The organism is Actinoallomurus bryophytorum, assembly GCF_006716425.1.
GTDB lineage: Bacteria > Actinomycetota > Actinomycetes > Streptosporangiales > Streptosporangiaceae > Actinoallomurus > Actinoallomurus bryophytorum.
Map to the genome: position 1 here is coordinate 453,705 of NZ_VFOZ01000002.1, position 57,671 is coordinate 511,375.

Consider the following 57,671-nt stretch of genomic DNA (forward strand, 5'->3'; position numbering starts at 1 on the left):
GCCTTCCCCGGCGACACGAAGGTGACCAGCGCCTGGAACGCCACCGTCGCACAGTCCGGGACGGCGGTGACGGCGAAGAACACCTCCTACAACGCCGCGATCGCCCCGGGAGCCTCCGCGTCGTTCGGCTTCCAGGGCACCTGGACCAGCGACGACGCCGTCCCGGCCGCCTTCACCCTCAACGGCAGGGCCTGCACGACCGGCTGAGCCGGCCGCCGAAAGGATGGTGGGCCGGCGGTGAATCACCGCCGGCCCACCATTTTCGGTCATTCCATCCGGGGTCGCCGCCGGCTCGTCCGGAGCCGATGGAAATGCGCGTTACACGCATTCAGGCCGCCGTTATCGGGGTGCGCCGAACAAGAGGCACCACCGGTCGGGAAAACGGCTTCCACGACGTCCGATAGAACGATTCTGATGCCGCCCGATAATCGCCCCTCGCTCACGATGCCGCGCAGGCGAAATTGAGGGAGGACGCGGAGCCGCCGGCGGTGAAGCCGACCTGCGCGGTGCCACCGCTCGCGAGCGCACCGTTCCACGAGACGTTGGAGATGGTGGCGGTGGACCCGCTGGTGGTCAGCGTGCCGTTCCAGACCTGGCCGATCGAGACGCCGCTGGGCAGCGCGATGGTGAGCTTCCAGCCGCTGATCGCCGAGCTTCCGGCGGTGACGGTGACCTGACCCTGGAACCCGCCCTGCCACGAACTCGTCGTCTGGTAGGCCGCCGCGCAGGTGCGGCCGGCCGTCGGGGTGGGGGTCGGCGTCGGGGTCGGGGTGGGATCGGTCGAGCCCGGCGGGTAGGGCGCCGAACCGGCGAGGTTGTAGGCGAGGTCGGGCACGAAGCTTCCGGCCGAGTAGGCGCACCCGTCGGCCTCACCCGGCGGTTTGACCCACAGGTAGCCGTCGATGTTCTGGTCGCCGGTGGCGAGGGTCGGGTAGGTGCCGATGCGGTGGTCGGTGTTGTCGTCGCCGCACCAGTCGCCCGAGGCGCCGACGGCGCCGCCGTTGCGGCTGGTGTCGATGACCTGGTGCTTGCCGGAGATGCCCTGGGACTGCAGGTAGGAGATGATCGAGCGGCCGTACGCCGCCTCGTTCGACAGCGGCTGGAAGTTCGACACGTTGGTGAAGAAACCGTCGGCGTACTGGATGCCGGCGGCCTTCAGCCGGCTTCCCTGCTCGCCGGCGGAGTTCCAGGCCGAGTGACCTCCGTCGAGGTACACCTTCGCGTTCGCGTTGGCGCGCTTGATCGTCTGCACCGCCTGGGAGATCGCCTGGTCACGGGCCGTGACTTCCGAGCCGCTCAGGCAGGTCTGCAGGGCGAGCGCGTCGGTCTCCAGCGTGATGATGACCGTCCGGCTGCCCAGCCCGCCCGCGAAGGCCGAGACCCACTGCTGGTACTGGCCGAGGTCGGGGGCCCCGCCGGCGCTCGCGCCGCCGCAGTCGCGGTTGGGGATCTCATACACCGAGAAGACGGGGATCTGGTTCGCGCTGTTCGCGGCGTTGACCACGCCGGAGACCTCGGAGGTCACCGTGCTGAGGTTGAAGTTCGACATCCAGTGGGCCTGCGACTGGCTGGCGATCTTGTCGCGGATGACGGGCATGCGCGCGTCGCCCGGGTTGGCCTGGACCCATCGTGCCGCCTGCGAGGTGGGGTCCCGGTAGAGGGTGCCGGACAACGCGCCGGCCCGGGCGTCGCCCGCGCCGGCGAGTGCGGCCGTCACGGCCGCGCAGGCGACGGCCACTGCGGCGATGGCCGCCTTCCAGCCGCCGCGCCAAGGATGGTCACTCATCATCGGTCCTTTCGGTGGGGGACTTCGCCTCGCCGGGCGACCAGAGCCGGACCCCGCGGGCGTGACCCAGAGCCGCGGATCAGCTCCGGGTCCATTTCTGGTTGCTCCCGCCGTTGCAGGCCGACAGCACGATCGGGGTGCCGTTGGCGGTCCCGGCGCCGCTCACGCCGAGGCACAGGCCGGACTGCGCGCCGACGACGGTGCCGTCGCTGCCCACGTTCCACTGCTGGTTGGCCTGGCCGTTGCAGTCCCAGATGATCACCCTCGTACCGGAAGAGGTCCCGGCACCCTCGGCGTCCAGGCACTTGCCGCCGTACACCTGCAGCTGCTTGGAGGAGGTCGGCGTCCACTGCTGGTTCGCACCGCCGTTGCAGTCCCACAGCTCGGTCTGGGTGCCGTTCGTCTGTGCGGAGTTCGGCACGTCCAGGCACCGGCCGGCGGCGGAGTTGACCAGGGCCGACGCCGAGGACGGCGGCGGTGAGGAGGAGCCACCCTGGAACTGGGTGAAGAAGCTCCAGACCACTCCGGAGGTCCAGGTCCGCCAGCCGTCACAGGTGCATCCGTCGATCGGCCCGGGGTCATGGCCCGCTCCGTCGAACGCGGCCCAGACGACCGGGTACCCGGTACGGCACCCGGAGTAGGTGGTGACGATGTGCGTCAGGCTGCCGTTCGCCGGCTCGGGCGGGTTCTGCGCGGTACAGCCGTTGTTGCGGACGAACGTGTCACGGAGGGCCCGGCCGGAGGCGATGGGCAGGACGTTGTCCCGGAGGCCGTGCAGCCCGATGTAGGCGACGGGCTGGGTGCCGCCGCCGCATCCGCTGAGGTTCGCGCCGGAGTAGACCGCGACCGCGCGGAAGACCGTCGGGCGGGCGCAGGCGAGCGCGTACGTCATCGCGGCGCCGTAGCTGAAGCCGGAGGAGAAGATCTGCGTCGTGTCGACGCACAGTCCCGCCTCGAGCTGGCGGAGCATGTCGTCGACGAAGGTCACGTCCTGGCCGCCGGAGTTGGCCCAGCCGTTGCTGATGCCCTGGGGCGCGACGAAGATCGTGCTGTTGCCGCCGCCGTCCGCGAGGCGCCGCAGCCCGTAGTAGGACCAGTTGTAGCCGTCGGTTCCTCCGGAGTCGACGTCGTTCGCGGTGCCGCCCAGCCAGTGGAACCCGAAGACCAGCCGGTACGGGTGGCCGGCGTCGTAGCCGGCGGGCACCCGCAGGATGTAACTGCGGTTCTGGCCGCTGCTCTGGATCGTGTGCGTACCGCTCGCCAGCGTCGGTGCGCTGCCGCATCCGGCGGTCGCCGCCGCGGGACGCGGAGCCGTGGACGAGGGGGTGCCGCTGCCGAGTGCCGTGCCGCCCAGTGCCAGGACGACGAACGCCGCGACCATGGCGGGTAGGAGGAGAAGTCTGGATTTCATCGGGCCTTCCTTCGTCCGGGTCGTGACGAGCGCGCTAGTTCAGGCTCCACTTCTGGTTGCCGCCGCCGTTGCAGGTCCACAGCTGGACCGGCGCGCCGTTGGCGGTGGAGGCGTTGGTCACGTCCAGGCACAGGCCGGACTGGACGCCGGTGATGGTGCCGTTGGAGTTGACCTGCCACTGCTGGTTCGCTCCGCCGTTGCAGTCCCAGATCTCGACCTTGGTGCCCGCCGTGGTCCGGTTGTCGTAGGCGTCCAGGCACTTGGCACCGCTGTAGACGGTGAGCCGGCCGCCCGAGGAGGACCAGGTCTGGCCGGCGCCGCCGTTGCAGTCATAGATCTGCAGCTGGGTGCCGTTGGTCCGGGTGGAGTTCGGGACGTCCAGGCACCTGCCCGCCCCGACGGCGTGGATCGCGCCGGAGGCGGTGCTCCCGCCGGAATCGCCGATGCTGCCGGGCACCGACCTGAGGGCGGAGTACCAGGTGGCGGCCATCTTGTCGTAGCCCGCGGCGCCCGGGTGGATGCCGTCGGCCAGGTCCGCGGTGGTCAGTGCGGCGTGCATGTCCACCAGATGCACGTGCCGCCCGGCCGCGGCCTTGCTCTGCACGATGCCGGGGATCGCGGCGTTGAACGTGCGGACGCTCGTCTCCTGACCCGAGTTCGCGAGCGGGATGAGCGTCGCGACGAAGACCTCGGCGGACGGGACGCTCGCGGTGATGTGGTCGATCAGCGCCGACAGCCGCGCGGGGGCGTTCGCCACGTCGTGGTTCTGGATGATGTCGTTGGTACCGATGTGCAGCAGCACGGTGTGCGGCGTGTAAGTGCCCAGCCAGCCGGTGACGTTCGCGTCGATCTGGTCGATGCGCCAGCCCGAGTGCCCCTCGTGGTCGTGGTCGCCGAGGGTCGAGGGCCCGTTGGACGACGACCCGACGAAGTCGACCTTGTAGCCGTCGTTCACCAAGCGCTGCCACAGACCGATCCGGTACGCGCCGGGCACCGTGATGCCGTCGGTGATCGAGTCACCGAGCGGCATGACCCGTACGCCGCCGTTGGACTCGGCGTAGGCGGCCGTAGCGATCCCGATGAGCGCACCGGCCGCCAGGAGAAGCGTCACCAGCGCACCGGCCCACCGCGGGACGTGTCCGCGCATCATTCACTCCTCAGGACATGCGTGCGGATCGAACGGCCGCCGTTCCGACTGCCATCTCCCGGACGGCGCCGATTTCGTCGAATCGATTCGGGCAATCGACTCGTCGGGAGGTTACGATCCTGGGCGAAATCCGGTCAATGTTCCTTCTCCGCGCTTTCGCCGGGAAGACGAAAGCGCGGCGTACGCCGCGCATCAGCCCTGGTCAAGCCCGCCAACCGGGTTCGGCCGCCGCTCCGGGCGCCGGTGTTCTTTCATCCGCTGTTTTCATGAGGGGCCGGTCGAGCCGGGATCCAGACCCGCATCGCGCCCTTCGCGCGGTGGCCCCACAGGAAGTACGGGACCGCCCGCAGCGTGACCGGTGTCGTGGTGCCGCCGGCGCGGGCCGCGGTGCGGTAGAGCGACGTGCCGGCGGTGGTCACCGTGAAACCGCTCGCGATCAGCGTGACCGGCGGCGCCGAGGGGCCCGGTCCGTTCGCGAGGGCGAGGACGACCGGCGCCTCCGGGTCCAGCCGGACGTCCTCCAGCACCGCGTCCGGCGGCAGGTCGGCCTGCTCCAGGCAGTACACCAGCGGTCCGCGCGTCAGCGCGACGCACCCGCGTACCGCGTCCACGCGCGGATGGGCGCTCACCTGCCGCACCGGCAGGTGCAGGTCGAGCACGACGGTGGTCCCGTGCGCCCAGACGCGCCGCAGCCGCACATAGCCATCCGGCGCCTCCGCCCGCACCGGGACACCGTCGACCAGGACGGTGTACGCCGGGCACCAGGCGGGGATCCGCAGCGCGAGCGTCCAGGGCGCGCTTCCCGCCGGACCGGTCACGGTGAGCTCGACGCGGCCCTGCCAGGGGTACTCGGTGCGCATGCGCAGCCGGACGGGCACGCCGCGCACGGCGGCGTCCACCGTGGCCGAGCCGTACAGGTGGATCCGCAGGCCCTCGTCGTCGGCGGTCGCCAGGTGGCCGGGGAGCGCGGCGAACAGCCGGGCGAGGTTGGGCGGGCAGCACGCGCACGAGTACCAGGGCAGCCGCCGGGTGGACGCCTCCTCCCCTCCGCCGACATGACCGGTGCGCACCTGCAACGGGTTGGAGTAGAAGAACCGGGTGCCGTCACAGGACACCGCGACCGCCACCGCGTTGTAGAGCACCCGCTCCATCTCGTCGGCGTACCGCGCCTCGCCGGTGGCCAGGAGCAGGCGCCAGCTGCACTGGAAGCCGGCGATCGCCGCGCACGTCTCGGCGTACGCGCGGTCCGGGGGGAGCTCGTACGGACTCCCGTAGGCCTCGTCCCGGTGCCGCGACCCGTGCGCCCCCGTGACGTACGTGCGGGTGTGGACGGCGTCCTCCCACAGTCGCCCGGCCGCGGCCAGCAGTTCGCGGTCGCCGGTCTCGACGGCGACGTCGATCATGCCGGCCAGCAGGTACTGCTGGCGTACGGCGTGACCGGCGACCTCCCGCGCGTCACGCGGCGGCACATGGTCCTGGAAGTAGCCCGGCCCGAACGGCCCCCGCGTCAGCAGCCCGCGTCCGCGCAGGTCGATGAACCGTGCCGCCAGCTCCAAGTACGGCCCGTGCCCGGTCAGCCGGTACAGCTCGACCAGTGCCGTCTCGATCTCCGGGTGCCCGCACACCTCGTCCACCCCGTCCGGGCCGAACCGCGCCACGAGCAGGTCGGCGAACCGCCGGGCCTGCTCGAGCAACCCGTCGCCCACGCCGGCCCGGCCGGCCGCGACCGCGGCCTGGATCAGGTGGCCCGCGCAGTACAGCTCGTGGCTCCAGTGCGGCTTGCGCCAGCGTTCGCCCGGCTCGACGAGCGTGAAGTAGGAGTTCAGGTAGCCGTCCGGCCGCTGGGCACGGGCCAGCAGCGCGGTCGTGCCGGCGACGAACGCGCGCAGTCCGGCCTCGTCGCCGGGCGCGGACGCGGCGAGCCGCCACGACGCCGCCTCCAGGGTCTTGTACACGTCGGAGTCGGCGAACCACATGCCGCGGAACTCCTGCTCGGCCTCGCCGGCGGCGGCGCGCAGGTTACCGAGGTTTCCGCTGGTCTCCAGCCGGTCCACGCAGTGCGGGAGGGTGGCGGTGGCGTTGCGCCGGTACCACTGCCCGAGCAGGCCGTCCGGGTCGAGACGCACCTGTCCCACACCCAGGGGCCGCAGCACGCCGACCGCACCGGGACCCGGTACGGCGGGCGCGGCGAGGACCGCGCCCGTGGCGGGCTCGCCGGCGGAGTCGGCGACGGTGCGGGAGGACGGTCGTGGTTCGGCCATTCCGCTCCTTCCTGGTGTGACGGACGCACGGGTGCCGGGCCGGCGGGTGTCATCGTGGCGCGCGGCGCCGCTCGTACGCCTCGGCGAGGATGAGGTAGCCGCTCGCGGTCCAGGTGTAGGCGCGGTCGCGGAGCGGGGCGCCCGTCCCGGCGTCGAAGTTCTCGGCGAAGCCGGACTTCTCACACAGGGCACGGAACCGGGCGCTGACCTCGTCGGCGAGCTCGGCGAAGCCGCCCCGGCGCAGGCCGTCCTCGACGAGTACGGTGGACGGCGCCCAGATGGGGCCGCGCCAGTAGCCGTCCGACCGGTACTCCCCCGAGGAGATGGGCTCCGAGGCCAGGCCGTACGGCGTGAGGTGCTCCTTTATCCGCCGGACGAGCGCGGCACGCCGTTCGGTGCTCAGCGCCGGCCCCAGCACGATCGCCATGACGTCGAGCAGGCTCGCGCTCGTCCACGTACGCCCGGAGCCGGCCTCGCGTGTCTGGAAGCGGTCGCCCGTCCACAGTGTCTCCAGCAGGCCGGTGCACATCCGGTCCGCCGCCCGCCGCCACGCGGCGGCGTCGTCGTCACGGCCGAGCTCGCCAGCGAGGCCGGCGAGCTCCCGCATCTGCAGCACGAGGAACGCCGCCAGGTCCGCGGTCTGGATCACGTGGCCGGGGTCGAAGGTCGTCGCGTTGTCCCAGCCGCTGTCGTTGCCGTGGTGGTAGTGCGCGAGCTCCTCGCCGGGCGCGCGCCGGGCGGTGAGCCAGAAGTTCGTCCACGCCTCGAGCTGCCCGTAGACCTGGGTCAGGGCGGCCCGGTCGAGGTCGCGGGGAAGACGTTCCCTCAGACGGCCGAGGGCCCAGCCGTGGATGGGCGGCTTGACGAAGTTGTAGAGGACCTCCGAATGGGTCACCGAGTCGGGCAGGCCGCCGGCCTCGTCCTGGTGGTCGAAGGGCACCTGGAACTGGTCCCACGCCAGCTCGGGAAGGCCCTCCGCCAGCGCCAGCGCGTTGAAGCAGTGGTCCCAGCTCCACACCTTGTCCATCCAGTGCTTCGACATGAGCACGGCCGGACGTCGCACGAACCCGGCCGGCCGTACCGTGGCGGACCACAGCACGTACGCGGCCTGCTCCGCGGCCGGAGTGCCGAGGGTACGCCACGGCGCCACGGCGTCGGCGAAGGCCGAGAACTCCGTCTCCACCGACGCTGCGATCTGGTCGAAGCCGGCGGAGGCCACGTAGGGCGGCCGGCCGCCGTCGAGCTCCTCGACGGCGATCTCCCATGGCTCGCCGTCGTCGCCCGGCAGATGGAGGCCGCGCTCGCCGGAACCGAGCCGCTCCACGCCGACGGCGTCGGCCGGCCCTCCGGTCAGCACGGTGACCCGGTAACGCCGGCCGCTCTCGTAGCTGGTGAACACGTGAGAGCCGTCGACGGGGTCGCGGTAGAGATAGGTGCCGCTGAAGGGCGTCAGCAGCGGTTCGGCCGCGGTGACGCGCATCCCGAGCCCGCGCCCGCGCAGCCGGATGGTGTCGTCTCGCTCGTACGCCAGGTCGACGCGGCCCTCATCGCTCGTCCAGGTGAGCCGGCTCGGCGTCGCCCGTACCGTCGTGGTGACGCGGGCGCCGCCCACCGTGGGCACGAACCGCAGGATCGGGTGCATGCCCGTCTGGTGGGAGACCAGGTGCAGGTCGTCGGCGTACTCGTGCGCCGCGACGACGTAGGAGATGCCGAACCAGGACCCGGAGTAGCTGAACGGGATCTCCCGGACGGAGAACACCGGGGCCGCCATCAGTCCTTCACCGCCCCGGCCGTGACCCCGGCGGCGACGTAGCGCTGGGCGAGGACCAGCAGGACCGTGGCGGGGATCGAGGCCACGACGGCGGTCGCCATGATGGCGTTCCACTGCTGGTTGTTGTTGCCGATGTAGCGGTAGATGCCCAGGGTGATGGGCCGGCGGCTGCCCCCGCCGACGAGGGTGTTGGCGAAGACGAAGTCCGACCACGCCCAGAGGAAGGAGAAGAGCGAGACCGTGACGATCGCGTTGCGGCTGACCGGCAGCACGATCGACCAGAAGACGCGGAACCTCCCGGCGCCGTCGATCGTGGCCGCCTGGACGAGCTCCTCGGGGATGCCGGACATGAACGCCGTGAAGATCAGTACACCGAACGGGACCGCGATGGTGGAGTCGGCGATGACCAGGCCAACGGGCGAGTTGAGCACGCCGAGCGAGAGATATATGGCGTAGAAGCCCATCGCCATGATGATCCCCGGGATCATCTGCGCGATGAGGAGCACGAAGCTCAGCACGCCCCGGCCGCGCGGTGCCAGCTTGGCCATCGAGTACCCCGCCGGAGCCGACAGCGCGACGGTGAGCACGACCGTGGCGAGGCCGACGAGCAGGCTCGTGCCGAGGTAGGGCAGTTGCTGGTGGAACACGGCACGGTAGCCCTCGACGGTGCCGTGGAGCGGGAACCAGTCGGGCGGGGTCTTGCGCATGTCCGTGTCCCGCGTGAAGGACACATTGATCATCCAGTAGACGGGGAAGAGCATCAGCGCCGTCAGGACGAGGCCGAGTCCCGTCCTCCACCAGGTGGCCTTGCCGGTCATGTGCCCTCCTTCGTCGGGGAAGTGACCAGGGGGCTGTGCCTGTCGATTCCCTCGCTTCGCTCGGTCATGTCAACCGCTGCTTTCGCTGGATGCGGATGTAGATCAGGCCGAAGGCGACGGCGATCACGATCAGCAGGTTGCCGACGGCCGCGCCGGGGCCGAACGCCGGCAGGAGGTTGCCGAAACCGAGGCGGTAGGACCAGGTGGCGAACGTCGTGGACGAGTCCGCCGGCCCTCCCTTGGTCATGATCCAGATGATGTCGAAGACCTTCAGCGTGTAGATCAGGCCCAGCAGCAGGGTGATCGCGGACACCGGACGGAGGAGGGGGAAGGTCACTCGCCAGAACCGCTGCCAGCCGTTCGCCCCGTCCAGCGCGGCGGCCTCGTACAAGGACGCGGGGATCGCCTGCAGACCGCTGTAGAGCACGACGAGGTTGAACGGGATGCCGATCCAGATGTTCACGATGACCACGGAGATCAGCGACCACTGCGGGGAGGTGAGCCAGTTGACCGGAGCGACGCCGAGCGACCGCGCCACCGAGTTCACCACCCCGGAGTCGCTGTTGAGCATCCAGGACCACGTCGACGCCGACACGATCAACGGCAGCAGCCACGGCACGAGGAACAGCGCCCGCAACGTCGCCGACAGCCGGAAGTGCCGCGTGAAGAACACGGCCAGCGCCATCCCGATCGTGAACTGGAACGCCAGCGACACCAGCGTGAACACCAGGGTGTGCACCAGTGCGGACCCGAAGACCGGGTCGTGGAGAACCGTGCGGTAGTTCTTCAGCCCGGCGAAGGGCGCGCCGCCCTGCACGAACGAGCGCACCGTGTAGTCCCGCAGGCTCAGGTCGAGATTGCGGTACAGCGGATAGGCGTAGAAGAGCAGCAGGTAGACGGTGACGGGGGCGAGGAACGCCCAGGCCGCCCACTGCCCGGAACGCGCGCGCCGTGACCGGACCCGGCCCTCGGCGGCGGCCGGGTTCTCACCTCTCGTGGTCCGCCGTCGCGCCGGCGCCCGCGTCACGTCGTTCATCCCGTCGTCCCTCGTCACGGCCCCGCGGTCACCGGGTCGCGGCCGCCGCGGTGGACTGCGCGGCCGACAGCGCCGCCTGCGGCGGCTTCGAACCGCTCAGCGCCGCCTGCACCGCCGTCCACATCGGCTCGGAGATCTTGGGGTACTTGGTGCCCAGGCCGTCACCCGTCCGTGCCTTCGCCGCGTGCACGGCGTCCACCCAGACCTTCAGACCGGGCGACGCCGCCTGCTTGGCCTGGACCGTGCTCGTCGGCGCGATGTAGGACAGCGTCGTGTCGGTCGCGTACAGGTTGTCCGCGTTGGTCAGACAGGTGACCAGCTTCTCGGAGGTGGCGTAGCGGCCGGTCTGCTTCTGCGCCGGCACCGTGACGAACTCACCGCCCGTCGGCGCGGGCGCGGTGCCGCCGCCGGCGGCGGGGATGGGGATGATGCCGTAGCCGAAGCCGGCCTTCCCGGCGTTCGCCAGCTGCCAGGTGCCGTTCTCGGCGAACGCGTACTTGCCGGTCGCGAACTCCTGCCAGCTCGTCGTCTGGGTGTTGTTGATCACCGAGTTCGGCGCGTACCCCTTCTTCAGCCAGTCCTCCCACAGCGACAGCGCCGAGACGCCCGCCGGTGAGTCGAGCTTGGTGAGCTGCGCCCCCGCGCCCCAGAACCACGGGAGGAACTGGAAGCTCCCCTCCTCGGTGCCGATCGCCGAGAACGTGATGCCCTTCTTGCCGGCTCCCTTCACCTTGGCCAGCGCGGCCGTCAGGGAGGTCCAGTCCTTGACCGAGGCGACGTCGACACCGGCACTGCGCAGGATCGCCTTGTTGTAGTAGAGGGCGAGCGTGTTCGCGCCGATCGGGACGCCGTACGTCTTCCCGCCGATCTGGCCGGCGCCGAGCAGGTTGGGCTGCATCGCGGACGCGTCGAGCTTCGTGTCCGCGTTGGGCACGAGCACACCCGCCTGCGCCAGGGTTGAGACGACCGGGTTGTCGACGATGAGGACGTCCGGGGGGTTGCCCTGCTGCGAGGCGAGCAGGACCTTGCTCGTCAGGTCGGTGGTGTCGAAGCCGGACCGTTTGACGGTCACCCCGGCGTCAGTGCCGCACTTGCCGAGCAGCCGGACCCACGCCGAGCCGGTGTCGAACTGCGGATAGGGGTCCCAGATCGTGTAGGTGCCGCTACCGGAGGCACCTCCCCCGTCGCCCGACGAGCAGCCGAGCAGGCCGCCCGACAGCACGACGGTGGCCATTCCGAAACCGGCGATGCGTCGCCGCAACGTTCGTGTCCTCACCGGATCTCTCCTTTTCGCACGATGGCGTTCAGTGCCGGGCGGCCCGCACGGCAGTGCGCGCGGCCGCCCGGGACCACTGCGTGAACGGCTCACCTGGCGTCGGTCGGACCCTGGGTACAGCAGGTGTTCCGCAGTGATTGCCGGCCCGCGTCGAACCGGTTCGTATCGGGGTTCGACCGACCATAGGCTTTCCCTCTCGGCAAGGTCAATGGGCCGCCCGGTCCCGGTTCACCCCATCTTGTCTCCCTGGCAGCCGGACACCGTGCGCGGTCACCCCGCCCCGGCCCCGATGACCAGGACGTCTCCGGCGCCTTGAGCAGTGGGACGGCACGTTGTATCGTTCCATCGAATCGGTTCGTAATCGACGGCGCCCTCGGCGGTGGACGCCACGTCCCGGCGACCGCGGACCGCCGTGCATAGACTGGTCGCGTCGTTCGGGTCTCCCCCCGCCCTTCCGCACTCGACCGGCCGCCCCCTCGCACCCGCCCTCGGAGGCCTGTTTGAGTCGACTCGAAGCTTCGGCCGTCAACATCGGAGAGGTCGCGCGGCGCGCGAAGGTGTCGCGCAGCACCGTCTCCTACGCCCTGTCGGGCAAGCGGCCGGTTTCGGAAGCGACCCGTCAGCGCATCCAGCGGGTCATCGACGAGATGGGCTACCAGCCGAACGCCTCGGCGCGTGCGCTGGCCCGGGGCGAGACCAGGACGCTCGGCCTGGTCTTCCCGCCGGCCGGAAGCCATTACACCGACATGCAGCTCGACTTCATCGGCGGGGTCGCCGAGGCCGCCGCCGCCCGCGACTACGACGTGCTGATGTCGATGGCCGACGCGGGCGAGGAGCAGTCCTTCCAGCGCCTCGTGGGCGAACGACGTGTCGACGGGGCGATCCTCATGGAGATACGGCTGGAGGACGCCCGCGTCGACCGCATGCTGCGGACCAGCTTCCCGTTCGTCACGATCGGGCGCGTCGCCCGGCCCGACGACACCGCCTGGGTCGACCTGGACCACCTGACGCTCGTACGCCGGTGCGTGCAGCACCTGTCGGATCTCGGCCACCGGCACCTGGCCTTCGTCAACCGGTCCGAGGCGCTCCTGCGCGCCGGCTACGAGTCGGCCCGCCGCGGCCAGGACGGGTTCGAGCTGGCGATCCGGCAGCTCGGGCTGCGCGGCGTCGCCTACCCCTGCGACGACGACGCGATGGCGGGTGAGCGCCTCGCCGAGCGCGTGCTGGCCGAGCATCCGGAGACGACCGGCATCGTGACGGTGAACGAGGCGTCCCTGGGCGGGCTGTACCGCGGGCTGACCGGCGCCGGCCGCACGATCCCCCGCGACGTGTCCGTGACCGGCATCGCCGGCGCCCGGTGGGCCGAAGCCGTGACCCCCTCGCTGACCGCCGCCGACGTCCCCGCCCACGAGATGGGGCGGATCGCCATCGACCTGCTGCTCGAACGCATCGGCGACCAGCGGACTCCCCCACGCCACCAACTGCTCATGCCTCCCATCGTCCTGCGCGCCAGCACCGGGTCGGCACCCGTCTCATCCGGCGACCACCACGCCCCGGCCGGGTCGTGAGTCCCGCGCCACCTGCCGCCCACACCGCCGGCACCGGGCGATAGCCGATCGAACCGGTTCGACGCCAAGAAGGGGCTGCGCGCCCGGCGTCGTCGGACGCCGGGCGCGCAGCCGCGGTGGGTCAGCTGGGCAGGGTCCACCTCTGGTTCGTACCGCCGTTGCAGTCCCAGATCTCCAGCTGGGTGCCGTTGGTGGTGCCGGCGTTGGGGACGTCCAGGCAGCGGCCGGACTGGACCCCCTTCAGGGTCCCGTCCGACTGCGGCGTCCACTGCTGGTTGGTTCCGCCGTTGCAGTCCCACAGGTCGACGAGCGTGCCGTTGGCCGTGCCCTGGCCGGTCACGTCCACACACTTTCCGTCCGACCCACCGAGGCGGAGCTGGCCGTTGCCCCACCACCAGGTCTGGGCGGCGCCGCCGTTGCAGTCCCACAGCTGGATCTTGGTGCCGCTCGTGGTCGAAGCTCCGTTGTCGTCGACGCACTTGCCGGACAGAGCGGACCTGACTGGGCCGATGTGCTGCTGCGACGCGGTGCCCGCCGTCAGGGCGAAGTTGTCGAACTGGTCGGTCTGGTAGCCGGTGACGCCGAAGCCGGGCTGGCCGTTGGTGTAGGAGGCGTCGGTGGCACTTCCCACGGTCGTCCCGTCGACGGCGGCGGTCAGCGTGGTGTCCTGCAGCTTCAGCGACAGCCGGTGCCACCGGTTGAGCCCGAGCGCCGTCGTGGTGCCGCTCGCCAGCGTCGTGAAGTGCCACGAGGTGTCGCTCTTGACGATGGACCACGCCCCACTGTCACTGACCCGGAAGTGGTAGGCGTTCAGGCCGTTGTTGTTGGTCGCCTGCAGGTTGGCGCGGCCGAGCAGCTCGACGCTGCCGGACTGCTCCAGCATCGCGTCCGCGGCGACCGTGTAGTTGCTCCACGACCCGTCACCCATGATCGTGTACGGGGCGTTGTAGGACTCGCCGGTCCAGCGGATCGGGGTGGTCGCGGCCATCTGCCGTACGCACGAACCGGACCTGCTGCCACCGCAGGACACGCGCTGGAAGGCGCCGTTCATGTCCGCGAAGTACTTCGGTGACGTGGTGGTGGCCGCCGTCTCGAAATCGTCGGAGTACGGAAGGGACATCGAGGCGGAGGACGGCGGGGTCGCGGTGCCCTTGCCCTGCCCGGTCGTCGTCGTCACGGTGTAGACGTAACCGGGCTGGAGCGTCAGGGAGTACTTCCCGCCCGACGGGGTGACGTCCGTGGCGTGCACGAGCTGGTCGGCGGAGTTGGAGGAGTTCACCCGGGTGCTCCACACGTGGACCTGGCCCGTGGACAGCCCGCCGGCGACGGTGAAGTTCGCGGTCTGGGCGGCCGTGGCGTCCATCGTCTCGATGACGGTCGAGTAGTCGGAGTTGTTGGTCGACTTCAGCGTCACGTAGCTGCCGTTCGCCCGGTTGCCGCCCAGGTAGCCGCTGCCCGAATCGATGTAGTGCCATCCCGGCCCGGTGAACTGGGTGGTCTGCGCGGTGACCCACGTCGTACGGCCGATGGAGTAGTTGCCCGACCACGGCTGCGCCGCGATCGACATGCCGTCGGTGGCGTAGTGCAGGTTCGGGTACAGCGCCGCGATGACCGGCCAGTTGATGTAGGAGGTCATCCGCCCGTCGATGTAGTCGCGGTTGATCGCGCGCGCGACCGCCGGGGCCCCGCCGTCGGCGTCCTCCGACCCGTTCTCACTGGCCCACAGGGGCTTGCCGAGGTTCTGGGCGTTGGAGGTGCTCGGGCAGGAGGTGAAGGCGGTCATGTACCCGCAGGGGTAGTGCGTCCCGACGATGTCGACCGCGTTCCGGAACGCCGAGTCGGAGGTCATCGCGTCGGCGACGTCCCACCCGCTGTCCGCCGCGACGACCTTGATCGAGCTGTAGCCGCCGGCGTTGAGCGCGGACCTGAGCTTCTCGTACCAGCCCGCGTTCCAGTTGCGTTCGTTCCAGCCGCCGAGGTAGTCGATGGTCAGCCCGTGCTGCTTGGCACAGCCCAGCCACGACATCAGGTAGTCGACCATGTCCTGGGACCAGAAGTTGCCGCCGCCGATCCATCCGGGCGCGCCCCAGGCGAGGCCGTACAGCTTGATGTTCGGGTTGCGGGCCTTGGCCTGCTCGGCCAGCCACCACTCGTACCCCTGGCCGCAGTCGACCGCGCCCCGGGTGTGCTCGTGGCTGGCCTCGGCTCCGTCGGTGGAGTTGGTGTCCCCGCCGACCTCGATCTTCAGCGTCTGCAGGGCGGCGCCGTACGACGGCTTGAACAGGTAGTCCAGCAGCCGGCTGCGCTGCGGCTCGGGGTAGTCGGGCAGCAGCCGGGAGTTGCCGCCGCCGCCGCTGATGGCGCCGACACCGTCGAAGACCCGGCCGGAGCCGGACCCGTCGACGGTGATCGACGTGGAGACCGCGGCGTGCGCGGGTGGGGTCAGGGTCACCCCGGCCAGGAAACCCATGACCAGGATGAGGACGGCGAGCAGAGGGATGCGATGTCGTGATGCTTGGGTCATGCCGACTCCTTGCGGGGCGTACGGGGGGCTCGTCAGCGCGTTGTCGGTCAGCGGGGAGAGAAGTCCTGGTTGGTGCCGGGGGCGTTCTTGCACGGCCACTGGTCGAGCTGCTGGCCCAGGGTGCCGCTCGCGTTGTAGACGTCCAGGCACAGGCCGCTGCCCGCGTTCTGGAACTCCCAGGACCCGTCGGACTGCTGCAATGGCTTCCACATGCTGCCCGAGGATCCGCTCCGTGTCTGCTGCACGATGTCCGGTGTCCCGGACGCCGTCGCGTTGTTCGCCACCGCGACGACCTGGCCCGAGTGCTGCGCCTGCAGCTCGCCGTAGCCGTTCGAGCCGGGCACGAACGTGAACTGCTGGTTGGACTGGCCGTTGCAGGTCCACTGGTCGATCGCCGCGCCCGACGCCGAGGAGTCCCCGTACACGTCCAGGCACAACCCGTTGGTGCCGGCCAGCTGGTGGTTGCCACTGGGGAAGCCGCCGCTGCTTCCGCCGGAGCCGTAGCCGGCGGCCGTGATGTTGGCCTGGACCGCGTTCTCGGTGGCGTCGGACGGGTAGCCCGCGACCATGGCGCCCTCGTAGAACGTGCCGGCGCTGAGGTTCGCGCCACCGCCGGGCTTGCAGCAGTCGCCGCCGCTACCGAGGACGATCGCGCCCTGTTTGCGCATGGGGCTGTAGCCGCTGGGCAGCGAACCGTCCCACAAGGTGGTCAGGCCGCCGGACTGCGCGCTGCTGCCCTTGAGGGCGAAGCGGGATGTGCCGTTGTTCTTCAGCGTCGCCGTGACATAGGGGTTGGTGAAGGCGCGCTGGGCGGAGTTCCAGGACTGGCTGCCGCCCGGATACAGGCCCCATTCCAGGTCGGCCTGGACCCAGGGCCCGTTTCCGGAGCAGCCGCCGAACCAGCACGAGGTGCTGAAGTTGATCGCGTCCATCGCGCCGGCGTTGTCGGCCTTCCGGGTCGTCTCGCTGTTGCCGTAGTCGAAGCAGCAGCCGCCGTTGACGTGCGTGCCGCTGGTCACCATGTACTCGCCCTCGGGCGCGCTGCCGGTCGGGACACCCGTCAGGTGGCCGTCCCGCCAGTAGCTGTTGCCGGGGTTGATGTAGAGCGAGTACGCCTTGTGGCCGCCGACCGTCAGTGACTCCGAGGTCGCCTTCGCCGGGCTGCTCTGGCTGGACCCGGGCACCTGGCTCGAGCCCTGGTACCACAGGTCGTTCCCGTGCCCGGACTGGTCGTACACAACGGTGACGACGCAGGTGGTGCCGGTGCAGAACGAGTCCTGCACGGCGGCGTTGGCGACGCCGCCGGTGCTGAGCAGGCCGACGTCCCGCGTCGTGTTGTCGGAGGCGCGCCGGACCTGGTAGAGGTTGCCGCCGTACGCGCCGTACAGCGCGCGGGTGGTGCTGTGCGCGGCGACACAGGGCGTGCCGCCCGAGGCGTAGATGTCGCACGGGCCGGTGCCGGCCGCCGACGCCGGCGTCACCCATATGACCACGGTCACCAGCACCGCGAGCACGGTCGCCGCGACGGCCGCCGGTGAGCACCGCCGGCCCGTGAGGCGAACATTCGAGAGTCGCATGTCTGCTCCTTAGCCCAGGGTCCACTGCTGGTTGGACTGGCCGTTGCAGGTCCACAGCTCCACCAGGGAGCCGTTGGCGGTGGCGCCGCTGGTCACGTCCAGGCACAGCCCGGACTGCACCCCGGTCACCGTGCCGTTGGAGTTCAGCCGCCACTGCTGGTTCGCCGCGCCGTTACACGTCCACGTCTCCACCTTCGTCCCCGCGGACGTCTGGTTGTCATACGCGTCCAGGCACAGCGTCGCCCCGCCGCTGCTGACCGACAACTGACCCGAAGAGCTCAAGGTCCAGGACTGGTTCGAACCACCCGAACAGTCATAGATCTGCACCTGAACACCCGGAGTCGCGCTCGCGTTCGGCACGTCCAGGCACCGGCCCGCCCCCACGGCACGCAGCGCACCACTACCGGTACCGCCACCACCGCCGGAGGAGCCGCCGAGGGCGGTGACGGTGGCGTTGTAGGCGGGCTTGGGCTGGTAGCCGGCGTCGTACATGGTCGCGGCGCCGTACCCAGGGAAGGTGCCGCCGATCCAGGAGTGCCCGTCGTCGACGCCCCACTGGGAGACGCCCACGCAGCGGGAGACCGCGAGGCACGCCTTGACGACGTTGCCGTAGTCGGTGGCCTGCTGCTGGAGGGCCGAGCTGGAGGCCGGCAGCTGGATGCGGTCGTCCAGCTCCGTGACCGCCACGTCCAGCCCGAGGGCCACGAACCGCTGCATGTTCGCCTGCAGGGAGGAGGGCACCTGGCCGACGATGAAGTGGCTTTCGAGCCCGATGCCGTTCAGCGGCACGCCCTGGGACAGCAGCGACTGCGCCAGGGAGTACATGCCGTTGCTCTTGGCGTTCTGGCCCTCGATGTTGTAGTCGTTCAGGTACAGCTTCGCGTCCGGGTCCGCGGCGTGCGCCGTACGCAGCGCGTCCGCGATGTAGTTCGTGCCCATCGCGTTGTAGAACACGTCATGGCGCAGGGTGCCGTCCTCGTTGAACGGCTCGTTGACCACGTCCCAGGCGTACAGCTTGCCGCGGTAGTGCGTGGCCTCGGTGGTGATGTGGGACTCCATCGCGCCCTGCACCTGGCTCAGTGGCAGGCTGGTCACCCAGCCGGGGAGCTGGGCGTGCCAGACCAGGTTGTGCCCGCGTACCCGCATGCTGCGGGACTGGGCGAAGGAGACGATCTGGTCGCCGGGCCCGAAGTTGTAGCTCCCGTTCGAGGGTTCGGTGGTGTCCCACTTCATCTCGTTGCCCGGGGTCACCATGTCGAACTGGGTCCCGGCGATGCTCGTCTCTGACCCGTTGCTCAGGTCGCTCCGGGTCAGGGCGGTGCCGAAGTAACGGCCCTTCGCCTCGGCCAGCCCGCGCAGCGTCGTCGCCGCCCCGGCCGGCGTCGTCGTGCAGAGCGCCACGACCATCGCGAGCACCGCGGCGGTGACCAGACCGAAGCGCCTGCCCGGTCTGATCTGACTCTTCCTCGTCGTCATGTCTCACCCTCCTCTGCCGGTCAGGCTCCGGTGATGGTCCATTCGTTGTTGGTGTTGGAGTTCGGCGCCCAGAGGACGGTCGTCGCGCCGGCAGTGGTGCTGCCCGCGCCGTCCAGGGACGTGCCGGTCCCCCGGTTGATGATCTGGTAGCGGCCGCTGCCGACGCTGTTCAGCCGCCACTGCTGGTTGTTGCCGCCGTTCCAGGCGGCCTGCAGGCAGCTCGCGCCGTTGGCGGTGTTGCCCCAGCTGTCGGCGACCATGCCGTTGGTCCGGTTGACGATGCGGTAGTAGCCGCTGCCCAGGTCGACCAGCTGCCACTGCAGGTTGGTGCTGCCGTCGTAGTTCCACTGCTTGAGCACGGACCCCGAGGCCACGTTGCCGCCGCCGTCCAGCACCAGGCCGCTCGTGACGTTGGCGATCCGCACCCAGCCGGTGATGGTGCCGCCTCCGCCGCCCAGGGTGGGGATGGCACCGGAGAAGGTCAGCTTGACCACGTACGCGAGGGCGCTGTACGGCGCGGACGAGGGCATCGAGACGTGCAGGCCCGACCCGTCCTGGCTGCGGTTCGGCAGGTCGGTGTACGACCCGGCCGTGGCGCCGAGGAGCCGCACCGAGCTCAGGGTGCCCAGGTTGATCCGGCCGGAGGCGAGGGTGGTGATGTTCAGCGTGCTGCCCGGCCAGCCCAGCACGGTCGCGTACAGCACCGTGCTGTCCTTGCTGCGGGTGAACCGGATGTCCTGGCTCGTACCCTCGCGCGGCGTGGTGAAGGAGCCGCCGCCCATCTGCGTCGGGCCCTCGCCGTAGGCGTCCCAGGCCCGGGTGGCGTAGACGGACTCACCGAACCGCCCCAGGTAGTCCCCGATGCCGCGCAGGATCGTCTGCTGTCCGGAGGGGATCGTGCCGTCGGCCATCGGGGCGATGTTGAGCACCATGGTGCCGTTCTTGCTGACCCGGTCCAGCAGCGCGTGCAGCATCGCCTTGGTCGAGTAGTAGCCGATGCCGGCGGTGTAGCACCAGCTGGAGCTGGAGACACTGTCGTCGGTCTGCCAGTACGGGGACTGCAGGCCGCCCGGTCCGCCGCGCTCGAAGTCATAGACCTCGCCCAAGTTGTCGAAGCCGTCCTTGTAGGTGGCGACGACGTCCTTGTTCCAGGCGACGGCCTTGTTGTAGTAGTACGACAGGAAGTTCAGCCGCTGGGACTCCTGCACCAGGTTGAGGTCGAAGTCCTGGTAGATGACGTCGGGCTGGTAACCGTCGATCACCTCCTTGAGCTTGTCGTACCACAGCTGGTTCTCCGCGCTGCTGCCCAGCTGGCCGTACAGCTTCTTGAGCGTGGTCGTCGACTGGGCCGGGACGTGGTCGTAGTAGCCGTTGAAGTGGTACGCGTGGTGCAGGGAGACGTACAGCTTCATGCCCTTGGCGCGGATCGCGTCCGCGTGCAGGCGCAGCAGGTCCAGCCGGGGACCCTTGTTGACGGAGTTCCACTCGTTCGCCGTGCTGTTCCACATCGAGAAGCCGTCGTGGTGCTCGGCCACCGGCCCCGCGAACTTCGCGCCGGCGTCGGCGAACAGCTGCGCCCACGCGCTCGGGTCCCAGCTGCCGCCGGCCGAGGACGGCTTCGGCGCGAACTGCACGTAGCGGCCGGCCTTGTCGTTGGCTCCGTTGATGAAGTTGTGGTACGGCCACGCCGACGGATCGCCGTAGGTCGCGATGTGGTGGCTGTTCTCGGCCGAGCCCGAGATGTACATGTTCCGCGGATACCACTCGTTGCCGAAGGCGGGGACGCTGAAGACGCCCCAGTGGTAGTAGATGCCGAACTTGGCGTCCTGGTACCACTCGGGGGCCGGTGGGTGCTGGTCGACCGACGCCCAGCTCGCGGTGTAGCTGCTCGGGCCGGCGGTGGCCTTGGCGTCGCGGACCCACAGCAGGCTCGCGGCGGCGGTCAGCCCGGCCGAGGCGAGCAGCGTACGACGGCTCAGCTGGAACGGTGACGATGAGGTGGACATGGCGGGGAACCTCTCAGGGCGGGGTCGACGCCGGCGGGCGGGTCGTTCGCACCCGCCCGCCGGCACTTGACGTGCGTTACGGAAGGGTCAGCCGAGGGTCCACTGCTGGTTCGACTGGCCGTTGCAGGTCCACAGCTCCACCAGGGAGCCGTTGGCGGTGCCCGCGCTGGTCACGTCCAGGCACAACCCCGACTGCACGCCCGTGACCGTGCCGTTGGAGTTCAGCCGCCACTGCTGGTTGGACGCCCCGTTACACGTCCACGTCTCCACCTTCGTCCCTGAAGACGTCTGGTTGTTGTACGCGTCCAGGCACAGCGTCGCCCCGCCGCTGCTGACCGACAACTGACCCGAAGAGCTCATGGTCCAGGTCTGGTTCGAACCACCCGAACAGTCATAGATCTGCACCTGAACACCCGGAGTCGCGCTCGCGTTCGGCACGTCCAGGCACCGGCCCGCCCCCACCGCGCGCAGCGCACCGGTACGGGAGCCGGAGCCGCCGCCCGATCCGTACGCGGCCGCCGTGATGCTGCTCTGCACCGCGTTCTCGGTCGAGTCGGAGGGGTAGCCCTTCGTGATGGCGCCCTCGAAGAACTCGCCGACACCGCTGACGCTGTTGTCACCGCCGGTGCCCAGCAGGAGCGAGCTGTCGACCTTCATCGGCGAGTAACCGTTCGGCAGGGCGCCCGAGTACGGCGTCGTCAGCCCGCCGCTGGCGGCGTTTCCATATTTCAGCGTGAAGTTACTCGTGCCGTTGTTCTTCTCCCACGCGCTGACGAACGGGAAGTGCACTCCCGAGTTGTTCGCGTCCTTGTTGGAGCCGGACCCGGTGTGGTACATCCCGTTCTCCAGGTCGGCCTCCACCCACGGCCCGGAACCCGTGCACCCGCCGAACCAGCACGCGGTGCCCCACTCGATCGCGTTCATCGTCGCGTTGCCGGTGTCGGTGTGGGAGTTCTCGCCGCTGCCGTAGTCGAAGCAGCACCACTGGTTGACGTAGTTCGACGAGGTCACCATGTAGATGCCCTCGGGCTGGGAGCCGGTCGGCACACCCGCCGCGTGGTCGATGCGGTAGCCGACGCCCGGCGTGACCTTGATCCCGTACGCCGGGTGCCCGCCCACCGTCACCGGCAGCGCCATCGCGTCCGCGCCGACGTCCGCGCCGTTCGGCCCGGGGCCCTTCCAGTAGCCGCCCCAGGAGATCGGCAGGTCGTTGTGGTTGCTGGTCTGGTCATAGATCTTCGTGACCGTGCAGGAGGTGTTCGCGCAGAACGAGACCTGCGGGGCCGCGTCGACATAGCCGCCCGCCGACAGGAGGCCGACGTCGCGGGACTGCCCGTCGGAGGAACGCTTGATCTGGTAGAGCGACCCGTTGTAGGACGTGAACAACGCACGGGTCATGCTGTGCGCCGCCGCACACGGCGTGCCACCCGCCGCGTAGACGTCACACGGCAGTGACGACGCCGCCGAGGCGGCGGGTGTGGACGCCGGGGTGCCGAGGGTGAACATCGCCAGAGCCAGGGCCATCAGCATTAAGGCGATCGGCCGGGTTCGCCATCGAGTGGCAGAGACCACGGACATGGAACTACCTCCGTTCGAAGATGCCGTCAGGTCGGGGAAGGGTCAGCGGGGGGTGAAGTCCTGGTTGGTGCCGGGCGCGCCCTTGCACTGCCACTGGTCCAGCTGCTGGTCCAGGGTGCTGCCGCCCCCGTAGACGTCCAGGCACAGCCCGCTGTTGCCGTTCTGGAACTCATAGGAGCCGTCGGACTGCTGGAGCGGTCTCCACATGCTGCTCGCCGACCCGTTCCGGGCCTGTTGCACGATGTCCGGCGTACCGGCCGTCGTGGACCCGTTCGCCACGGCCACCACCTGACCGGAGCTCTGTGCCTGCAGTTCGCCGTAGCCGTTCGACCCCGGCAGGAACTGGAACTGCTGGTTCGACTGACCGTTGCAGGTCCACTGACCGATCGCCGCGCCGGCCGCGGAGGAGTTGCCGTGCACGTCCACGCACAGGCCGTTGTTGCCCACGACGAGCTGGTGGTAGCCGCTCGGGAAGCCGCCCCCGCCCGACTGCGCGGGGGTCAGATAGATGCCGAACGCGTCATGTGAGGCCTGGAAGGTGACGGGCACCGTGATGGAGCCGCCGGAGGCGCTCACGTTCTGGTCGTAGACGACCTGCCGCGAGCTCAGTGACGACTGGTCCGGGATCCGGTACACGGTGACGTTGACGCTGCCGTTGTTCGCCAGCCAGGGCACCGACGACAGGCCGTTGAACGTCACGGACGCGCTGCCGGTGTAGCCGTTCGAGTCCCCGATGACGGCGACGGCCCGCTTGTTCGTGCTGTCCTCGGCGGCGGAGATCGCCGTGCTCCCGGTCTGCCCGGACGTGGAGACCAGGCTGCCGGTGAGGTCGGCGTACGTGCGGAACGCCCACCAGTTACCGGTGGTCGTGTAGCTGCTGCCGTTCACGCCGAGGATCCCGGTGAGGTTGGGGATCAGGCAGCAGACCCAGTTGCCGCGCATCGCGTTGGTATAGCCGGACTGGGCGAAGCGGGCGAGGTACCAGGCCGTCACGCCGGCGGTCTGCCGGTCCGCGGGCTGGTACTCGTTCGCCGACAGGGGACGGCGTGAGATGCCGGCCGCGTCCAGGTCGCTGTTGATCGCCTGCGACACGGTCACCGGGTCGTCGACGTCGCCCTCGTCGTGGTTGGTGATCTCGTCGGGCACCGTGCCGGCGCTCTTGACGTGCGCCAGCCACGTCTGCCACTCCCCCGGGTTCCCCTGCGGGGTGAAGGCGAGTGACGGTCCGACGATCTTGGCGTTCGGCGCGATGCGCCGGATCTCCCGGTAGGCGGTGTCCCACATCTGGAAGTACTGGGTGCTGTTCACTCCCCGCTTCCAGAAGACGGAGATGTCCGGCTCGTTGTAGATGTCGTAGGCGAACGGGAGCCCGGAGGCCTGGAGCGCGCCCACCGTCGCGTCGACGAAGGCGACCCAGTTGGAGCAGTCGCCGTTGTCACAGGGGTACGTCGTGTTCGACGGCTGGCCCCCGTCCACGCCGTAGAGATCGCTCACGATCACCTGGAACTCGGCGTTGTACGGCGCCTGGGTGAGGCGCTTGGCCTGCGAGATCACCGCGCTGACGTCCGTCTGCGTGCCGGAACCGTACCGGTAGCCGTCGCCGATCCACCCTCGGGTCGCGTGCCCGCCGCCGCGGTACGCGTTGGGGTGGAGCGGTGCCAGGTACTGGTCAGGTGGTTGCGAGCCGTCCTGGTTGAAGCCGTACAGGAAACCTTCGCCGACTCCGGTCGCCGGACCTCGTGTCGCGGCCAGGTTCACGCTCATCGACTCGGCGGCCGAGGCGCTCGGAGCGCTCACCGTGACGGGGATCGCCAGTGCCAGGACCATCGCGCCCAGCGCCGCCAGGCGGCCGAGCCGTGCTCTCATACTCATCGATCGTTCCTCCGGTCCGGGGGGTCATCCGGAAGCGATGGGGCGGGGATCGGACCGCGGCCATGCCGTTCGCGGGCGCCACTGCCGTGTCCTCGACCGGTTCGCCGGTGAGGGTGGAGAGCACTCGGAGGGAGCGGTACGTGCGCGGGGGCGGGCGGGGGGACGCGCCACCGTCGGGGGGCGATGACGGTACGTACGGGATGAGTCGAATCGATTGGCGAATCGGTTCGACCGGATGTTACGACTGCATTGAGGGGCGGTCAATGGCGGGTTACGCGCCGTCGGCGACGCCGGTCCGTACCGACGGAGTCGGCACTGCTCAGGCGCACATAGCCCCACCGCAGGCCGTGAAAACAGCGGACGGGAGGGTTTCAGCCACGCCCCGTTCCCCGCGCGCCGACGCAGGTCCGGACACCGGACGGCTTCGATTGCCGGAGAACGCCCACCTCGATATACTCCGGTCAGCTGCGAAACGATTCGACTAACTCACTCCGCCCTTCACCGGTCGCGACGGCCTGCGGTCGGCCGCACCCGCGTCGCGAAGGAGTTCGATGAACATCGGGGAGATCGCCCGCCGCTCGGGGGTGTCGCCCAGCACCGTGTCCTACGCGCTGAGCGGCAAGCGTGCGGTCTCCGAGGCGACCCGGCAGCGCATCCAGGCGGTCATCGACGAGCTCGGCTACCGCCCCAACGCCGCCGCACGGGCCCTGCGGGAAGGCCGGACCCGCACGATCGGCCTTGTCATCCCCCCGGCACGGGGCCGGCTGACGTTCATGCAGCTCGACTTCGTCGCCGGCGTCATGGACGCCGCGGCCCGCGCCGACCTCGACGTGCTGCTGTCCCCCTCCGGCGGCGACCACGACCGCTCCTTCGAGCGGATCACCACCGAGCACCGGGTGGACGGCGTGATCCTCATGGAGATCCGCCTGGACGATCCCCGTGTCACCCGGCTGCAACGGCTGAACCTGCCGTTCGTCACCATCGGCCGCACCGCCCGGCCGGAGGGGATGAGCTGGATCGATGTGGATTTCGCGGCGCTGATCGGCCGGTGTGTCGACCATCTCGCCGACCTCGGGCACCGCCACATCGCGCTGATCAACCGGTCGGCCGAGTTGATCGCCTCCGGCTACGGCCCCGCGTGCCGGGCGCACGAGGGCTTCGTGGCGGCGACCACGCGCCGGGGTGTCGAGGGTTTCGAGTACCCGTGCGCCGACGACGCCCAAGCCGGCGAGGCCTGCGTCGAAGCGATCCTGCGGAGCAGGCCGGACGTCACGGCCGCGGCGACGGTCAACGAGGCGGCGCTGCCCGGAGTCCAGCGAGCGCTGATGCGCTCCGGGCTGCAGGTCCCGCGCGGATTCTCGATCGCCGGAGTCGCCGCACGGTTCTGGGCCGAGCAGTTCCATCCCACGCTCACCGCGGCGGACCTGCCCGCTCAGGAGATGGCGGCCACCGCCGTGGACTTCCTCACCGAGCGCATCGCCGATCCGGACGCCGCGCCCAAGCAACATCTGCTCGTCCCGCCGATCTCTCTGCGCGACAGCACCGGACCGGCGCCCGCGCCGCGCTGATCGCGAAAGCCGTTCAGGACCAGGCACGCGGTCGGGCTCATCACGCCTCCGCCTCTCCATCCGCCCCGCAGTCGATGAGGACCTTCATGACGGCCGCACCGGACTCGAGCGCCGCGAAAGCCTGTGCGCTGCGGTCGAGCGGTTCGATCCGGGAGATCAGCGGCCCGGCGGGGATCTCGTCCTCGGCGATCAGCCCCACGGCGGTCTCGAAGTCACCCCGGTCGTACAGGCGGGCACCGAGCAGGGTGAGCTCGCGCCAGAAGAAATCGTGCAGGCTGACCTCGCGGGGTGCCGGGTGGCCGGTCCCCTGGACCATGCGACCACGGGTGGCCAGCGCGCCGGCCGCGGTGGTCACCCCGGCCGCGGCGCCGGACACCTCGAAGGCGACGGCCGCGCCCGCCCCATCGGTCCACCGCGCCATGGCCTCGGCGATGCCGTCGTCCGGGTCGAGTGCGGAGAGGCCGAGTCCCTCGGCCACGAACCTGCGGTACGGATCGGGTTCCGCCACCAGGACGTCGGCCCCGAACCGGCGGGCGACGATCGCGACGAGCAGGCCGATCGGGCCGCCGCCGACCACGAGCGCCTTCTCCCCCGGCCGCACCCGAGCGCGTCGTACGTCGTGCACGGCCACGGCGGTGGGCTCGGCCAGTGCGGCGTGGTCCAGGCGCAGGTCATGCGGCACGCGCACGAGGGTGGCGGCGGGCACGGTCCAGGTGTTCTGCAGGGATCCGGGAGCGTCGACGCCCAGGAAGACCAGACGGTGGCAGATGTGCGTGTGGCCCACCCGGCAGGCCGGGCAGTCCCGGCAGGGCACCCACGGCATGACCGTGACGGGGTCCCCCGGCCGCCAGTCGCCCGCGCCGTCGCCGACCTGCGCGATCCGGCCGGACATCTCGTGCCCGATCACCTGCGGGGGCTCGACCCTGTCGTCCATGTCGCCGCGGAAGATGTGCAGGTCGGTGTCGCCGATCCCGGTGTAGGCCACGTCGACGCGGACGTGGCCGGGCGGCGGCGGGGCGGCTCCGGCGGTGTCGAGCGCCAGCCGCCGGACTCCGAGGTAGGTGACGCGTCGTGCGGTCACGCGGGCTCTCCCCCGCCGGCCGGGAGCGCGTGGTGCGGGGGGCAAGGAACTTCGCGACGGCCGGGCTGGGCTGGACGTGTCACGGCGGGTCCTCTCATGTTCCGTTCGGGGTTAAGGGGGTCGCGGGGGCCACCTGGTAGATCCGGGCCGCGTTGCCGTACAGGACGGCGTCGGCCGCCTCGGGCGCGTGTGCGGCGAGCACGGCGCGGACGAGCTCCAGCCAGGAGCCGTAGTCCGTTGCCAGGGTCATCACCGGCCAGTCGCTGCCGTACAGGCACCGGCCGGGACCGAAGATCTGCAGGGCCTCGCGCAGCGTCGCGGCGACGAGCGATCGCGCGGTGCCGGGGGCGGCCTCGGTGGCCAGGCCCGAGAGCTTGCAGACGACGTTGTCGTGCCGCGCCAGCCTGCGCAGGGCCTGTCCCCACGACGAATCGCCCGGAGGTGATGGCTTGCCGAGATGGTCCAGGACGATCGTGGTCCGCGGGCAGGCCGCCGCCAGTTCGGCGAGCTCCGGCAGCTGGTGCGCGCGCACGCAGGCGTCGAAGGGCAGCCCGGCGTCGCCGAGGAGGCGCACGCCGGCGCGGAAGCCGCCGGCGGCGGTGAAGCCCGCGGCCTCGTCCTGGACGTTGCGGCGCACCCCGACGACGAAGGGGTCGCCGGCGTAGGCGCGGATCACCGGCCGGGCGCGCGCGGGGTCCTCCAGATCGGCGTGCGCGACGACGCCGCGGATCCATGGCCGGTGCCGGGCCGCGCGGCGGACATGGTCGATCTCGGCACCCGCCTGGTGGGCGGCCCGACCGGCCTCGACGAAGACGACGTCCACGGGTTCGGGGCGCTGCGCGGCGAGGTCCTCGGGGGTGAAGGCGCGGTTCAGCGGCGGGACCTCCGCGAGCCAGGGATAGGTCAGATGCCGTGGGTCCCAGAAATGGACGTGGGAGTCGAGGAGCCTCACGAGTCGCCTCCGGCGGACGGCGAGTCGAACGGCGTCCGGTAGGAGGGCGTGCGGGTGCGCAGGTCGAGCCGGAGCGTCAGGCGGACACGGGTCGAACGCGGCAGCTCGACGAGGAGCCAGGGCCCGTCGACGCGCACCTCGCCGGAGGTCACCGCCGGCCGGCCGTGCCCGTAGTCGTACAGGTCGCCGGTCCAGGACGGATCGGTACAGACGGTGTGCCCGGCAGTGCGGATGGTGTGCTCGGCGAACGCCCCGGCCTGCACGACGACACGGCGCGTGGCCTCCGGATCGAGGTTGACCAGGTCGACGACGGTCGCCTCCGGGTCGATGCGGGACACCAGAGCCGCGACCGAGGGCGGCAGCCCGGGACGCCGGGCGTCGGCGTCGTGGTAGCGCACGCGCGCCTGCTGCAGGCCGCCGTTGTAGATGACCTGCGGGCCGCCCCAGGTCAGCTGCACCAGTGCCTCGGTCACCACCGGGTTCGACTGCTGCCACACGTGGATGTCGGCCTCGGGCACGTCCCGGCCGCGATAGCGGTCCATGCGGCCCAGCCGGTGCCGGACCTGGGCCTGCGCGGCGGCGAGGATCCGCTCGGGGTAACCGGGATCGTCGCCGGCGAGGAAGGCGAACCAGGGCTCCTCGTGCCCGGCCTCCTCCTTGCTACGGAAGGCCCGCACCGTACGCCAGTCGTAGCCGGCGGCCGCGCGCAGCCGTTCGATGCGCTCCCGGTCGGCGGCGGAGGCCGAATGGTGCCACAGCGCGGTGGGCACCGCCATGAGCATCGGGTTGTAGTCGAACCACCCCTGGTCCCCGTACCGGAACGGCACGTGCAGGGTCGGGGTGTCCACGTCCTCGCCGAGCTGGGCGACCCACTTGGACCGGATGCTGGAGTCGGCCTCGGCGAACGCCATGACCCTGCCGTGGCCGATGATCTCGTCCAGGGCGGGGCGGACCAGGTCGAGGAAGGAGTCGTCACCGGTGGCGGCGGCGCCGGCCAGCGCGGCGACCATCGCGGCGTGCCCGACGCTGTACCAGCCGTGCGGCCACGACCAGCCGTAGAGCCCGCCGTACCAGCGGCCCTCCAGCAGTCCGCCGACGGTGCCGTCCGGCGCGACGTTGTCCGGCACGATCCCGCCGTTCGCGGCGGCACGCTCCCGCCACGCGCCGACGTAGGTGGCGATCCAGTCGCGGTAGCGCCGCTCGCCGGAGAGGATCAGCGCGTTGAGGACCAGCCCGGACGCGGCCAGGTTCACCGCCGTGTCGCCGGTGCCCATCCGGGCTCGCATCTCCTCGCCCAGCCTCGGGTCGTGCTCGCGCTCAGGCTCGGGGGCGCCTGGCGGCAGCACCCACTCCAGCGGGAAGCCGTACATCTCGGCCTCCTTCGGCAGCCAGGGGTAGTTCGCACCGTCGAACAGCCCTTCCCGCCGTGGGTCGCCGCCGTTGTGCGGACGGCGGATGACGCGGTGCTCGGGGTCGTAGTTGCCGCACGCAGGATCGACGTAGAGATCGGCGAATCGCAAGGCCCGCGCGGTCCAGCGTTCGGGCGCCGCCATGCACAGGAAGTAGAAGAGCAGCAGGCTCTCGCCCTGGTGGAACCAGTCGTAGCCGCGCTCGTACTCCTCGTGCAGCATGCCGAGCTCGGTGAGCTGGCGGGTGACGCCCTCCCAGTGGCGCTCGGACGCGGTGAGCAGGTCGTCGGCGCCGCCGAGCAGGTACAGCTGGGGCCAGTTGAAGAACGTCTCGTAGAAGTCGTCCACACCGTCCCGCGAGGTCAGCCGGTCGTTGTACAGCAACCGCCCGTCCGGTCCGGTGAAGTCGCGCGCGAACCGGCGCCAGGCGTGGTCGAGCAGGCCGAACAGCTCCCGCTGCGCTATCGCCCAGCCCGGCGGCTCGAGCAGCGGTACCGATGCCGTGATGACGGGATGCATCCGGGGAGATCTCCATTCCAGGGGCGCTCCAGAGCGCGCTGCGCTGCGGCCCTCGGGCGGGTGGGCGGCGGGCCGGTCAGCCCTTCGTCGCGCCGGCGAGCATTCCGGCGACCAGGAAGCGCTGCGAGAAGAGGAAGACGACGAGCACCGGGATGATCGCCAGCAGGGTGGCCAGCGCGAGCTCGGGACGCTCGACCGCGAGAGTGCCGGCGGTCGGGTTGAACTGCGGGACGTTGCTGAGCAGCGTGCCCAGCCCAACCTGGACCGGGAACTGGTCGCTTTCGGGCAGCAGAACATAGGGCAGGAAGTAGTTGGTCCAGTTCGCTACGAAGCTGAAGAAGCCGACCAGGGCGATGACCGGTGCGGCCAGCGGGAGCGCGATACGGCGGAACGCGCCGAACTCCGAGCAGCCGTCGATCCTCGCGGCGGCCAGCAGTTCCTTCGGCACCGCGGTGCTGAAGTAGATGTAGGTCAGGTACACCCCGAAGGGGTAGAAGGAGTACGGCAGGACGACGGACCACGTCGAGCCGACCAGGTGCACCGCGTTGATCTCCAGGAAGAGCGGCACCACCAGCGTCGCGTTCGGCATCAGCATCACGACGAGGGTCGCCACCAGCAGCGGGCGCCGGCCGCGGAACTCCGTCATCGCCAGCGCGTACCCGGCGGGGATCGTCACGGCCAAAGTGATCACGAGGGCCAGGGAGGAGTACACCGCGGAGTTGCGCAGCCACAGGAAGATGGCGTCGCTCTGGTACGCGGTCAGCGCGTCCCAGTTGTGCCGCAGCGCGCTCCAGGACCCGAAGGAGAGCGGATTGCCGCGTACGAGCTGGTCGTCGGTCTTGGTGGCGGCCAGCACGAGCCACAGCACCGGGACCGCGAAGAAGAGCAGGAACGCGGTGAGCACCAGGGCGCGTACCGGGCTGGGCATTCGCTGACGGGTGGTGCGCCGCGGCCGGCTCACCGGCGTCCGTGCGGCGCCTTCATGGATGCGGGCGGTCGGCCGCCGGGTGTCAGCCGGCATCGAAGAACCCCGACTTGACGACGAACACGACCGCGACCGCGAGGGTGACCACCAGCAGCACGACGGAGACGGCCGCGGCGGTGCCCAGGTCGTTGTTCTGGAAGGCGAAGTCGTAGGAGAGCTGGTTCAGCGAGTAGTCCCGGCCGGCCACCCCGTTGCTCGCCTGCGACAGCAGCTGGGGTTCGACGAACAGCTGGGCGCCCACGGCGAAGGCGAGGATCACCATGTAGACGATCCACTTGCGGAGCAGGGGGATCTGGACGCGCCGGGCGATCTGCCAGGGCCCCGCCCCGTCGATCCGCGCCGCCTCCATCAGCTCCGGGGAGATGTTGTTCAGCGCCCCGTACATCACCACGATCCAGCCGCCCGCACCGGTCCAGAACGCGATGGCGGTGAGCACGAACGGCAGGTGCCCGGGCGCGATGACCTGGCCGAAGGTGTCGAGGCCGAGGGCGCGCAGCAGGAATCCGGCCGGGCTCACCGTCGGGTCGAGCATGAACAGCCAGACCATCACGCTGGCCGCCCCGGCCAGTGCGCCGGGGAGGTAGTAGAGAAAGCGGAGGGCCTTGCCGACCCCGCGTGCGGCAAGGTTGTGCAGCAACAGCGCGAGCCCGACGACGAGCACCACGAGCGAGACCAGCCAGAAGAGGAGGTAGAGCGCCACGTGGGCGGCGGCCGAGGCGAACCGGAAGTCGGCCGCCGCGGCGGTGAAGTTGGACAGGCCCGCGAAGCGCCCGCTCGCGTCGGTGAAGGCGAAGTCGATCGCGTAGCCGGTCGGCACGACGCCGAACGCGATCAGCAGCACGACGTACGGAGCGACGAAACCGTGCCCGGCGCGGCCGGGCCACCACCGGCGTCGCGCGGCGTGTGTCCCGGCCCGGCCGCCGCGGATGGTCAGGATGCTCACGGGCCGACCTTCACCTGGTACCCGTCGGAGCGGGCGTAGTTGACGATCGCCTTCTGCCACGCCGGGAGCAGCGAGACGATGGGCTTGCCCCCGGTCATGCCCGGAGTGACGGTGGCGGCCCAGATCGACTCCTGGCTGAACTGCCCGTAACCCCAGCCGGACCACACCTGACCGGCCGCGGCCTGGAGCGGCGCGGCGATGTCGTTCGCGTAGTAGTGGGAGGAGGCCTGGTTCGCCAGCCAGACCTTTGCCGCAGGCGCGTACGCCGGGTAGCCGGGGGCGACCTGGCCCTGGTAGTCGTTCGCGGTCGTGACCCAGGTGAGGAAGTCGGTGGCGGCCTTCAGGTGTGCGCTGTGCGCCGACAGCAGCCAGGTGCCGCCGCCGACGTTGCCGACGGTGGGAGTCGGGTCGCCGGACCACTGGGGCATCGGGGCGACCGCGACCTGGCCCTTGGGGGTCTTGAAGGTGCCCTCGAACAGCGCGCCGCCGAACCACGACGGACCGGGCAGCATGAGGATCTTTCCGGCCTGGTTCTTGTCGAAGTCGGAGCTGAACACGCTGCTCTTCGACATCGTCCGGTTCTTGACCAGGGTGTCCAGGAGGGTGGCCATGCGGGAGCAGTTCGCGCTCGTGGTGTTCACGGTGACGGCCTTGGGACCGGTGATCTGGTTGGCGCCGCACTTGCTCGCCCACATGTAGATCTCCGGCGTGAAGTTGTCACCGGCGGAGCCGACCAGGTAACCGGGATGCTCGGTGGCCACCTTCTTGCCGAGCGCCTCGTAGTCCTCCCAGGTCGCGGGGACCTGGTAGCCCCACTTCTTCATGAGGGAGTCGTTGTACCAGAGCACGGTCTGGGCCAGGTCGTTGCGCAGGCAGTACAGCGTGCCGTTGACCGTGCACGGGTCGCCCGCGCCGTGGGCCCATCCCGACAGCGCGGACTGCGCGATCAGTCCCTTGTTCAACGGGGCGGTGAAGCCCGCCGGAACCGCCCAGGAGGTCTCGTTGTTCTGGGTGCTGAAGACCACGTCAGGCCAGCCCTTGCGGGTGCGGTTGAACAGGCTGACCTTGGTCTGCAGGTAGTGGGACCCGTCGGCGTCGCCGTCATAACTGACGATGTTCAGCTTCACCGTGGGATGGGTCTTCTGGTAGAGCTTCGCGGCGGCCAGGCGCGTCGCGTCGACCCAGATGGTCAGCGGCCCGTCGGACTGCGGCGCCTGCTTGAAGTCACCCTGGGCGCCCGTCGTACCGCCGCGGGCGCCACCGCCGTCGTGGCCGCCGCAGGCCGCGACGGCCGACAGGGCGAGCACACCGCTCAGGGCCATGAGTGCGGCGCGGCTGCGGCCCTTGCCTGATCTCCTCGCGCCGTCGGCGCGGACCTTCACTGTCATGAGCTACTCCACTGGCGTCATGGCGCCCGCTGGGGGGCCGGGGGCGAAGGAGTTAGGGGACGGATGTGTCGGACCAATCGCGGGAGCCCCGGGCACGGGACTCAGGCGGCGTCGTTCGACGATGTCGCCACCGCCCGCAGCTGAACGGCTGCCATTGGCCCCCCATGACAGCGCCGGAGCGCCGTCGAGTCAAGAGGATGAACCCTACCTTTTTGACGAATGTGTTACGGACACCCAAGCCTCCATACGGGACGTTACGCCCTAGATGCCCCTTTTAAACCGATTTCCGATGCCATATGGTTCATACTCATCTCCGGGACGGATGAGCTAAGACGTAGGCTCATCTGAGACGCGAGAAGCGGTCATACTCTCCGTGTGGACCGTGACGAAGGAGGCAGTCTGTTGGACGGCACGCCCATCCCGGACGCGGCCGACGCGCCGGTGCTGGAGCGGGACGGCACGCAGCGGACCGGGCCGTACCGGCCGCGCTACGAGCTGGTGGCCGAGCAGATCCTCCAGCTCATCGCCGAGCTACGGCTGCACCCTGGTGATCGGATGCCCACCGAGAACGACCTGGCCGCGCGGCTGGGCACCAGCCGGACGGTCGTACGCGAAGCCATCAAGATCCTTTCCGCGATCGGCCGGGTACGCGCGCAGAAGGGCCGCGGGCTTTACGTCGCCGACGATGAGGGAATGCTGGGCTCGTCGCGCTGGGAAGGCTTCTTCCTGCCGACCGACCTCGACCACGTGTACATGCTGTTCGAGTTCCGCAGGGTTCAGGAGACCGCCGCCAGCCGGCTCGCCGCGACCCGCGCGACCCCGGCCGAGCTGCGCGCCATCGAGACCGCCGCCGAGCTGTGCCGGCAGGGTCATCTGACCGGGGAGGCCGGCATGTTCGACCGCGGCGACGACGACTTCCACGTCGGCGTCGCCGCCGCCTCCCACAACCCGTTCCTCCTCGCCGCCGTACGCGAGGCCCGCCGCCTGCAACGTCAGTCCAGCACGATCGGCCTGCACGGCACGGTCGGCGGTCACGCGGCGGAGGCGATCGAGGAGCACACCGCGATCTACCAGGCGATCCGGGACGGCGATCCAGAGGCGGCGGCCGGTGCCGCCGGCGTTCATCTCGACAAGACCCTCGAGGACTACCGCCGGGAGATCCAGCGCCGCGTGTTCGGCTGATCCCGTCCCCGCCACCGGGCGGGCGCCTGGACACTCCGCGGTTCGACCTCGTTAGGGAACCGATTCGACTCCAACGCCGTGAAAACACCGGCGCGTCACGACCACCGTGCCTCGGAGTCGCGACATCGGAACATGCAGGGTCAACGGCGATGACGGATCGGCTCGGCGAGTTCGCATGCTCACCGATCATTGACCGGCGGCATCCCCGGTCGTACCATCCGCTCGAACGAGGGCGAATCGATTCGACCTCCGCCCCGGAAGGTCGATGAGCGACGCCCGTCCCCCGGTCAGGGAGGTCCCCGTCCATGTCCTGGTCCTCATCCCGGTTCGGCGGTCGCAGGTCGCTCGCCGCGGCCCGGGCCGCCGCGGTCATGCTGGCCGCCGGTTTCGCCCTCGCCGTCCCGGCGGCGTCCGCCTCGGCGGCCACCACCACCGTCTACGCGTCCCCGTCCGGCACCGGCAGCGCCTGCTCGTCCGCGCAGCCGTGCTCACTGGCGGGGGCGCAGGCGGCGGTCCGCTCGCAGAACGCCTCGATGTCCGGTGACCTCGTCGTGCAGCTGGCCGACGGTGTGTACCGGCAGACCGCACCGCTCAAGTTCACCTCGGCCGACTCCGGCACGGGCGGTCACACCGTCCTGTGGCAGGCCGCCCCGTCGGCACATCCGGTGATCACGGGTGCGAAGGCGGTCACGGGATGGAGTCTCGCCGACTCCTCCAAGAACATCTGGAAGGCGAGCGTCGGCGCCGGGCTCGACACCCGGCAGCTCTACGTCGGCGGCGTCGAGGCCACGCGTGCCCGTACCGCCGTGAACCGCTCGGACTTCACGGCCAGTGGCACCGGGCTGAGGTTCACCAACTCCGCCCTGAACTACCTGAACAACCTGGCGCACCAGAACCGCGTCGAGGTCGAGGGCATCGGCTCGTTCACCGACCGGTACTCACCGGTGCAGAGCATCGGAAGCGGCCTCCTGACGATGCAGCAGCCGGCCTGGAACAACAACGCGTTCGGGTACGACACCCTCACCAGCCCGTTCCGGGCCGGCCCTCTGTACCTGGAGAACGCCTACGAGTTCCTCGACTCGCCCGGCGAGTGGTACGACGACACGTCCGACGGCACCCTGTACTACATCCCGCGGTCCGGGCAGAACATGAGCAGCACGAACGTGGAGTTCCCGCTGCTCCAGTCCCTTGTCGACGTCGGCGGCACCTACGGCTCGCCCGCGCACGACATCTCCTTCTCCGGCATCACCTTCACCGGGACGAGCTGGCTCGGCCCCAGCGGCTCCCAGGGTTTCGCCGACCAGCAGACCGGCGCCTACCTCAGCGGGAGCCGGTCATGGCCCACGTTCGGCTCCTGCCAGTCCGGCTGCACCCAGTTCGAGGCCGGCCGGCCGGGCTGGAGCCAGATGCCCGGTGCGGTGCAGGTCTCCGCGGCCGCCCACATCACCTTCAGCGGCGACCAGTTCACCAACCTCGGCCAGACCGCGCTGGGTATCGGCAATGACGCCAACGCCCACGCCACCGGAGTCGGCCTGGGCGCGAGCTACATCACCGTCACCGGGTCCACCTTCACCGGCGACGCCGCCGGCGCGATCGTGGCCGGCGGCGTGCAGGCCGACGCGCACCACCCCAGCGACCAGCGCATGACCGACCACGACATCACCATCGGCGACAACCTCGTGCACGACGTCGGCCTGGACTACCGGGGCATCGTGTCGTTCCTGACCACCTACGTCACCAATGCCACGATCAGCCACAACGAGGTCTACAACATGCCCTACTCCGGCATCGCGGTCGGCTACGGCTGGGGCGCCAACGACGCCGGCGGCAGCAACGACTACGCGAACCGCGGGCTGTACAACTACCAGCCGCGCTACAGCACCGCCACGACCGAGTCGGGCGACAGGGTCACCGGCAACTACGTGCACGACGTCATGCAGCAGATGAACGACGGCGGATGCATCTACACCCTGTCCGCGAACCCCAACGGAGTGATCAGCGGCAACTACTGCCTGCGGACCAACGGCTACTTCGGCCTGTACTTCGACGAGGGCTCCCGGTACTACGCCGCCACCGGCAACGTGTTCTCCTCCACCGGCGGCACCTGGGCCGTCGAGAACGCCAACGGCAACAACAACACCGGCACCATCACGCTGACCGGCAACTGGTACAGCAACGGTGGGACCAACCTCACGAACGGCGACCGCGGAAACACCGTCTCCGGGAACGTCGCCGTCAGCAACGGCAACTGGCCCTCGGGCGCGCAGTCGGTGATCGCGTCCGCGGGCATCCAGTCGGGCAGCGGAGGTACGGGCTCCACCGGTGTGCTGCGGGGTGCCGGCTCCAACCGGTGCCTGGACGTCCCTAACGCCACTCAGACCGACGGCACCCACCCGCAGATCTGGGACTGCAACGGCAACGCCAACCAGCAGTGGACCTCGACCACCAGTGGCCGGCTGACCGTGTACGGCGGCGCCAAATGCCTCGACGTTCCCGATCACGCCACCACCTCGGGTACCCAGGTGGAGATCTGGACCTGCAACGGCGGGACGAACCAGCAGTGGCGGCTGAACTCCGACGGCACGGTCACCGGAGTCGAGTCGGGCCTCTGCCTGGACGTCACCGGCCAGGGCACCGCCAACGGCACCGGTGTCGAGCTTTGGACCTGCAACGGTCAGAGCAACCAGAAGTGGTCTCGCACCTAGGGTCCTAGGAGCTGCCAGGGGACAGCGCTGCGGGCGGCCGGGCACTCACCGGCCGTCCAGCAGCCTCGGGTCCGGCGTGACCGTCATCGGTCCCTCGACACCGATCGCGTGCGCCGCGACGCGTACGCCCGCGCCGGCCGCCTCGACCGGGGAGGCGCCGGTGAGGCTGGCGGCGATGAAGGCCGCCGCGAACGTGTCACCCGCGCCGTCGGCGTCCACCACCTCGACCGGCAGCGCGTCCACTCGCGTCCTACGGCCGCGCTCGCGCACCTCGACACCGCCGGGCCCGTACGTCGTGCACACCGTCGCGCCCGCCTCGGCGAACCGGCCGGCCTCCAGGCCGAGCGCTTCCATCTCCCCCTCGCTCGGCAGCAGGACGTCCGCGCGGCCGATGGCCTCGACGAGTGCCAGCCTCGCGTCCTCGCCCAGCACCTCCAGGCGTACGTTCGGGTCCAGAGAGGTACGTGCCCCCGCCCGCCGGGCACGGTCGAAGGCGGCCAGCGCGGCCGAGGCCAGCGGATCACCGAAGGCCAGCGCCGAGCCGGACAGGTGCACCCACCCGGCACGCTCCGGCAGCCCGCCCAGGTCGGCCCCGCGTACGGCGGTCGCGGCCGTGCCGCGCACGTCGAAGTCGAACTCGCGGTTCGAGTCGCCGCGATAGGTGATGCGCACGGTGGCCGTCCGCAGACCGGAGTACTCCCCCAGATGCTCCAGCCCCACGCCGGCGCGTTCGAACGCGTGCCTCATCACCTGCCCGCCATCGTCCGCGCCGACGCCGCCGACGAACCGCGTGTCGACGCCGAGGCGGGCGGCGACGTACGCCGCGATGGCGGGAGCGCCGCTGGCCCAGGGGCCGGTATACGGCTGCCCGGTGTCGGCGCCGTCAGCACCCAGATCACGCTGGTAGGCCACGATGGCCTCACCGACGATGAGCAGCACGGACCCCTCCTCTCCGCCACGGACCCTCCGCGCCGCTGCCCGGTGGCCACCATCGGCCGGTACACGGCCACGATAACGGCCCGTCCAGCTGAGCACGCGCGGTGCACAGGGCCTCCGGCACCGCGGCTCATCGACGACGCGTCACCGAGAAAACGAGCATTCGATCAAATTTGGCCTTGTCCAAATGGTCGGTTCTGACTTAATCTCCAGCCATTCGATCTCGAATGGTCACTTTCGTCGTTCGCCTCCGCGCGAGAGGAGCGGCAGCATGAGCCATCAGGCTGAACCCTCGAAGATCCGCAGGTCATCCGGCCGCAGACACCGGCACGCCGGTACGAAGCCCACCTCGATGTTGATCGGAGGTGTCGCTCTGCATGTCGTGGCAGGCCTGTCGGCGGCCACGCCCGCCTCGGCCGACCCGCTCGGCACCCCTGCGGGTAAGCAGGCCGCCACCCGTTTCGCCGACCAGGGAGCCTCCCTGGTGCTCACCCAACCGGCGTCCAACGGCGCCCCCGGTTACCGCGTCGTGATCGACAAGCACCCCTTCGAGGTGACCACGGTCCGCGATGGACGGACCGTGCTGGCCACGACCGGCAGCGGCCCGACGGCCGCCCCGGTGCGATTCGTCGCCGGGGGAACCTCCTACATGGCCACTCAGGTGACCTCCGCCCGGTGGCGGGGCGGAGTGCTGACCCTGCACCTGGCGACGAACGACCCTGGCGCCGGCGTGACCTACACCGTGACCCCGAAGACGGATCGTTACGCGGTCCACTGGCAGGTCGACAACGAGCCGCGGGTGGTTTCGTCGGTCGGCGGAGACTACGCGCTCGGCTCGGCCGGTGACTGGTACGGCGAAGGCATCGTCGAGAACGATCAGGGCGCGCCGTACAGCGACCAGCCCTGGCCGCTGAGCTCCGGCCAGGTGAACGACGATGTGGTCGGGCCGTTCTCCTACTTCGTGCACAACCCGTTCTGGTTCACCCGATCCGGGGCCGGGATCTGGGTCGACACCGACAATGTCATGAACGTCCAGATCAACCAGGGCGGCAACGGCCTCGCCAGCCTGCTGGTGACCAACAGCACCCACTCGAATGACGGCGATGTCGGTGCCCCTGCCGCGGTCGGCGAATCCCGGAAATACGACGCGACGGTGTTCGTCGAATCCACACCACGGAACGTCTACGAGGACTACATCGGGATCGCCGGGCACCCGCAGAAGAGCGACACCCTCCCGTCGGAGTACAAGACCCCGATGTGGAACAGCTGGGGCGACCTGGCCCTCGACGTGAACCAGGCCAGCTTCTTGGCGTACGCCAAGAGCCTCGTCGCGAATCGTCTCCCCGGCCACCTGGTGGAACTCGACGACGGCTGGGCGGCAGGCTACGCGGACCACGCCTTCAACCAGCCCGACAAGTTCCCCGACCCGAAGGCGATGACCGACGAGATCCACCGGCTGGGCTTCAAGTTCGGCCTGTGGGACACCTTCTACGACAACCGCGACGGGGACCGCGCATCGAGCCTGTGGCCGTACCTCGACCAACGGGGCTACCTGCTCAAGGCGGTAAGTAATCCCATCCCGGCCGGATCGAACAGCTCCTGCGCCACCCCCTGGTTCGGTGGGGACGCCAGCGACAACCCAGGACTGGTCGACCTGGCGAACCCCGCCGCCCGCGCCTGGCTGAAGGGCCAGATCGACACGCTCGCGAAGAAGTACGGGATCGACGGCTGGAAGTTCGACACTCAGATCTACGACCCGAGGTGCCAGCCGTACGCGGGCACGAGCAAGCAGGGCTACCTGAAGGCCGGGCTGGACTTCGTCGACCAGTACGACCTCACCGGCCAGGGCATGATCACCAGCGCCTGGACCGGCACACAGCGCTACGGCTTCGCCACCGACGCGATCGACAAGACCTCCGACTGGGACGGCCTGCAGGCCGCCGCCCACCAGGCGCTCGCCATCTCCACGATCGGCTACCCGTTCACCGAGATGGACATGATCGGCGGCTCGGACGGGTCCGACCCGCCCACGTCTCCCACCAAACCGGTGCTCGTACGCTGGGCACAGGCAGAGGCGCTGACCCCGCTGATGATGGGATCGGTCAACCCCACCCGGTACGACCAGCAGACGATCGACCTCTACCGTGACGCGATCCAGCTCCATGAGCGGCTGTGGCCGTACCTGATGCGCCAGGTCGGCCGCGCCGTCGCCAACGGTGAGCCGATCATGAAGCCGATCTTCTTCAACTACCCCGGCGACCAGCGCTCCTACGCGGTCAACGACGAGTGGCTGTTCGGCGACTCACTGCTCTCAGCACCGGTGCTCACCGACGCGACCAGCCGGAACATCCACGTCCCCGACGGGAACTGGTACGACGTCGGACACAAGTGCGTCGTGAACGGGCAGGCCGACCTGTCCGGCTACCCCGTCACCCTCGCCGACGTGCCGATGTTCATCAAGCTCGGCACCGGCGAGACCTCGATGCTTCTCAACGCTCTCACGCACAGCAAGCACGTCAAGGCGGACACCCCGCGGTGCGCGGCGTGACAGGCAGGCAGAAGAGCTCTTACGCGCACTCCGAAGGGAAGACATGCATCGATCACGTGTCCTGAGCGCCGCAGCCGCGGCTCTCCTCCTGGCTGTTTCCCTCGTCGTGGCCGGAATCTCCCCGGCCGGTGCGAAGCCGGGAGGCATCAACGGCGCCGGGCTGCAGCCTGCGATGGGGTGGAGCAGCTGGAGCTTCCTCAGGATGAACCCGACCGCCGCCACGGTCGAGGCACAGGCCAAGGCGATGGTGAGCAGCGGCCTGGCCAAGGCCGGCTTTCAATACGTCAACCTTGACGACTTCTACTACACCTACCCGGCGGACAACCCGAAGACGACCGGAATGAACACTGACGGGTACGGGCGCTGGGTGACCGATCCGGCCAAGTTCCCGCCCGGCCCGGGCGGCGAGGACGGCCTCAAGGTGGTCGCGGACTACGTGCACGGCCTGGGGCTGAAGTTCGGCGTTTATCTGACCCCGGGGATCCCGAAGCAGGCAGTGGTAAACAATGACCCGATCAAGGGCACTCCCTACCACGCCGACGACATCGTGCAAGGCCCGCCGTACTTCACCGAGTACAACTACAACCAGGGGGTGATGTACCGCATCGACTTCACGAAGCCGGGGGCGCAGGAGTACTACGACTCCATCGCGGACAGATTCGCCTCGTGGGGCGCCGACTACCTGAAGTTCGACGGTATCCGGGACGACAACGCACCTGATGTCATCGCCATGTCCAAGGCATTGGAGCAGACGGGCCGCCCCATCGCCTTCGATACGACACAGGGCTCGCAGGACATGGGAATCGTCCCGACCGTGACCAAGTGGGCGACGCAGACGGTGTTCACTCCCGACATCGAGAACAACACCGTAAGCCCCGCCCTGACGAGCTGGGCGAACGTGAAGCTGCGCTTCAACTACGCGGCGGACTACGGTCCCTTCGTCGGCCGCGGCTGGCATCAGGACCTGGACTCGATGGAGGTCGGCGGCGGGGCCGCCGTCGACGGGCTGACCCCCAGTGAACGGATGACCGTCCTGAGCCTGTGGTCGCTGGGTTCATCGGCGTGGGTCCTGGGACCGGACCTGACCAACATCGACTCCTACGATCTGAGTCTGTTGAAGAACACCGACGTCATCGCCGTCGACCAGGACAACATCGGCGCGAAGCGCATCGTGAACGGCGCGACCGAGCAGGTGTTCACGAAGACGGAGCCGGGCGGAGACGCCATCGTCGGCCTGTTCAACACCGGCTCCAAGCCGCAGGTCGTGTCCACCACCGCGTCGGCGGTCGGACTACCCGGCAGGTCCACCGGATACCTGCTGAACAACCTGTGGACCCATGACAAGACCGAGACGGCCGGCGCGATCAGCGCCACCGTCGCGCCGCACGGGGTCGCGCTTTACCGGATCACCCCCGTGCACGACCCGAAGGCGGCTCCGCCGGCGACGACCCTGGACCTCGCCGGCCTGTCCACCCTGGAACCGGGTCAGCGGGTCAGTGCGACCGTCTCGTTCACCGACACCGGCGTCTCACCGGCCCAGCACCCGGACCTGACCCTGTCCGCGCCGCACGGGTGGAAGGTCAGCCGGACCTCCGGCAAGCTGCCCGGCTCGGTGAAAAGCGGGCATACCGTCAAGACGACGTTCAAGGTCGTGGCACCGCGAGCGCCGGCCATTGACCCGCTGACCGCCAGGGCGACCTATCGCTGGCCCGGCCACGCCACGCAGAAACTGAAGCTCACGCAAGACGTACGGGTGGCGCTTCCGGTCAAGGTCAACGAGGTCCAGACGAGCACCACCGCCGCCTCCTCCGACCGGTTCATCGAGCTGTACAACGCCGGCACCGCCCCGGTCGATCTGAGCGGCTGGCCCGTCGTGTACCGCTCCTCGTCGAGCGGCTCGGAGAGCACCGTGGCCACCATCCCGGCAGGCACCACCCTTGCCGGAGGCGGCTACTACCTGCTCGCCGGCTCCGGCTACACCGGAGCGACACCGGCCCAGCAGAACTTCACGAGCAACCTGTCCGCCACCGGCGGCGGGGTCGGTCTGCGCGACACGAGCGGAGCACTGGTCGACAGCGTCGGCTGGGGCACCGCCACCAACGCGCTGGTGGAGAACTGCGCGGCACCGGCTCCCCCGTCCACGGCCCCGCCGGGCTCGAGCATCATCCGGCAGCCGAACGGGCGGGACACCGATTCCGGCTGTGACGACTTCGCAGCCACCTCCACCGCGACGCCAGGCGCGTCGAACCACTCCTAACCGCAGCATCCGAGCGTCTGGGAGCGCAGCCGTGCGCTGCGCTCCCAGACCGGCTCGACACCGTCGGTTCCTTTTACGGGAAGGGCACCCGGCTCACCTACACACTGGCGGCCACCGGCCCGCGATCACCGTGGATCACGCGGGCTAGCGCTGCAGCGTCAGCAGACCCGGACGCCACGGCAGTTGGTCGTACGGACCGCTGGCGCTGGGGGACTTGCCCTGGTAGAGGAGCTGAAGGTTGCAGGGATCGATGGTCATGGTCTGGTCGGGGTTGCCGCGGACCAGGTCACCGTGGCTGATGTCATTGGTCCAGGAGGCTCCGCTGTTCGCCTTGCCCGCGAACGGGTTGCTCTCGCTACTGGCCTGCGGAGTCCACGAACCGCTCAGGCTGGAGGCCGTGAACGAGCGGAAGTACCGCCCGTTCGCACCCATCGCCTCAACGATCATCAGGTACTGGTTCTGCCCCTGGACCTTGTAGACCTGGACGGCCTCGAACAGGTTGGCCGTCGAGTCGCTCATCACCGTCGTGTACGACGAGCCGAAGTTTCCCGGGAAGTTCCCGATCGGCATGCTCGCCCGGTAGATCTTGCCGTTGTCGCCGGCGAAGAACAGGTACATGTTCGAACCGTCACCGATCAGCGTCTGGTCGATCGGGCCGGTACCGGAACCCGAGATGCTCCCGGTGAACAGCGCCTGCGGTGAGGACCAGCCGTTCGGGTTGGTCGGGTCACTCGACGTCCGGTAGATGAAGGGCCACGCACCCCACTGGTACGCCAGCACCCAGATGTTCTTGGGCGCGAAGTAGAACAGCGTGGGCGCCACCGCGGCCTGACTCATCCCGGTCTGGCCGGCCGAGGCCATGTCGGACCAGTTCGTGAACGGGCTGAAGGCCATCGAACCGTACGACGACCCCGACACGTTCGACGCGTAGACCAGGTGCTTGCCGTTGTAGACGACGTTGGTGAAGTCCTTGAGCGAGACCCACCCGTTCTTCGGCGTCGCCAGCACACCCGTCGACGTCCAGCGGTACGACGAGGGAAGAGAGCACGTCGAGCCGCCGCCCCCGCTGCCGCCCCCCGACAGGCCGGTCCACTGCTGGTTGGAACCTCCGTTACAACTCCAGAGGTCCACCGCGGTGCCGTTGGCCGTACCGGCGCCTGTCGCGTCCAGGCACAGCCCCGACTCCACGCCGACCACCGTGCCGTCGGAGTTCACGCGCCACTGCTGGTTGCTGCCACCGTTGCAGGTCCAGATCTGCACCCGGGTGCCGGCGGCGGTCGCGTGGTTCGGCACATCCAGGCACTTGCTGCCGTACACGGTCAGCTGGCCACCGCTGGTCGAGGTCCACTGCTGGTTCGAGCCGCCATGGCAGTCATAGAGCTGCAGGTAGGTGCCGTCGGTCTGGCTCTGACCCAGCACGTCCAGACACCGGCTGGAACCGACGCCGCGCAGGGCACCGGTGACGTCGGCCCGAGCCGGGGTGGCCATCAGGGTGGCCGCGAGGACGACCGAGGCGGTGGCCAGCGCCGAAGTCAGCGCGCGGCGCCCCTTCCTGATACGTGCTCTGCACATAGGGACCTCTTCCCGGGTCAACTGCGGGACCACTTCTGGTTGCTGCCGCCCGAGCAGGAGTACAGCTGGATCTGGGTGCCGTTGCCGGTGCCCTGGCCGACGGCGTCCAGGCACAGTCCGGACTGGACGCCGACGATGGTTCCGTCGGAGTTGACGCGCCATTTCTGGTTGTCGCCGCCGTGACAGGAGTAGATCTGCACCTTGACGCCGTTGCCGGTGCCGGCGGCGTCCAGGCACTTGTTGCCGTACACCTGGAGCTCACTGGCGGAGGTGGCGGCCCACTGCTGGTTGCTGTTGCCGTTGCAGTCCCACAACTGCACCTGAATGCCATCGGTCGTGCTCGCGTTCGGCACGTCCAGGCAGCGGCCGGAGGCGACGCCCTTGATCGGTCCGGTGCCTTCGGTCGGGGTCGGGGTCGGGGTCGGAGTCGGCGTGGAGGATGACCCGCCGGCGTTGAGGGCGTTGAGCACGGAGGTGTAGGCGGACTTCTTGTTGCCGTTGCCGTCGAAGAGGAGCGGCGTGTCGCCGGACCGCCAGGAGTCGCTGTCCCGTACGCCCCACACCGTCATGCCGACGCAGCGCGAGACGGCCAGGCAGTCGTTGGTCACGTTGGCGTAGGTCGTGGCCGAGGCCCCCTGGACGTCCAGCTCGGTGATGGCCACGTCGACGCCGAGGGCGGCGAAGCTCTGCAGGGTGGTGCGGAAGTTGCTGGTGTACGGACTGCCGCTGTTGAAGTGGGACTGGAAGCCGACGCAGTCGATCGGGACGCCGCGGGACTTGAAGTCCTTGACCATGTTGTAGACGCCCTGGGTCTTGGCGGCGCTCCAGTTCTCGATGTTGTAGTCGTTGTAGCAGAGCTTGACGTTCGGGTCGGCCGCCCGCGCGGTGCGGAAGGCGACCTCGATCCAGTCGTTGCCGGTCCGCTGCAGGTTCGAGTCGCGCCGGCCTCCGGAACCGCCGTCGGCGAAGGCCTCGTTCACCACGTCCCAGTAGGCGAGCTTGCCCTTGTAGTGGGCCATCACGCCGTTGATGTGGTTGATCATCGCCTGGCGCAGCGCGCTGCCGCTGAGGCTCTGCATCCAGCCGGGCTGCTGGGAGTGCCAGGCCAGGGTGTGGCCGCGGACCCGCATTCCGTGCTGCACGGCCCAGTTGTAGACCTGGTCGCCGCCGCTGAAGTTGAACTGGCCCTGCTGGGGCTCGGTGGCGTCGATCTTCATCTCGTTCTCGGGCGTCACCATGTTGAACTCGCGGCCCGCGATCGTGGTGTACGCCGAGTCGCCGAGCCGGCCGGAGGCGATGGCGGTGCCGAAGTACCGCCCGCTCTGCGCGGCCGCCGCGCCGAGCGTGCTCGCCGCGGCGTTGGAAGGAACCGCCACCGCCAGTGCGACGGTCGTCGCCCCGACGGCGCCGAGGGCGAGGGCGACCAGGGCCCGGCGGAAACGGCTGACGGATGGTCGGGTTCTGGGCGAGAGTGTTTCTTTGGTGCTCACTCCTGAGCCTCCATAACTGAAGCGCGGGAATTGTCGGAAGCGCGGGGAAACCCCGCGGAATCGACGCCGCGTCCCTTTACCGGGAACGCACACCACCAAGGCATCGCCAGTCGGTGGACCTTGCCACGCCTGGCAGGCCCAACCGCCTCGGGGCCTCAGTGTGAGTAACACCTGTAAAACGTGTCAAGACTTTCGAAAACATTTCGAGTAATGATCATGATTCGCGTACGTCATCTCCTCCCTCTAATGGGCGGGTACGCCACCGAAAACTTTCGATGATCTCTTACCGAGCAAAGGGCGCCATGAAAGTTTTCATGCCCGGCCAGGCGTCCACGCGGATAACACCAGCTGAGCCGGGGTCGGCTCCGTCGCGTTTTTCACGATACGCATCGGGCGCTTGACAGACCTCTCCGGCTCATATTTGCTCCAGCGCACCACCACCTTCGACCGGCCCCCTGAAGAAAGGACCTCAATCGACCGTCCGAATCGTCAGCGATGACATTCCGCCTACGGTGCCCGAGGTCGCGTCCGGCGCTCCGATCAAACGTGAGCGCCGGTGGCGACAACGACGACGCGGCCGTGGGCGACCCCCTACTAAAGACCCACCCCTGGCCGATGTGCAGCCCGGCCACGGCTCCAACGGCCGTCACCGACCTCTGTGGTCAATACACCTAGAGTTCGCGGTATTCGAAATAGGCGAAGTCGGCGGTGGTCGTGCTGGGCTCTCCGTTGCTGCTGGCGTACATGCCGAGGTAGGCGCCGGTGAACGACCCCGCCGGCTCGTGGCCCAGGACACGGCCGTCGGCCGGTGCGCCGAACTCCGCGCCGTCCAGACGGAACCGGTACTCCTGGTCGTGGGCCTCGACACCGATCCGGATGCGGCCACCCGCGATCGGCCGGTCGGCGAGGAGCTCGTCGGTCCCTTCGGCGCGACGTATCAGCCGGGCCGTGCCGAGCGAGATCTCACACCGGAGCTGGAACGCGTCGTTCTGCAGCAGGACCAGGCCGGCGCATTCGTTGCCGGACGCGGGCGTGAAGTCCAGGGCGGTGTACGCGGCGAAGTGCGCGTGCTGCTGGCGCCGGGCGATCAGACTCGGGCAGGCGCGTTCGGTCAGGGTCTCGGGTCGCAGGCGCAGCCTGAGCCGGCCGGGCGTCAGGTCCCAGAACCGCTCGCGCGGCGTGCGGAGCTGGTTCCAGCACGGGCGGAGTCCGGGTTCGTCGAAGGTGTCGCAGGCGGACTCGGCGGGCCAGCGGTGTTCGGGCAGGGCGGGACGTGTCTCCGCCTCCCGTACGCCGGGGATGACCGGCCAGCCGTCCGCCCAGCCGACGGGGGTCAGGAAGGTCTCCCGGCCCAGGTTGAGACCAGGTCTGATGGCCAGCAGCACCGCCCACCAGTCGCCGTCGGCGGTCTGGATCAGGTCGGCGTGGCCCGTGGAGCCGATCGGATGGTCCGCGCCGAGATGGCGGTGGGTGAGCACCGGGTTGCGCGGGTTCCCCTCGTACGGCCCGGTGACGTCGGCCGAGCGGGCGACGCTGACCGCGTGGTCGAGGGCGGTCCCGCCCTCGGCGGCGAGCAGGTGATAGGACTCGCCGATCCGGTAGAGGTGCGGTCCCTCGGCCCAGGTCGCGTCCCGGAGCGCTCCGTTCCAGATGACGTGCTCGGGACCGACGAGCGTCAGTGTGGCCAGGTCCAGCTCTCGTAGCCAGACCTCGGTGTGCCCGGAGGCGTCCGCCGGCCGGGTGGCGTGGAACCAGACTCGGCCGTCGTCGAACAGCAGCGACGGGTCGAAGCTCGACGGCTCGCCCAGCCAGTGCGGCGCCGACCAGGGCCCGGCCGGGTCGGTGGCCGTCGCGATGAAGTTGCCGGTCTCCGCGGTCCCGTACATCAGTGTGCAGACGACGTAGTAGGTGCCGTCGTGGTGCCGGATCGTGGGGGCGTACAGGCCGCCGGAGGCACGGACGCCGTCCAGCGGCAGCTGTTCGGGCCGGTCCAGCACATGGCCGAGCGGTCGCCAGTGCACGAGGTCGCGGCTGTGGAACACGGGCAGCCCGGGGAACCATTCGAAGCTGGAGGTGACCAGGTAGAAGTCCGGCCCGACCCGGCAGATCGACGGGTCGGGGTGTGAGCCGGGCAGGATCGGGTTGCGGAACTCGGTCAGCACGGCGTGATCTCCACGGGTACGGTCAGCACCCGGTCGGTGCCGAGCTCGCGGACCGGGCCCTCCAGGGTGGTCGACCCGCGCAGCGGAAGGTCGGCGCTGGACCGGCCCACGCCGACCACGATCTCCCCCGGCTCGACGATGCGTCTCAGGTCGCGACCCGTGAACGAGGTGCGGTCGGCGTGCACGGCGAACTCCACCCGGGCGGCCTGTCCGGGCTCCAGCGCGACCCGTGCCCAGCCGGCCAGCCAGCGAAGCGGCCGTACGACCGAGGCGACCGGGTCGGAGAGGTAGAGCTGCACGACCTCGGTCGCGGCGTGCTCACCGGTGTTGCGTACGGTCGCGGCGACCGTGATGGTCCCGTCGGTAGACGCGCCCGTGGACACCGTCAGCTCGGAGTAGTCGAAGGTGGTCCAGGTCAGCCCGTGGCCGAAGGGGAACAGCGGCGCCGCGTCCACCGCGCTCCACTGCGAGCCCAGCCCGGCGGGCGGTTGCAGGTACGTGCCAGGCTGACCGCCGGCGTCCCCCGGCATGCTGAGCGGCAACCGCCCGGAGGGCGTGACCCGTCCGGTGAGCACCCCGGCGATCGCCGGCGCGCCCTCTTCGCCGGGGAAGAACGTCTGGACGATCGCCGCGGCCCGTCCGGCGATGCCACCGAGCGCGTACGGCCGGCCGGTGACCAGTACGACCACGGTCGGCGTTCCGGTGGCCAGCACGGCGTGGGCCAGTTCGGCCTGCCGCCCGGGCAGCTCGAGGGTCGTCGCGTCGCAGCCCTCGCCCGAGGTGCCACGGCCGAACAGTCCGGCCCGGTCGCCGAGCGCCAGCACGCAGACGTCGGCCTCGCGAGCTGCGGCCACCGCGCCCGCGATGTCCTCGTCGGTGACCAGGACGTCGGTGCCGGCCGCCACGGTGAGCCCGGGCAGCTCGGCGCCCAGCGCCCCGGCCAGTGAGGGGATCCGTACGCCGATGGGCAGGTCCGGGCGCCGCGTGCCCACGTGGTTGGGGAAGGAGTAGCAGCCGAGCATGGCACGCGGCTCGTCGGCCAGCGGACCGGTCAGCGCGACCCGGGCGGCGCGCAGCGGCAGGGTGCCGTCGTTGGCGAGCAGCACCACCGACTCCTCGGCGATCCGCCGGGCCAGATCCCGGCCGGCGGGCGGGTCGAGCTCCACCTCCTCCTCCTCTGGTTCCGGAACTCCCTCGTCCAGCAGGCCGAGTTCGGCCTTCAGCGTGAGGACCCGCCGTACCGACCGGTCCAGGAGCTCCATCGGCACCTCGCCGGACTCCACCAGGGCGGTCAGGGGCTCGCCGTAGCAGCGGGTGGTGGGCAGCTCGACGTCCACGCCGGCGTGCAGCGCGAGCGCGGCGGCCTCGGCCTGGGACCCGGCGACCGCGTGCATACCCTCCAGCAACGAGATGCCGTAGTAGTCGGCGACGACCACGCCGGTGAAACCGAGCCGCTCGCGCAGCAGCCCGGTGAGCAGCGCGGCGTCGGAGTGCGCGGGGATCCCGTCCACGTCGGCGTAGGACGGCATCACGGCGCGGGCCCCGCTCTCCCGCAGCGCCATGACGAACGGCTCGGCCACGATGTCGGCGAACTCGCGCGCGCCGAGCGCGGCCGGGGCCATGTTGCGACCGGCCCGCGAGGACGCGTAACCGGCGAAGTGCTTCAGTGTGGCGACGATCCCCGAGCGTTCGAGCCCACGGGCGTAGGCCGCGCCGATCACGCCGACGAGCTGAGGATCCTCGCCGATCGCCTCCTCCGTACGGCCCCAGCGGTAGTCCCGCACCACGTCGAGCACCGGCGCCAGGCCCTGGTGCAGGCCGAGCCGCCGCATCGTGGTGCCGATGAAACCGGCCATCTCCTCGACGAGGCCCTGGTCGAAGGTGGCGCCCCAGGCCGGCGGCGAGGGGAAGAGGGTCGCGGTCCACGTCATCAGCCCGGTGAGGCACTCCTCGTGCGCGATCGCCGGGATGCCGAACCGATTGCCCGCGGCCACCTGCTGCTGCAGCTCGCGCAGCCGGGCGGCCCCGTCGGCCGGGCTGATCGGCGCGGTGCCGAAGACCCGGGTGAGCTGGCCCAGACCGTTGGTCAGCATGCCCTCCAAAGGCGGCGGATCGCCGAGGTCGTCCGGCTGCGGCGCCACCTGCTCTCCGGGGCGCGCCGACTCGGCCCAGAACGATGCCAACTGGCCGATCTTCTCCGCCACCGTCATCCGGGTCATCAGGTCCGCGGCCCGTACGGCGGCCGGCTGCACCGGGTCCCGCCAGATTCCTGTCAGGTCCTGCTGGAGTGCTTCGGCCATGGGGGATCGCTCTCCCGTCTCTGGGTCTCGAAAGGATCAGGCCGACGGCTTCGAACGATATCGCAAACTTTCGAACTGTCTAGAAGCTGGCTTGACCTCCTGGAAAAGCAGGCCCGGCGAGAAAAGTCGGTGGAGGTGTTGACCCTCCTTTACCACGCTTTTAGAGTACGGCAGCACGGCATAGTTTTCGATACTTTTCGAAATGTATCGCTGCCGTTCATCCATTCTGAGGAGATCCGATGGGCGAGCAATCCCTCTCGCGCCGCACCTTCCTGTCCGCGACGGCAACGGCCGGCCTCACCGCGCCGCTCCTCAGCGCCTGTGGCGGCAGCAGCAAGAAATCCTCGAACGGCAAGGTCACCGTCGAGTGGTGGAACATCTCGACCACCGAGCCGGCGAAGACCCAGTTCGCGAACGCGGCCAAGACGTTCATGGCTCAGAACCCCAACGTCACGCTCAAGCTCGTCACCCTCGAGAACGAGGCGTACAAGTCCAAGATGACCGCGCTCACGGCCTCGGGGAAGCTGCCCGACATCTTCCACACCTGGGGTGGAGGTGTGTTGAAGCAGCAGGTCGACGCGGGACTGGTCAAGAACCTCACCTCCGGCATCGCCCCCTGGTCGGGGACCTTAAGCAAGCTCTCGCTGCAGCCGTACCAGTTCGGCGGGCAGACCTACGCGGTTCCGTGGGACATCGGCATGGTGGGCTTCTGGTACAACAAGGCGCTGTTCCGCAGGGCCGGGATCACGACGCCCCCCGCGACCTGGACGGACTATCTCGAAGCGGTGAAGAGGCTGAAGGCGGCCGGGATCACTCCGATCGCCGTCGCGGGCAAGGACAAGTGGCCCGAGATGTACTACTGGGCCTACCTGGTCATGCGCGTCGGCGGCATCGCGGCGCTCAAGCAGGCCGAGACCAGCAAGGACTTCAGCGGGCCTCCGTTCGTCGCGGCCGGCGAGCACCTCAAGGAGCTGACCGCGCTCTCGCCGTTCCAGCAGGGATACCTCGGGGCGGGATTCGACGCGCCCGGGGGCGAGGCCGCCACGATGGGCAACGGCAAGGCGGGCATGGAGCTGATGGGCCAGTGGGCGCCCTCCGTCCAGGCGGCCACCGGCAAGGGCCTCGGCAAGGACCTCGGCTTCTTCCTGTTCCCGACGGTCGAGGGCGGCCAGGGCGTGGCCACCGAGGTGTTCGGCGGCGGCGGCGCGCACGCCCTCCGCAAGGGCGCGCCCAAAGAGGCCGTCGACGTGCTCAAGTTCTTCTCCTCCCTGGACGAGGCCAAGAAGCTCGTGTCCTCCGGTGCCGCGATGCCGGTGGTCGCCGGATCCGAGTCCGCCCTGACCGACCCGAACAAGCAGGTGGTCGCCAAGTCGCTGGCCGGTGCCACCGGCTTCCAGCTCTTCTTGGACCAGGCGTTCCCGCCGGCCGTGGGGCAGGAGGTCAACGACAGCGTCGCCGCGCTGGTCGAGGGGAAGAAGACACCGCAGCAGGTCGCCCAGGCGATCACGCAGACGGCGAAGAGCCAGTGACCCTCGCCGCCACCCGTCCCGTGGACGTGGCGGCGGCGTCCGCCCCCACCCCGTCACGCGGACGTCGCAACCTCCGTACGTGGGCGACGATCGTCTCGTTCCTGCTTCCCGCGTTGGTGCTGTTCGGCTCGCTGGTGCTGATCCCGATCGGCGTGGCGCTCTACCTCAGCATGTTCAAGTGGGGCGGCTTCGGGCCTCCGACCGACTTCGTGGGGCTGGACAACTTCACCCGGATGTTCCAGGACAGCGTCTTTCTCGGCGATCTTTGGCGCGGGTTCCTGCTGATCCTGTTCTCCGTCGGGATCCAGCTGCCGTTCGCGCTGGCCATGGCCGTGCTGCTCAACCAGAAGTTGCGTGGCCGCGCGATCTACCGCCTGCTGTTCTTCGCCCCGTACGTGCTGTCCGAAGCGATCACCGGCGTCCTGTTCAGCATGCTTCTGCAGCCCGGGGCCGGGCCGGCCGACCACCTGCTCGGCTCCGTCGGGCTGCAGAGCCTCGGCGGGAAGTGGTTCGCCGACGGCTCGACCGTGCTGGTGACGATCTTCCTGGTGATCACCTGGAAGTACTTCGGCTTCCACATGATGCTCTATCTCGCCGGGCTGCAGGGAATCCCGACCGAGGTGCTGGAGGCGGCATCGATCGACGGCGCCGGAGCCTGGCAGCGGTTCCGGCACGTCACCCTGCCGCTGCTCGGACCGACGATCCGGATCAGCGTCTTCCTGTCCGTCATCGGGGCCATCCAGCTGTTCGACCTGGTCTGGGTGATCACACGAGGCGGCCCGACCCACGCCTCGGAGACGATGGCGGTCACGATGTTCCAGTTCGGTTTCAAGCGTTTCGAGGTCGGCTACGCCAGCGCGATCAGCGTCGCGATCCTCGGCATCAGCCTTGTCTTCGCCCTCATCTACCAGCGCTTCGTGATGCGCCGGGACCTCGAAGGAGCCGTGACGAACATGCGAGCCAGGCGATGAGACGGCTTTCTCAGCACGCGATCCTCTGGGTGGTCGGGATCTTCGTCGTCGGCCCGCTCATCTACGGCGTGATCTCCGGCTTCAAGAGCACCGCCCAGCTGTCCGGCAACATGTTCGGGCTGCCCTCCCCCTGGGTCACCTCGAACTACACCGCGGTCCTCGGCTCGGCGGGCTTCTGGCGGCAGATCTTCAGCAGCACGTTGATCGCCGTGGCCACCACGATCATCGCCGTCGGGGTGTCGGCCCTGGCGGCCTTCGTGTTCGCCCGGTTCGCCTTCCGCGGCCGCGAGGTCGTGTTCACGCTGTTCACGATCGGGCTGATGTTCCCGTTCGCGGTGGCGATCCTGCCGCTGTTCGTGCTGCTCCGCAGCTTCGACCTGCTGGACAACCCGCTCGGCGTGATCCTGCCGCAGGCCGCCTTCGCGCTGCCGCTGACCATCATCGTGCTGCGCGGGTTCTTCCGTACGATCCCGGCCGAGCTGGAGGAGGCCGCCATCATCGACGGCTGCAGTGCCTTCGGGTTCTTCTGGCGGGTCCTGCTGCCGATGGCCCGGCCGGCGCTGGGCACGGTCTCGGTGCTGGCGATCGTGACCTCCTGGAACAACTACCTCCTCCCCCTGCTGGTCTTCAACGAACCGAAGTGGTGGACGATCCCGCTCGGCGTGCAGCAGTTCCAGGGCCAGTACGCCGCCGACACCGCCCGCATCCTCGCCTACGTCGTCGCGGCCATGGTGCCCGCGCTCGCCTTCTACTCCGTCGCCGAACGACAGCTCATCGGCGGTCTCACCGCCGGCGCCACCAAAGGCTGATCCCCAGCCGGCCATCCAGGAGGAGCCTCATGTCGCATCGCCCCGTACGGAAACTTCTCGCCGTGCTCGCCGCCGCCACGGTCACGCTCGGCCTGACCACTGGCACCGCATCGGCCCACCGGGTCAAGACCTTAGGCGAGCTCGCCCGGCAGCACGGAAGGTACTTCGGATCGGCCACCGACAACCCCGAGTTCAGCGACGCCGCCTACCTCAAGATCCTCGGCAGCGAGTTCACCTCCATCACCCCCGGCAACGGGATGAAGTGGTACGCCACCGAGCCGCAGCAGGGCGTCTTCGACTGGACGAACGGGGACCAGATCGTGAACTTCGCCCGCCGGCACCACCAGCTGGTCCGGGCGCACACGCTCGTCTGGCACAGCCAGCTCCCGGACTGGCTGACCACCGGTACATGGACCGCCGAGCAGCTACGGGCGATCCTGAAGAAGCACATCACCACCGAGGTCAGGCACTACCGCCGCAAGGTCTACTCCTGGGACGTGGTCAACGAGGCGTTCAACGAGGACGGCACGTACCGCGAGACCCTCTGGTACAACACGCTCGGCCCCGGTTACATCGCCGACGCGCTGCGCTGGGCGCACGAGGCCGACCCGCACGCCAAGCTCTACGTCAACGACTACAACATCGAGGGCATCGGGCCGAAGAGCGACGCCTACTACGACCTGGTCAAGTCGCTCAAGGCCCGGCACGTGCCGATCGACGGCGTCGGCGTGCAGGGCCACCTCGCGCTGCAGTACGGCTATCCCGCGACGCTGGAGGCCAACCTGCGGCGCTTCGCCGGCCTCCGCGTGGACACCGCCATCACCGAGCTGGACATCCGGATGCTCCTGCCGGCCGACGCCGGCAAGCTGGCCACCCAGGCCACCTGGTACGCCGACGTCACCAAGGCGTGCCTGGCCGTACGGCGCTGCGTGGGCATCACGATCTGGGACTACACCGACAAGTACTCCTGGATCCCGGGCTTCTTCCCCGGGGAGGGCGCGGCCCTGCCCTACGACGAGAACCTCCAGCCGAAGCCCGCCTACGACGCGATCCGCGACGCCCTCTCCTCGTGACCGAGGTGCCACTGCTGGACGGTCCGGTCCGGTCCGGTCCGGTCCGGATCCGCGGAGCGCTGGAGCTGGAGCGCACCACGGTGGGGGTGCGACCCCGCCGTCCGGCCGCGCTGGGTGCACCACGGGAGTTCGATCAGCCACTGCTGTGAGGCCGAGGGCCCACTGGGCACCTGGCCGGTGGTGGCCGCCCGGCTGGCCGGTGCGGATCTGCTCAACCTCGGGCTGGCCGGTAACGCCATGGTCGACCACTTCACCGCACGGACGATCCGGGACCGGCCGGCCGACCTGATCAGCCTCAAGCTCGGCATCAACGTGGTCAACGGGGACACCCTGCGGCCACGCACCTCCACTATCTCGACGGCCCCGGACTCTTCGGGTCCATCGATCTCCCTGACGGCCTGCACCCCGACGCCGCCGGCTACCGGCGGATGGGTGAGCGCTTCGCGCCTGTGCTCGGCGCCCATCTCCGGTCCGGCACGGCATGACCGGCTCAGCCGGTGCCCGGACCGGTGAAGGAGTCCGCGGCATCCCCACCACGCCCAACGTCACGGCGGCGGTCGACGCCTGCCGCCGCAGGCCGCGCCCGAAACGGAAGGCTGGTCAGGCGCCGTCGAGGCGGGCGACGCCGCCGAGGAGCCAGTCGGTCTGCGGGCCCTTGACACCGTACTCGGGCCGCCACTGCCAGGGACGGGTGATTCCGGGGTCGGTCAGCTCGAAGCCGTCGAAGAGACCGGTGATCTCCTGCCGTGGGCGGAACACGATCGGGCTCGTGGCGTTCTTGTAGACGTCGACGACCTGATCGACCTCGCCGGCGTCCGGCCCGTCCGTGGTGAGGTGGGACAGCGCGAGGTAGGAGCCCGGCGCCAGACGCTTGCGGAAGGCAGCGAGGATGCCGGCCGGATCCTCACTGTCGCGGATGAAATGGAAGATCGCCATGAACAGCACTGCCACCGGCTGGGAGAAGTCGATCAGCGCACCCAGGTCGACGTTGTCCAGGATCGCGGCCGGATCGCGTATGTCGGCCGTGATCACGGTGGTGGTGGCGTTGGTCGCCAGCAGGGCGCGGCCGTGGGCGAGCACGATCGGGTCGTTGTCGACGTAGACGACGCGAGCCTCGGGCTCGAGGTCCTGAGCGATCTCGTGCACGTTTCCCTGCGTCGGCAGACCCGTGCCGAGGTCGATGAACTGCTTGATCCCCGACTCGGTCAGATAACGGACGGTGCGCTGCAGGAACCGGCGGTTCTCCCACACGATGTCATGGGTCATCACGTCACCGAGGGCGGCGTTGACCTTGGCACCGGCCTCGCGATCGGCCGGGAAGTTGTCCTTGCCTCCGAGGAAGAAGTCATACATCCGCGCTGGTGAGGGCTTAGAGACGTCGAACGAAGGGATCTCGTCGTTGCCAGTGCTCATCGATACCTCAGTAGATATTCGCCGGAATAGCCATCTCCGCGCGTTTTGTTGTCCGAGACCACAAAACTCCGGATCATCCTAACCGCTCTGGACCGTGCCGCAGGAGCGAAGATTCTCGCCCGGGAGCTTCACGAAGGCCTCATGTCACGGCTCGATCGCGCTGAGTCGGTGCAGCCGGAGCACGAGTCGCAGTTCCAGATCGTTCTCGTGGCGCCAGTTCGGGCCGAGGATGTCGCCGACGCGATCCAGCCGCTTGAGCAGCGTATTGACGTGCACGTGCAGAGCCCGAGCGGTCGCCGCGACATTGGCGCGGTGGTCGTAGTAGGCGCCGAGGGTGTCGACGAGATCGGTGCCACGTCGCCGGTCGTAGTCGAGAAGCGGGCCCAGGGAATCGGAGATGAAACGGTCGAGCTCGTGGACCCGTCCGGTGTCGAAGATCATGGCGTAGAGCGCGTACCGACCCGTCGTGGCGCCGAGGTCGGTGTGTCCGATCGCTCGCATCACGGCGGCACAGCGACCGGCCAGGGAGAAAGCGCGTGACCAGTCGTGATCGACCACCCGTTCTCCGGCGACCACGACAGGGCCGCCCACCGTACGACGCAGTCGATGGTGGACCTCGCCGACGGCCTGGTCGTCGTCGGCGCTGTGGAGGATCATCGTGGCCCTGCCCAGATGTTCACCGGCCAGTCCGGAGCGGTCCCGGGCGATGTCGTGCAGGTGGCGCGCGAGCTCGGTCGACGACACCGTGGAGGAGTCCGCGACGAGGACCAGGTCCAGGCGGTCTGAGTCGATGTTGCGGGCCCGGGTGCGGGCGCGCTGGGCCGGGCTGATCCCGGGGCTGCCGAGCATGAGCTCGGTCAGGAGCTCTCCGCTCAGTCGCTCGCCGGCCTCGGCGACGGCCCGCTCCTTGAGGACGAGCAGCCCCAGGATGTGAGTGGCCCACTCGAGGGTTCGCAAGTCGATGTCGTGCGAGGCGTCGTGGTCGGCGACCGCCTCTCGGCTCCACGCGAGTGCGCCGAGGTCACCATCGCCTGCCTGGATCGAAGCCACACTGCAGGCGACTCCGGCGGCGTCGACCGTGGTCGTACAGCGGCCCGGCCGGTGTGCGTTCCTGACCGCATCGGCCAGATCTATCTCCGATGGAGTCCGGCACGGACTGGACGCCGAGTCTCGGCTGACCAGAGCGGCACCGGCCCGGTCGAGGAAGGTGACGCTTCCACCCAGTCGATCGGCGAGAAGCTGCGTGACATCGCCTGGTGTCCCGCCCGCCAGCACGACCCCGGTCAAGGCTTCGTGGATCGCCTGCGCCCGCTCCACGACGGCCATGTGTTCCTCGATCTTCCGGTACGCGATCCGCAGCTCCTGCAGGGCGGTCCGGCTCTCCTCATAAAGACGGGCATTGTCGAGGGCGACCGCGGCATGATCGGCGAATGCGCTCAGCAGCGCGATCTCATCGGCGTGGAAGGATCGCTCGGCGCGGTCCGCGACGAACAGGGCGCCCACCGCTTCACCTCGTATGACCAGTGGCACCCCGAGAAGCGCGACGAGTGCCTCGGTCGCGGCCAGGCGGTCGAAGTCCGGATCGTGGTCGATAAGGGGCGCGGCGAAGTAGTTGCGCACCCAGTACGGGCTCTGGGATGCCAGCACCTTGCCGCCCACCCCTATCTCGGCCGGTACGGACGCCGCGAGGAAAGAGGCGGAGATCGTCCCCTCTGACGCTCTGGCCGACAGTCTGCCGTCCGCGCCGATCAGCGAAAGGTAGGTGAAGTCCG

Annotated in this window: 40 protein-coding genes (2 of these 40 cut by a window edge); 13 read left to right on the plus strand and 27 right to left on the minus strand. The window is 69.6% G+C overall.

Translation table 11 applies throughout. The features are described 5' to 3' along the window. Nucleotides 1–207: the end of a cellulose binding domain-containing protein gene (locus tag FB559_RS38295; RefSeq protein WP_221640642.1), read on the plus strand. It extends 1,569 nt beyond the left edge of the window; the window shows 207 of its 1,776 coding nt (coding positions 1,570–1,776); its start codon lies off the left edge, out of view; its stop codon occupies nt 205–207. Nucleotides 208–439: 232 nt separating this feature from the next. On the opposite strand, the gene FB559_RS38300 is transcribed toward FB559_RS38295, so the two are convergent. The 8 genes from FB559_RS38300 to FB559_RS38335 form a co-directional block, all read right to left on the minus strand. After that, nucleotides 440–1,786, minus strand: coding sequence for a glycoside hydrolase family 6 protein (locus FB559_RS38300; protein ID WP_141962506.1), 1,347 nt, complete (start codon nt 1,784–1,786; stop codon nt 440–442). A gap of 79 nt (nt 1,787–1,865) precedes the next feature. Further along, on the minus strand, nt 1,866–3,197 hold the full coding sequence (locus FB559_RS38305) for an RICIN domain-containing protein (protein ID WP_141962507.1): 1,332 nt from the start codon (nt 3,195–3,197) through the stop codon (nt 1,866–1,868). 34 nt (nt 3,198–3,231) lie between these two features. Beyond that, entirely contained in the window at nt 3,232–4,344 is a 1,113-nt protein-coding gene (locus FB559_RS45950) for an SGNH/GDSL hydrolase family protein (protein ID WP_141962508.1), read from the minus strand. Nucleotides 4,345–4,595: 251 nt separating this feature from the next. After that, complete coding sequence (locus tag FB559_RS38315) at nt 4,596–6,605, minus strand: glycoside hydrolase family 127 protein (protein WP_141962509.1); 2,010 nt, start codon at nt 6,603–6,605, stop codon at nt 4,596–4,598. Nucleotides 6,606–6,654: 49 nt separating this feature from the next. After that, nucleotides 6,655–8,376, minus strand: a complete 1,722-nt coding sequence (locus tag FB559_RS38320; RefSeq protein ID WP_141962510.1) for an amylo-alpha-1,6-glucosidase — start codon at nt 8,374–8,376, stop codon at nt 6,655–6,657. After that, on the minus strand, nt 8,376–9,194 hold the full coding sequence (locus FB559_RS38325; RefSeq protein WP_141962511.1) for a carbohydrate ABC transporter permease: 819 nt from the start codon (nt 9,192–9,194) through the stop codon (nt 8,376–8,378). Before FB559_RS38325 ends, FB559_RS38320 begins: the two co-directional genes overlap by 1 nt. A 64-nt stretch (nt 9,195–9,258) precedes the next feature. Next, nucleotides 9,259–10,230 (minus strand): carbohydrate ABC transporter permease, encoded by a 972-nt coding sequence (locus FB559_RS38330; protein ID WP_141962512.1) that lies wholly within the window; start codon nt 10,228–10,230, stop codon nt 9,259–9,261. Between the two features lie 28 nt (nt 10,231–10,258). After that, a complete protein-coding gene (locus FB559_RS38335) occupies nt 10,259–11,506 on the minus strand; it encodes a sugar ABC transporter substrate-binding protein (protein ID WP_221640643.1) in 1,248 nt (415 codons plus the stop codon). 500 nt (nt 11,507–12,006) lie between these two features. Here FB559_RS38335 and FB559_RS38340 point away from each other — a divergent pair, with 500 nt between their 5' ends. Further along, nucleotides 12,007–13,074, plus strand: coding sequence for a LacI family DNA-binding transcriptional regulator (locus tag FB559_RS38340; protein WP_141962513.1), 1,068 nt, complete (start codon nt 12,007–12,009; stop codon nt 13,072–13,074). A 121-nt stretch (nt 13,075–13,195) separates the two neighbouring features. On the opposite strand, the gene FB559_RS45955 is transcribed toward FB559_RS38340, so the two are convergent. From FB559_RS45955 to FB559_RS38370, 6 genes are all read right to left on the minus strand, one after another. After that, the gene (locus FB559_RS45955) at nt 13,196–15,598 is read right to left on the minus strand and encodes a ricin-type beta-trefoil lectin domain protein (protein ID WP_141962514.1); all 2,403 of its coding nucleotides are present in this window, start codon (nt 15,596–15,598) and stop codon (nt 13,196–13,198) included. 47 nt (nt 15,599–15,645) lie between these two features. Then, nucleotides 15,646–17,175 carry an arabinofuranosidase catalytic domain-containing protein gene (locus tag FB559_RS38350; protein WP_141962515.1) on the minus strand — a complete coding sequence of 510 codons (1,530 nt, stop codon included), beginning with the start codon at nt 17,173–17,175 and terminating at the stop codon, nt 15,646–15,648. Between the two features lie 9 nt (nt 17,176–17,184). Then, nucleotides 17,185–18,651: a glycoside hydrolase family 10 protein gene (locus FB559_RS38355; RefSeq protein WP_141962516.1), complete on the minus strand. Its 1,467-nt coding sequence runs from the start codon at nt 18,649–18,651 to the stop codon at nt 17,185–17,187. 20 nt (nt 18,652–18,671) lie between these two features. After that, nucleotides 18,672–20,657 carry an alpha-L-fucosidase gene (locus tag FB559_RS45960; RefSeq protein WP_141962517.1) on the minus strand — a complete coding sequence of 662 codons (1,986 nt, stop codon included), beginning with the start codon at nt 20,655–20,657 and terminating at the stop codon, nt 18,672–18,674. A gap of 87 nt (nt 20,658–20,744) precedes the next feature. Continuing rightward, complete coding sequence (locus tag FB559_RS38365; protein WP_221640644.1) at nt 20,745–22,181, minus strand: arabinofuranosidase catalytic domain-containing protein; 1,437 nt, start codon at nt 22,179–22,181, stop codon at nt 20,745–20,747. Nucleotides 22,182–22,277: 96 nt separating this feature from the next. Then, on the minus strand, nt 22,278–24,107 hold the full coding sequence (locus FB559_RS38370) for an RICIN domain-containing protein (RefSeq protein WP_141962519.1): 1,830 nt from the start codon (nt 24,105–24,107) through the stop codon (nt 22,278–22,280). A 551-nt stretch (nt 24,108–24,658) separates the two neighbouring features. Between FB559_RS38370 and FB559_RS38375 the strand changes: the two genes are divergently transcribed. Beyond that, nucleotides 24,659–25,675: a LacI family DNA-binding transcriptional regulator gene (locus FB559_RS38375; protein ID WP_141962520.1), complete on the plus strand. Its 1,017-nt coding sequence runs from the start codon at nt 24,659–24,661 to the stop codon at nt 25,673–25,675. Nucleotides 25,676–25,715: 40 nt separating this feature from the next. Here FB559_RS38375 and FB559_RS38380 read toward each other — a convergent pair whose 3' ends face one another. The 6 genes from FB559_RS38380 to FB559_RS38400 all read right to left on the minus strand — a co-directional run bounded on the left by FB559_RS38380 (nt 25,716) and on the right by FB559_RS38400 (nt 32,952). Next, nucleotides 25,716–26,756 (minus strand): zinc-dependent alcohol dehydrogenase, encoded by a 1,041-nt coding sequence (locus FB559_RS38380; protein ID WP_185792670.1) that lies wholly within the window; start codon nt 26,754–26,756, stop codon nt 25,716–25,718. A gap of 94 nt (nt 26,757–26,850) precedes the next feature. Next, nucleotides 26,851–27,708 carry an amidohydrolase family protein gene (locus tag FB559_RS44320; RefSeq protein WP_185792671.1) on the minus strand — a complete coding sequence of 286 codons (858 nt, stop codon included), beginning with the start codon at nt 27,706–27,708 and terminating at the stop codon, nt 26,851–26,853. Then, nucleotides 27,705–29,636 (minus strand): DUF8034 domain-containing protein, encoded by a 1,932-nt coding sequence (locus tag FB559_RS44325; RefSeq protein WP_185792672.1) that lies wholly within the window; start codon nt 29,634–29,636, stop codon nt 27,705–27,707. The genes FB559_RS44320 and FB559_RS44325 overlap by 4 nt, the downstream gene beginning before the upstream one ends. Nucleotides 29,637–29,712: 76 nt before the next feature. Continuing rightward, the gene (locus tag FB559_RS38390) at nt 29,713–30,657 is read right to left on the minus strand and encodes a carbohydrate ABC transporter permease (protein WP_221640645.1); all 945 of its coding nucleotides are present in this window, start codon (nt 30,655–30,657) and stop codon (nt 29,713–29,715) included. Continuing rightward, complete coding sequence (locus tag FB559_RS38395) at nt 30,647–31,564, minus strand: carbohydrate ABC transporter permease (RefSeq protein WP_221640646.1); 918 nt, start codon at nt 31,562–31,564, stop codon at nt 30,647–30,649. The genes FB559_RS38390 and FB559_RS38395 overlap by 11 nt, the downstream gene beginning before the upstream one ends. Further along, the gene (locus FB559_RS38400; protein WP_141962522.1) at nt 31,561–32,952 is read right to left on the minus strand and encodes an ABC transporter substrate-binding protein; all 1,392 of its coding nucleotides are present in this window, start codon (nt 32,950–32,952) and stop codon (nt 31,561–31,563) included. The genes FB559_RS38395 and FB559_RS38400 overlap by 4 nt, the downstream gene beginning before the upstream one ends. A 402-nt stretch (nt 32,953–33,354) precedes the next feature. Between FB559_RS38400 and FB559_RS38405 the strand changes: the two genes are divergently transcribed. Both FB559_RS38405 and FB559_RS45965 read left to right on the plus strand, forming a co-directional pair. Further along, nucleotides 33,355–34,134, plus strand: a complete 780-nt coding sequence (locus FB559_RS38405) for a FadR/GntR family transcriptional regulator (RefSeq protein ID WP_221640647.1) — start codon at nt 33,355–33,357, stop codon at nt 34,132–34,134. Between the two features lie 305 nt (nt 34,135–34,439). Beyond that, the gene (locus FB559_RS45965) at nt 34,440–36,839 is read left to right on the plus strand and encodes a ricin-type beta-trefoil lectin domain protein (RefSeq protein WP_141962523.1); all 2,400 of its coding nucleotides are present in this window, start codon (nt 34,440–34,442) and stop codon (nt 36,837–36,839) included. Between the two features lie 45 nt (nt 36,840–36,884). Here FB559_RS45965 and FB559_RS38415 read toward each other — a convergent pair whose 3' ends face one another. After that, nucleotides 36,885–37,778: a carbohydrate kinase family protein gene (locus tag FB559_RS38415; protein WP_185792673.1), complete on the minus strand. Its 894-nt coding sequence runs from the start codon at nt 37,776–37,778 to the stop codon at nt 36,885–36,887. Between the two features lie 268 nt (nt 37,779–38,046). On the opposite strand from FB559_RS38415, the gene FB559_RS38420 reads away from it, so the two are divergent. Continuing rightward, on the plus strand, nt 38,047–40,323 hold the full coding sequence (locus FB559_RS38420; protein WP_185792674.1) for a glycoside hydrolase family 31 protein: 2,277 nt from the start codon (nt 38,047–38,049) through the stop codon (nt 40,321–40,323). Nucleotides 40,324–40,366: 43 nt separating this feature from the next. Further along, entirely contained in the window at nt 40,367–42,580 is a 2,214-nt protein-coding gene (locus FB559_RS38425) for a lamin tail domain-containing protein (RefSeq protein WP_141962526.1), read from the plus strand. Nucleotides 42,581–42,724: 144 nt separating this feature from the next. Here the strand turns inward: FB559_RS38425 and FB559_RS38430 are convergent, their stop codons facing one another. The 4 genes from FB559_RS38430 to FB559_RS38445 all read right to left on the minus strand — a co-directional run bounded on the left by FB559_RS38430 (nt 42,725) and on the right by FB559_RS38445 (nt 50,104). Further along, complete coding sequence (locus tag FB559_RS38430; protein WP_141962527.1) at nt 42,725–44,152, minus strand: non-reducing end alpha-L-arabinofuranosidase family hydrolase; 1,428 nt, start codon at nt 44,150–44,152, stop codon at nt 42,725–42,727. Nucleotides 44,153–44,169: 17 nt separating this feature from the next. Next, entirely contained in the window at nt 44,170–45,642 is a 1,473-nt protein-coding gene (locus FB559_RS38435) for an endo-1,4-beta-xylanase (RefSeq protein ID WP_221640648.1), read from the minus strand. A gap of 671 nt (nt 45,643–46,313) precedes the next feature. Beyond that, a complete protein-coding gene (locus FB559_RS38440) occupies nt 46,314–47,804 on the minus strand; it encodes a glycoside hydrolase family 43 protein (RefSeq protein WP_221640649.1) in 1,491 nt (496 codons plus the stop codon). Beyond that, a complete protein-coding gene (locus FB559_RS38445) occupies nt 47,798–50,104 on the minus strand; it encodes a glycoside hydrolase family 3 N-terminal domain-containing protein (RefSeq protein WP_185792675.1) in 2,307 nt (768 codons plus the stop codon). The genes FB559_RS38440 and FB559_RS38445 overlap by 7 nt, the downstream gene beginning before the upstream one ends. Before the next feature lie 239 nt (nt 50,105–50,343). Between FB559_RS38445 and FB559_RS38450 the strand changes: the two genes are divergently transcribed. Genes FB559_RS38450 through FB559_RS38470 form a run of 6 tightly spaced genes read left to right on the plus strand, consistent with a single transcriptional unit; the run spans nt 50,344 to nt 54,999 of the window. Then, nucleotides 50,344–51,633, plus strand: a complete 1,290-nt coding sequence (locus FB559_RS38450; RefSeq protein WP_141962528.1) for an extracellular solute-binding protein — start codon at nt 50,344–50,346, stop codon at nt 51,631–51,633. Beyond that, nucleotides 51,630–52,604 (plus strand): carbohydrate ABC transporter permease, encoded by a 975-nt coding sequence (locus FB559_RS38455; protein WP_246122775.1) that lies wholly within the window; start codon nt 51,630–51,632, stop codon nt 52,602–52,604. The genes FB559_RS38450 and FB559_RS38455 overlap by 4 nt, the downstream gene beginning before the upstream one ends. Then, nucleotides 52,601–53,413: a carbohydrate ABC transporter permease gene (locus tag FB559_RS38460; protein ID WP_141962529.1), complete on the plus strand. Its 813-nt coding sequence runs from the start codon at nt 52,601–52,603 to the stop codon at nt 53,411–53,413. Before FB559_RS38455 ends, FB559_RS38460 begins: the two co-directional genes overlap by 4 nt. A 29-nt stretch (nt 53,414–53,442) precedes the next feature. Next, complete coding sequence (locus tag FB559_RS38465) at nt 53,443–54,486, plus strand: glycoside hydrolase family 10 protein (RefSeq protein ID WP_141962530.1); 1,044 nt, start codon at nt 53,443–53,445, stop codon at nt 54,484–54,486. Continuing rightward, nucleotides 54,483–54,635: a hypothetical protein gene (locus tag FB559_RS44330; protein WP_185792676.1), complete on the plus strand. Its 153-nt coding sequence runs from the start codon at nt 54,483–54,485 to the stop codon at nt 54,633–54,635. Before FB559_RS38465 ends, FB559_RS44330 begins: the two co-directional genes overlap by 4 nt. Further along, nucleotides 54,601–54,999 carry an SGNH/GDSL hydrolase family protein gene (locus FB559_RS38470; protein ID WP_342781044.1) on the plus strand — a complete coding sequence of 133 codons (399 nt, stop codon included), beginning with the start codon at nt 54,601–54,603 and terminating at the stop codon, nt 54,997–54,999. The genes FB559_RS44330 and FB559_RS38470 overlap by 35 nt, the downstream gene beginning before the upstream one ends. An 87-nt stretch (nt 55,000–55,086) precedes the next feature. Here the strand turns inward: FB559_RS38470 and FB559_RS38475 are convergent, their stop codons facing one another. Both FB559_RS38475 and FB559_RS38480 read right to left on the minus strand, forming a co-directional pair. Further along, on the minus strand, nt 55,087–55,899 hold the full coding sequence (locus FB559_RS38475) for an SAM-dependent methyltransferase (protein ID WP_141962531.1): 813 nt from the start codon (nt 55,897–55,899) through the stop codon (nt 55,087–55,089). A 144-nt stretch (nt 55,900–56,043) separates the two neighbouring features. Then, nucleotides 56,044–57,671, minus strand: partial view of a helix-turn-helix domain-containing protein gene (locus FB559_RS38480; protein WP_141962532.1) — the 3' portion only. 169 nt of this gene lie beyond the right edge of the window; the window shows 1,628 of its 1,797 coding nt (coding positions 170–1,797); the start codon falls outside the window, past its right edge — the gene reads right to left on this strand; its stop codon occupies nt 56,044–56,046.

Bases quoted from the DNA above. Each gene is read 5' to 3' on its own strand.
- FB559_RS45965 (WP_141962523.1), top strand. From the start codon at position 34,440: ATGTCCTGGTCCTCATCCCGGTTCGGCGGTCGCAGGTCGCTCGCCGCG.
- FB559_RS38475 (WP_141962531.1), bottom strand. From the start codon at position 55,899: ATGAGCACTGGCAACGACGAGATCCCTTCGTTCGACGTCTCTAAGCCC.
- FB559_RS38445 (WP_185792675.1), bottom strand. From the start codon at position 50,104: ATGGCCGAAGCACTCCAGCAGGACCTGACAGGAATCTGGCGGGACCCG.
- FB559_RS45960 (WP_141962517.1), bottom strand. From the start codon at position 20,657: ATGTCCACCTCATCGTCACCGTTCCAGCTGAGCCGTCGTACGCTGCTC.
- FB559_RS38375 (WP_141962520.1), top strand. From the start codon at position 24,659: ATGAACATCGGGGAGATCGCCCGCCGCTCGGGGGTGTCGCCCAGCACC.
- FB559_RS38430 (WP_141962527.1), bottom strand. From the start codon at position 44,152: ATGTGCAGAGCACGTATCAGGAAGGGGCGCCGCGCGCTGACTTCGGCG.
- FB559_RS38400 (WP_141962522.1), bottom strand. From the start codon at position 32,952: ATGACAGTGAAGGTCCGCGCCGACGGCGCGAGGAGATCAGGCAAGGGC.
- FB559_RS38370 (WP_141962519.1), bottom strand. From the start codon at position 24,107: ATGAGTATGAGAGCACGGCTCGGCCGCCTGGCGGCGCTGGGCGCGATG.
- FB559_RS44325 (WP_185792672.1), bottom strand. From the start codon at position 29,636: ATGCATCCCGTCATCACGGCATCGGTACCGCTGCTCGAGCCGCCGGGC.
- FB559_RS38330 (WP_141962512.1), bottom strand. From the start codon at position 10,230: ATGAACGACGTGACGCGGGCGCCGGCGCGACGGCGGACCACGAGAGGT.
- FB559_RS38325 (WP_141962511.1), bottom strand. From the start codon at position 9,194: ATGACCGGCAAGGCCACCTGGTGGAGGACGGGACTCGGCCTCGTCCTG.
- FB559_RS45950 (WP_141962508.1), bottom strand. From the start codon at position 4,344: ATGCGCGGACACGTCCCGCGGTGGGCCGGTGCGCTGGTGACGCTTCTC.
- FB559_RS45955 (WP_141962514.1), bottom strand. From the start codon at position 15,598: ATGACCCAAGCATCACGACATCGCATCCCTCTGCTCGCCGTCCTCATC.
- FB559_RS38315 (WP_141962509.1), bottom strand. From the start codon at position 6,605: ATGGCCGAACCACGACCGTCCTCCCGCACCGTCGCCGACTCCGCCGGC.
- FB559_RS38390 (WP_221640645.1), bottom strand. From the start codon at position 30,657: ATGCCGGCTGACACCCGGCGGCCGACCGCCCGCATCCATGAAGGCGCC.
- FB559_RS38320 (WP_141962510.1), bottom strand. From the start codon at position 8,376: ATGGCGGCCCCGGTGTTCTCCGTCCGGGAGATCCCGTTCAGCTACTCC.
- FB559_RS38425 (WP_141962526.1), top strand. From the start codon at position 40,367: ATGCATCGATCACGTGTCCTGAGCGCCGCAGCCGCGGCTCTCCTCCTG.
- FB559_RS38300 (WP_141962506.1), bottom strand. From the start codon at position 1,786: ATGAGTGACCATCCTTGGCGCGGCGGCTGGAAGGCGGCCATCGCCGCA.
- FB559_RS38305 (WP_141962507.1), bottom strand. From the start codon at position 3,197: ATGAAATCCAGACTTCTCCTCCTACCCGCCATGGTCGCGGCGTTCGTC.
- FB559_RS38460 (WP_141962529.1), top strand. From the start codon at position 52,601: ATGAGACGGCTTTCTCAGCACGCGATCCTCTGGGTGGTCGGGATCTTC.
- FB559_RS38365 (WP_221640644.1), bottom strand. From the start codon at position 22,181: ATGGCCCTGGCTCTGGCGATGTTCACCCTCGGCACCCCGGCGTCCACA.
- FB559_RS38465 (WP_141962530.1), top strand. From the start codon at position 53,443: ATGTCGCATCGCCCCGTACGGAAACTTCTCGCCGTGCTCGCCGCCGCC.
- FB559_RS38355 (WP_141962516.1), bottom strand. From the start codon at position 18,651: ATGACGACGAGGAAGAGTCAGATCAGACCGGGCAGGCGCTTCGGTCTG.
- FB559_RS38350 (WP_141962515.1), bottom strand. From the start codon at position 17,175: ATGCGACTCTCGAATGTTCGCCTCACGGGCCGGCGGTGCTCACCGGCG.
- FB559_RS38420 (WP_185792674.1), top strand. From the start codon at position 38,047: ATGAGCCATCAGGCTGAACCCTCGAAGATCCGCAGGTCATCCGGCCGC.
- FB559_RS38450 (WP_141962528.1), top strand. From the start codon at position 50,344: ATGGGCGAGCAATCCCTCTCGCGCCGCACCTTCCTGTCCGCGACGGCA.